This window comes from Citrobacter sp. Cpo071 (assembly GCF_030332765.1).
In the GTDB taxonomy this organism is placed as follows: Bacteria; Pseudomonadota; Gammaproteobacteria; order Enterobacterales; family Enterobacteriaceae; genus Citrobacter; species Citrobacter portucalensis.
Genome location: NZ_JAOWHE010000080.1, coordinates 115,343 through 173,013, shown reverse-complemented (window position 1 = coordinate 173,013; position 57,671 = coordinate 115,343). Strand labels below are relative to the sequence as shown.

Below are 57,671 nucleotides of genomic sequence, written 5' to 3'. Positions count from 1 at the left end.
CTTCCCGTCGGTGCTGGTGCAAGAACTGATGGACTACATTGGACAAAGCCATTATCTGCCGGGCGATGAATCGTTGACCTGCGATCAAAGCGAGGCAAGGGTAAAAGCGCATATAACCCGTTTGCATACCCGTATGCCCTTTGATGCACAAAACTATTTGCCGGGCGAACAGCAAAGCTATGCCCGGGAATGGCTGCCTGCGGCGAGTCTGTCAGGAAAAGCGCACACGGATTTTGTGCAGCCTCTTCCCTTTGAAATGCCAGAAACGCTAACGCTGGAAACGCTGCAGCGATTTTGGGCACATCCGGTACGCGCCTTTTTCCAGATGCGTTTAAGGGTCAACTTCCGCTCTGAAGAGAGTGAGATCCCGGATACGGAACCTTTCACTCTTGAAGGGTTAACCCGCTACCAGCTTAATCAGCAATTGCTTAATACGCTGGTTGAAGAGAACGATGCTGAACGACTGTTCCGCCGTTTTCGTGCGGCGGGCGCGCTACCCTATGGGCCGTTTGGCGAAATTCTGTGGGATACGCAGCGTCAGGAAATGCAGTCGCTGGCTGAACGCATTATCGCCTGTCGTCAGCCCTGTCAGAGCATGGAAATCGATCTTAACTGTCACGGCGTGCAAATCACCGGTTGGCTGCCGCAGGTGCAAGAGGATGGTTTGTTGCGCTGGCGCCCATCTTTGATAAGCATTGCGCAGGGTGTGCAACTTTGGCTGGAACATCTTGTCTATTGTGCCAGTGGCGGTAGGGGAGAGAGCCGATTGTTCCTGCGTAAAGACGGAGAATGGCGTTTTCCGCCGCTGGATGCAGAACAGGCGTTGCTGTACCTGTCGCAACTCATTGAGGGGTATCGGGAAGGCATGTCGTCACCGTTGCTGGTATTGCCCGAAAGCGGTGGTGCATGGATAAAAACCTGTTATGACGCCGCAAATGATGCCATGTTAGATAACGATGCAACGTTGCAAAAAGCGCGCAGTAAGTTTCTGCAAGCCTATGAAGGCAACATGATGGTACGTGGCGAAGGTGATGATATCTGGTATCAGCGTCTTTGGCGTCAACTGGATGCTGATACGCAGGAGGCTATTGTTTTACAGTCACAGCGCTATCTGTTACCGATTTTTCGCTTTAACCAGTCCTGATGACTGTATAAAAATTGCGCAATTCGATGGCTTCCACTATGATGCGCATTCTGTCACGGACTGATTCTTACAAAGAGAAGATGCTGATTTGTTCAGCACAAAGTCTTGCCCTGTTCAGGCCACGTATTGATACGTGGTTTGCAGTGAACAGGTGAATACGTTAATGATGAGGTTTGTGAATGCCCCGCAGCACCTGGTTCAGCGCATTATTGTTGTTCGTCGCCCTTTGGGTTCCCGTAAGTCAGGCAGATACCGGTTGGCAGCCTTTAGCTGAAACCATCCGTAAAAGCGATAAAGACACCCGTCAGTATCAGGCCGTGCGCCTTGATAACGGCATGGTTGTGCTGCTGGTATCCGATCCTCAGGCCGTGAAATCCCTTTCTGCACTGGTAGTCCCCGTGGGCTCGCTGGAAGATCCGGACGATCATCAGGGGCTGGCGCACTATCTCGAACACATGTGTCTGATGGGCTCGAAAAAATACCCACAGCCGGACAGCCTGGCTGAATTCCTGAAAATGCACGGCGGTAGCCACAATGCCAGCACTGCGCCTTATCGTACGGCCTTCTATCTTGAAGTCGAAAACGACGCGCTGGTGGGGGCGGTGGATCGCCTGGCGGATGCTATTGCCGATCCATTGCTGGATAAAAAATATGCCGACCGCGAGCGTAACGCGGTTAACTCCGAGCTGACACTGGCGCGTACCCGAGACGGGATGCGTATGGCGCAGGTGAGCGCTGAGACGATCAACCCGGCGCACCCAGGTTCGCGTTTCTCTGGCGGGAATCTTGAGACATTAAGCGATAAACCGGGCAACCCGGTGCTGCAAGCATTACAAAAATTTCATGAAAAGTACTACTCTGCGAACCTGATGAAGGCGGTGATTTATAGCAATAAACCGCTGCCAGAGCTGGCGCGGATAGCGGCTGACACCTTTGGGCGCGTACCGAACAGGAATATCGCAAAGCCTGAGATTACCGTCCCGGTCGTCACTGATGCGCAAAAGGGCATCATCATCCACTATGTTCCGGCAATGCCGCGTAAAGTATTGCGCGTCGAGTTTCGTATCGATAACAACAGCGCGCAGTTCCGCAGTAAAACCGATGAACTGGTGACCTACCTGATTGGCAATCGTAGCCCGGGCACGTTGTCTGACTGGCTGCAAAAGCAGGGCCTGGTTGAAGGTATTCGCGCAGACTCCGATCCGGTGGTCAACGGGAACAGCGGCGTATTAGCCATTTCCGCGACGTTAACCGACAAGGGGCTGGCGAACCGCGATGAAGTTGTCGCAGCAATCTTTAGCTACCTCAATTTGTTACGCGAGAAAGGTGTCGATAAACGCTATTTTGACGAGCTGGCGCACGTGCTGGATCTCGATTTCCGTTATCCCTCCATCACCCGTGATATGGACTATGTGGAATGGCTGGCTGATACCATGATCCGCGTTCCTGTCGAGCATACGCTGGATGCGGTGAATATAGCTGATCAGTACGATGCGAAAGCCGTTGAGCAACGTCTGGCAATGATGACGCCGCAGAATGCGCGTATCTGGTATATCAGCGCGAAAGAGCCACATAATAAAACCGCTTATTTTGTCGATGCGCCTTACCAGGTGGATAAAATCAGCGACAAAACCTTTGCCGACTGGCAGCAAAAAGCGCAGGGCATTGCGCTGTCGTTACCGGAGTTGAACCCCTACATTCCGGATGATTTCACGCTGATTAAGACGGATAAAAAATACGCTCATCCTGAGCTGATCGTTGATGAGCCGGATTTACGCGTGGTGTATGCCCCGAGCCAGTATTTTGCCAGCGAGCCGAAGGCTGACGTCAGCGTGATCCTGCGTAACCCGAAAGCCATGGACAGCGCCCGCAACCAGGTCTTATTCGCACTTAACGATTACCTGGCAGGGATTGCGCTCGATCAGTTAAGTAACCAGGCATCGGTAGGTGGAATTGGTTTCTCTACCAACGCTAACAATGGGTTGATGCTTAACGCCAACGGCTACACCCAACGTTTGCCGCAGCTTTTTCAGGCGCTGCTGAGTGGCTATTTCAGCTATACCTCAACGGACGAACAGCTGGAACAGGCGAAATCCTGGTATGCCCAGATGATGGATTCCGCAGAAAAGGGTAAAGCTTACGATCAGGCTATTATGCCGGTGCAGATGCTTTCTCAGGTGCCGTACTTCTCCCGCGACGAGCGCCGTAAGCTGCTGCCTTCCATCACCCTGAAAGAGGTGATGACCTACCGCGACGCCTTAAAAACCGGTGCGCGACCTGAATTCCTGGTCATTGGCAATATGAGCGAAGCTCAGACGACGAGCATGGCGCGGGATATCCAAAAACAGCTTGGTGCGAACGGGTCACAGTGGTGTCGCAACAAAGATGTGGTTGTGGACAAGAAGCAGTCCGTCATCTTCGAAAAAGCAGGCAGCAGCACGGATTCAGCGCTGGCCGCGGTATTTGTGCCAACCGGATACGATGAATACGCCAGTTCAGCCTACAGCGCTATGTTAGGTCAGATTGTTCAGCCGTGGTTCTACAATCAGCTGCGTACTGAAGAACAGTTAGGCTACGCCGTATTTGCTTTCCCGATGAGCGTTGGCCGTCAGTGGGGAATGGGGTTCCTGCTGCAAAGCAGTGATAAGCAGCCGTCTTACCTCTGGGAGCGTTATAAAGCGTTCTTCCCGACGGCGGAAGCGAAGCTGCGGGCGATGAAACCTGAAGAGTTCGCGCAAATTCAGCAGGCGATTATTGCGCAAATGCTACAGGCGCCGCAAACGCTGGGGGCAGAAGCCTCACAGTTAAGCAAAGATTTTGATCGCGGCAATATGCGCTTCGATTCACGTGATAAAATAGTGGCTCAGATTAAACTGCTGACGCCGCAAAAACTTGCCGACTTCTTCCATCAGGCGGTGGTTGAGCCGCAAGGCATGGCGATATTGTCACAGGTTTCCGGCAGTCAGAATGGGAAAGCAGAATATGTGCACCCGGAAGGCTGGAAAGTGTGGCAGACCGTCAGCGCGTTGCAGCAAACCTTACCCCTGATGAGTGATAAGAATGAATGATGCCGCTGAGTCCCTTGATCCACTGCGCTTGCCCCTGACGGGCGAGCGCCTGATTGAAGCCTCTGCGGGCACCGGTAAAACCTTTACCATCGCCGCCCTGTATTTACGTTTACTGCTTGGACTGGGCGGCTCTGCCGCCTTTCCTCGTCCTCTGACCGTCGAAGAACTGCTGGTGGTTACCTTCACCGAGGCGGCTACCGAAGAGTTGCGTGGTCGAATTCGTAGCAATATTCATGAACTGCGAATTGCCTGCCTGCGTGAAACCACCGACAACCCGCTATATGCCCGTTTGTTAGATGAAATTGCCGATAAAAAACAGGCCGCGCAGTGGCTGCTATTGGCTGAAAGACAGATGGATGAAGCGGCGGTGTTTACCATCCACGGCTTTTGTCAGCGTATGCTCAGTCTCAATGCCTTTGAGTCAGGCATGCTGTTCGAACAGCAGCTGATAGAAGATGAATCGCTGCTGCGCTATCAGGCCTGCGCGGACTTCTGGCGTCGGCACTGCTACTCGCTGCCCCGCGACATTGCGCAGGTGGTTTTTGAAACGTGGAAAGGACCGCAAGCGCTGCTGAGAGATATCGATCGCTATCTGCAGGGGGAAGCGCCGGTTATCAAGGCGCCACCGTCTGATGACGAAACGCTGGCCTCCCGGCATGAACAAATTCTCGCGCGCATTAACCAGATCAAGCAGCAATGGCGTGATTCTGTTGATGAGCTGGATGGCCTGATGGAAGCCTCCGGAATTGACCGGCGTAAATTTAATCGCGGTAATCAGGGCAAGTGGATCGAAAAGATCAGCGCGTGGGCGCAGGAAGAAACACAAAGTTACCAGCTTCCTGACGCGCTGGAGAAATTCTCACAGCGTTTTCTGGAAGAGCGAACCAAAGCGGGCGGGATAACCCCTCAGCACCCGCTGTTTGTAGCTATTGATGAACTGCTTAGCGAACCGTTAACTCTCCGCGATCTGGTGATCACCCGGGCGCTGGCGGAGATCCGCTCGGCAGTTGCCGAGGAAAAACGTCGCCGCGGCGAGCTGGGTTTTGACGATATGCTCAGCCGTCTGGATGCGGCGTTGCGCAGTGAAAGCGGCGATGCGCTGGCGACGGCTATTCGTACTCGTTTCCCGGTCGCCATGATCGATGAATTCCAGGATACCGATCCGCAGCAGTACCGTATTTTTCGTCGGATCTGGCAGCATCAGCCGGATACCGCACTGCTGCTAATTGGTGATCCGAAACAGGCAATTTACGCGTTTCGCGGCGCGGATATCTTCACCTATATGAAGGCGCGCAGCGAAGTCAGCGCACACTATACGCTTGATACCAACTGGCGTTCGGCCCCCGGCATGGTCAATAGCGTGAATACGCTTTTCAGCCAGATGGACGACGCCTTTATGTTCCGCGAAATCCCTTTCAGCCCGGTAAAATCCGCAGAAAAAAACCAGGCGTTACGGTTTGTTTTGCACGGCGAAACGCAGCCAGCTATGAGTATGTGGCTGATGGAAGGAGAAAGTTGCGGCGTAGGCGATTATCAGAGCTACATGGCCCAGGTGTGCGCCACACAAATTCGCGACTGGCTTAAAGCCGGGCATTCTGGCGCAGCGCAACTGGTCAGTGGCAAAGCATCCAGCCCGGTACGCGCGTCAGATATCAGCGTACTGGTGCGTAGCCGCCAGGAAGCGGCGCTGGTCCGTGATGCGCTGACGCAACTGGCCATTCCCTCTGTCTACCTCTCCAACCGTGACAGCGTATTTGAAACACTGGAAGCGCAGGAGTTGCTATGGGTGCTGCAGGCGGTGATGACGCCGGAACGTGAGAACACGTTGCGTAGCGCGCTGGCGACCTCAATGATGGGGCTGAATGCGCAGGATATTGAAGCGTTAAATACCGACGAGAATGCCTGGGATGCGGTGGTCGAAGAATTCGACGGCTATCGTCAGATCTGGCATAAACGCGGCGTGATGCCGATGCTACGTGCGCTGATGACGGCTCGCCAGATTGCAGAGAACCTGCTGGCGACGGCGGGAGGCGAACGTCGACTGACCGACATTTTACATATCAGCGAACTGTTGCAGGAAGCGGGCTCGCAGCTGGAAAGCGAGCATGCGCTGGTGCGCTGGTTGTCCCAGCATATTCTTGAACCCGACAGCAACGCGTCCAGCCAGCAGCTCAGGCTGGAAAGCGACAAGCATCTGGTCAAAATCGTCACCATCCATAAATCGAAAGGGCTGGAGTATCCGCTGGTCTGGCTGCCGTTTATCACCAATTTCCGCGTTCAGGATCAGGCTTTCTACCACGATCGTAGCTCTTTTGAAGCCGTGCTGGATCTCAGCGATGCTGTGGAGAGCGTTGAGCTGGCCGAAGCGGAGCGTTTGGCAGAAGATCTGCGTTTGCTTTATGTCGCGCTAACCCGTTCGGTATGGCACTGCAGCCTTGGCGTTGCGCCGTTGGTGCGACGCCGGGGCGATAAAAAAGGGGATACCGATGTGCATCAGAGTGCCCTTGGCCGCCTGTTGCAAAAAGGCGAGCCGATGGATGCCGTGGGTCTGCGTGGCGCGATTGAAGCGCTTTGCAGCAATGATATTGCTTGCCAGACACCCGCGCAGCCTGACGGTGAACCCTGGCAGGTTGCGCAGGCTGTTAGCAGCGAACTGAGTGCAAAAATACTGCAGCGTAAGCCCGGTGATAGCTGGCGCGTGACCAGTTATTCCGGTTTGCAACAGCGTGGACAGGGTATCGCGCAGGATCTGATCCCAAGACTGGATATCGATGCCGCAGGCGTCGGTGAGGTTATTGAAGAGTCAGGGCTTACACCGCATCAGTTTCCGCGCGGCGCTTCGCCGGGTACATTCTTGCATAGCCTGTTTGAAGACCTCGATTTTACGCAACCGGTGGATCCGCATTGGGTCGAGGAGCAACTGGCGTTGGGCGGTTATGACGCACACTGGACGCCGGTTTTGACCGAATGGCTGGACGCCATTTTGCAGGCGCCTCTCAACGAGACGGGCGTGAGTTTGAGCCAGCTATCCGCGCGTGAAAAACAGGTGGAGATGGAGTTTTATCTGCCGATTTCGCAGCCGTTGATGGCCAACCAGCTTGATGCGTTAATTCGCCAATACGATCCGCTATCGGCGGGGTGCCCTGCGTTGGACTTTATGCAGGTTCGCGGCATGCTGAAAGGCTTTATTGACCTGGTATTCCGCCACCAGGGGCGTTATTACCTGCTCGATTACAAATCGAACTGGCTGGGCGAAGACAGCTCCGCCTATACGCAGCAGGCAATGGCCTCTGCCATGCAGGCGCATCGCTACGACCTTCAATACCAACTTTATACCCTCGCGCTGCATCGCTACTTACGCCATCGCATTGCTGATTACGATTATGAACGCCATTTTGGCGGCGTTATCTATCTCTTCCTGCGCGGCGTTGACAGTGAAAATCCGCAGCAGGGAATTTACGCGACCCGACCTGACGGAGAGTTGATTGCGTTGATGGACGAGATGTTTGCCGGTGCGGTGCAGGAGACGATGTTATGACAATCCAGAAACGATTTCTGGAGGCTGTTGAGCAAAAACAGCTCCGGCCTCTGGATGCTCAGTTCGCGCTGGCGGTTGCCGGAAGTGACAACCCTGCCGTTGCGCTGGCTGCGGCGTTGCTCAGCCGTGAAGCGGGAGAAGGGCACGTCTGCTTACCGCTTTCACGGTTATCTCTGAGCGAGGACGCGCATCCTCTGTTAAGCGCCTGGCTCGCTGAAACGGGCGAGCCAGAAGACTGGGCGGAATGTCTGCTGGCATCCAGTGCGGTAAGCCGTGGCGAGCAACCCACGCCGCTGGTGCTGTACGGCGATCGCCTGTATCTGAACCGGATGTGGCACAACGAACGTACCGTAGCTCGCTTTTTCAGTGAAGTGAACCACGCCATTGAAGTGGATGAACAACGGCTGACCCACACGCTGGCGGCGCTGTTTCCGCCATCGGAGGGGGTTAACTGGCAAAAAGTAGCCGCTGCTGTTGCGCTCACCCGCCGGATATCGGTGATCTCCGGCGGACCGGGGACGGGAAAAACGACAACGGTCGCAAGGCTGCTGGCGGTGTTGATTCAAATGGCCGACGGTGAGCGCTGTCGTATTCGACTGGCGGCGCCAACGGGAAAAGCGGCTGCGCGCCTGACCGCCTCACTAGGCGCGGCGCTACGAGAACTACCGCTAACCGATGAGCAAAAGAAACGCATCCCCGATGACGCCAGTACGCTGCATCGATTATTAGGCGCTCAGCCTGGCAGTCAGCGTCTGCGTCATCATGCGGGAAACCCGCTGCATTTGGATGTGCTGGTGGTGGATGAAGCCTCGATGATTGATTTGCCGATGATGTCGCGCCTTATCGATGCGCTGCCGCCGCACGGACGGGTGATTTTTCTGGGCGATCGCGACCAGCTCGCTTCCGTCGAAGCGGGGGCCGTGCTGGGGGATATCTGTGCTTTCGTTGGTGACGGGTTTACCCCGGAACGCGCCCGCCAGCTCAGTCGCCTGACCGGGAGCGCTATTCCTGCCGGTTCGGGAATTCAGGCAGCAGCGTTGCGCGACAGTCTGTGCCTGCTGCAAAAGAGCTACCGTTTCGGCAGCGATTCCGGAATCGGTCAGTTGGCCGCGGCGATTAATCGCGGCGACAAAACTGCGATAAAAACGGTGTTCCAGCAGGGATTTAGCGACATCGAAAAACGCACGCTACACAGCAGCGAGGATTATGCCGCGATGCTGGATGAGGCGCTGGCGGGATATGGGCACTACCTGGATTTGTTGCACGAGGGTGCCGAGCCGGGGGCTGTCATTCAGGCCTTCAATGAGTATCAGCTGCTATGCGCCCTGCGGGAAGGTCCGTTTGGCGTTAGTGGTTTGAATGAACGTATTGAGCAGGTGATGGCGCAAAAACGTAAAATTCATCGTTCGACGCATAGCCGCTGGTATGAGGGAAGGCCGGTGATGATCGCGCGCAATGACAGTTCGCTGGGATTATTTAACGGTGATATCGGCATTGCCCTTGACCGTGGACAGGGCCTGAGGGTGTGGTTTGCGTTGCCGGATGGTTCCATCAAATCGGTGCAGCCCAGCCGCTTGCCTGAACATGAAACCACCTGGGCGATGACGGTGCACAAATCGCAGGGATCTGAGTTTGACCACGCGGCGTTGATTTTACCCAGCCAGCATTCACCCGTGGTTACCCGCGAGCTGGTCTATACCGCCGTTACCCGCGCGCGCCGCCGCCTGTCGCTGTATGCCGATGAGCGGATATTGAGCCGCGCCATTGCCACCCGTACCGAACGTCGCAGCGGACTGTCAGCATTATTTAATGACGGCATGATGTAGATGTAGGCCGGATAAGCGTCAGCGCCATCCGGCCTAAAAAAGATGTGCCAGCGATGTAGGCCGGATAAGGCTGTTATGCCGCATCCGGCAACGACTCTTACCCCAAATCCGCCATCAGCACTTTTGACCGCCGCTGATAGTTGTACATCTCTTTCTTGCTTTCCGGCAGCAGGTCGATATCCACCGGCGTGAAGCCGCGCTCCTGGAACCAGTGGATGCTGCGTGTGGTTAACACAAACAGCTTGCTCAACCCCATTTGCCGGGCCTGCGCGGCGATTCGTTCCAGCAACACTTCCCCGCGTGACGAGCTACGGTAGTCCGGATGCACTGCTACACACGCCATTTCGCCAATCCTCTCTTCCGGGAAAGGGTACAGAGCGGCACAGGCGATGGTCAGGTTATCACGCTGAATAATCGTGAATTTGTCGATCTCCATTTCCAACTGCTCGCGCGAGCGGCGCACCAGAATACCTTGCTGCTCCAGCGGGCGGATAAGCTCCAGAATCCCGCCGATATCGTTAATGGTAGCGCGACGGATCTGCTCGGCGCTTTCCATTACGATCTGCGTACCGATCCCGTCGCGGGAGAACAGTTCCTGCAGCAATGCACCATCTTCCTGATAGCTGATCAGGTGGCAACGGCGTACGCCACTGCGACAGGCCTTCACTGCCCCGCGCAGGAAGCGCACCGTGCCGGAGCTGTAATCGCCTTTCTCTTCCTGCAACTCAACGCGAGCCTGAGCTTCGTTAGGAAACAGCTCGGAAATAATATCGCCGTCATCGTTGGTGACACCCTGAGAGGAGCAAAAGCCGATCATTTTCTCGGCCTTCAGTTTGATAGCCAACTGCGTGGCGACCTCTTCTGACGTCAGGTTAAAGCTCTCACCGGTGACGGAAACGGCGACCGGGCCCATCAGCACAATTGCGCCGCTGTCTAACTGGCGGTGAATGGCATCTTCATCAATACGACGAATACGCCCGCTATGGCAGTAATCTACGCCGTCATCAACGCCCAGCGGCTGAGAGATAATAAAATTACCGCTGACCACATTGATGTGAGCACCCTGCAATGGCGTATTATTCAGGCTCATCGACAGGCGGGCGGTAATATCAAGCTGAAGTAAACCCGCAGCCTGTTTGACCAGCTCCAGCGTTTTAGCGTCGGTAACGCGCGTATTTTTGTGGTACACCGGCTCATGATGATGCGCCGCAAGATTGGCATCAATCTGCGGTCGTGCGCCATAGACCACGACCAGGCGGATGCCGAGGCTATGAAGAAGACCAATGTCATTGACGATACTGGAAAAGTTTTCATGCTCGATGGCTTCGCCGCCCAGCATAATGACAAACGTTTTTCCCCGATGGGTATTGATATAGGGAACAGAATGGCGGAATCCCTGTACCAGTTCGGTTCTACGCTCCTTCACCACGGCACACCCTCATTGCATGATTATTCGTAATTTGTGTATTTTTATTCTGTTTTTGCGCTGTGCGCAAGCGTAATTTTTACCCATGCCGAAGATTTTTCTCAGTAATGCCGTGAATATAAAAAGAATGTTTACCCTTTTATAGATGACAGATTATGCGTCATTCGCTAAAGTTTCCGGTCAATTCGGACGTTTTACGTATTACCTCTAAAAAAGATTTCTTTTGCTCGGGAGAAGCATGTCGGGATCCAATTCAGCAATCAGTCGCCGCCGTTTATTGAAAGGTGCGGGTGCTATGTGGCTTTTGAGCGTCAGCCAGGTGGGTCTGGCGGCCGTGAGTCAGGTCGTTGCCGTACGTATCTGGCCTGCGTCCAGCTACACTCGCGTCACGGTAGAATCTAACCGTCTGCTGAAATACAAACAGTTTGCCCTGAGTAATCCTGAGCGTGTGGTTGTGGATATTGAAGACGTTAATTTGAACTCGGTGCTCAAGGACATTGGGACGCAGATTCGTCCTGACGATCCGTATATTAAGTCGGCGCGCGTTGGTCAGTTTGATCCAAAGACCGTGCGGATGGTGTTCGAGCTGAAACAGAATGTGAAGCCGCAACTTTTTGCGCTGGCTCCGGTGGCAGGCTTTAAAGAACGTCTGGTGATGGATCTCTATCCCGCGAATGCCCAGGACGTTCAGGATCCGCTGCTGGCATTGCTGGAAGATTACAACAAGGGCGATCTGGATAAACAGGTGCCACCTGCACAAAGTGGCCCGCAGCCGGGTAAAGCGGGGCGCGATCGTCCCATTGTCATTATGCTGGATCCAGGCCACGGCGGAGAAGACTCCGGTGCGGTGGGGAAATACAAGACGCGTGAAAAGGATGTGGTGCTGCAGATTGCCCGCCGCCTGCGAGCCCTCATAGAGAAAGAGGGCAACATGAAGGTCTTTATGACACGAAATGAAGATATCTTCATTCCGCTTAAAGTCCGCGTGGCGAAAGCGCAGAAGCAGCGTGCTGACCTGTTTGTCTCTATTCACGCCGATGCCTTTACCAGTCGACAACCCAGCGGTTCGTCGGTGTTTGCGCTCTCGACCAAAGGTGCGACCAGTACCGCCGCGAAATATCTGGCGCAGACCCAGAACGCCTCGGATCTCATTGGTGGCGTCAGTAAGAGCGGTGACCGCTATGTCGACCACACCATGTTCGACATGGTGCAGTCGCTGACCATCGCCGACAGTCTGAAGTTTGGTAAAGCGGTATTGAGTAAGCTTGGCAAAATCAACAATCTGCACAAGAACCAGGTTGAACAGGCCGGGTTTGCGGTACTAAAAGCGCCGGATATCCCGTCTATTCTGGTCGAAACGGCATTTATCAGTAACGTTGAGGAAGAGCGCAAACTCAAAACGGCGACCTTCCAGCAGGAAGTTGCAGAGTCTATTCTGGCAGGGATTAAAGCCTACTTCGCCGATGGGGCGACGCTGGCGAGAAGGGGATAACAAAAAAGCGCTGAAAAGCGCTTTTTTTATGGGCGGCAGAAACAAAAAAACACCCGTTAAGGTGTTTAATGTGTTGGTTGCGGGGGCCGGATTTGAACCGACGACCTTCGGGTTATGAGCCCGACGAGCTACCAGGCTGCTCCACCCCGCGTCACCGTACTGCTTATATTTTATCAAATTTGATTGGTTGCGGGGGCCGGATTTGAACCGACGACCTTCGGGTTATGAGCCCGACGAGCTACCAGGCTGCTCCACCCCGCGTCCGTCTTTTTGCTTCGTATTTCAAACCACATCAGCGTTGGCTTTCCTCGCTAACCTCAGTTACTTACTGGAGTATGTTCCTAAGGATTCACTGCGTCGCCGCCTTGCTGTGATTCGAACTACTTTGCAAAAATCTTACATCAAATTTTAATTGGTTGCGGGGGCCAGATTTGAACTGACGACCTTCGGGTTATGAGCCCGACGAGCTACCAGGCTGCTCCACCCCGCGTCCGTGGATGCGCACTATACTCTGCTCGCATTTTCATGCAACCCTTTTTTCACCTTGATCACGTTTTTAGGGTGAAAATGAACAAAAACAACGCATTCTGGATTATTTTTTTGCTCAAAATTTGCGTTCGGGTATGTATACGCATTTCATTAGGTTCGGGGGTTTGTTATCTTCGTCTCGCATTCAGGCAACATAAGACGAGAACAATGAAAGGACGTTGGGCAAAATATCTTCTGGCGGGAGCTGTAGTCGCGATGCTCGCCGCGTGTTCCTCAAAACCCACCGATCGTGGGCAGCAGTATAAAGACGGGAAATTTACCCAGCCTTTCTCACTGGTGAACCAGCCTGATGCGGTTGGCGCGCCAATCAATGCCGGTGATTTCGCCGAGCAGGTTAATCAAATTCGCAGCGCTTCGCCACGTTTGTACGGCAACCAGAGCGACGTCTACAACGCTATCCAGCAATGGTTACGTGCGGGCGGTGATACGCGCAGTATGCGCCAGTTTGGTATTGATGCCTGGCAAATGGAAGGGGCGGACAACTACGGTAACGTCCAGTTTACCGGTTACTACACACCGGTTATCCAGGCGCGCCATACGCGCCAGGGCGAGTTTCAGTATCCTATCTATCGCATGCCGCCAAAACGTGGGCGCTTACCCTCTCGTGCCGAGATCTACGCGGGCGCGCTAAGCGACAATTATATTCTGGCATACAGCAACTCCCTGATGGATAACTTCATTATGGATGTTCAGGGCAGTGGTTACATCGATTTTGGCGATGGCAGCCCGCTCAACTTCTTTAGCTATGCCGGGAAAAACGGCCACGCCTATCGCAGTATCGGTAAAGTGCTTATCGACCGTGGCGAAGTGAAAAAAGAAGATATGTCGATGCAGGCTATTCGCCACTGGGGTGAAACACACAGCGAAGCCGAAGTGCGTGAGCTGCTGGAGCAGAACCCATCGTTTGTCTTCTTTAAACCGCAATCTTTTGCTCCGGTGAAAGGGGCCAGCGCGGTGCCGCTGATTGGCCGCGCGTCCGTAGCTTCTGACCGTAGTATCATTCCTGCGGGCACAACGTTACTGGCGGAAGTCCCGTTACTGGACAATAACGGCAAGTTTACCGGCCAGTACGAACTGCGCCTGATGGTGGCGTTAGATGTGGGTGGGGCTATTAAAGGGCAACACTTCGACATCTATCAGGGTATTGGCGCTGACGCCGGACACCGTGCCGGGTGGTATAATCACTACGGTCGCGTATGGGTACTAAAAACAGCGCCGGGTGCGGGTAACGTGTTCAGCGGTTAATTGCCGGATGGCGCTTCGCTTATCAAGCCTACATTATTGAGTAGGCCTGATAAGGCGTAGCCGGCATAAGGCAGTAAGACTGCTCGGTATTAATGAATTTGAGGTTCTATGTCTGTGGTTATTAGCGATGCCTGGCGCCAACGTTTTGGCGGTACGGCACGTCTGTATGGCGAAAATGCGTTGCAGCTGTTTGCCCAATCGCACGTTTGCGTGGTTGGGATTGGCGGAGTAGGGTCATGGGCGGCGGAAGCGCTGGCGCGAACCGGTATTGGCGCTATCACACTCATCGATATGGATGATGTGTGCGTCACCAATACAAACCGCCAGATCCATGCGCTGCGTGATAACGTCGGTCTGGCAAAAGCTGAAGTGATGGCGGAGCGTATCCGACAGATTAACCCGGAGTGCCGGGTGAACGTGGTCGATGACTTTGTTACGCCAGATAACGTTGCTGAATATATGAATGCGGGATTTTCGTACGTTATCGATGCGATTGATAGCGTGCGCCCAAAAGCGGCACTGATTGCGTACTGTCGGCGTAACAAAATTCCGCTGGTGACCACCGGTGGTGCGGGCGGACAGATCGATCCTACGCAGATTCAGGTCGTTGATTTGGCAAAAACCATCCAGGATCCGCTGGCGGCCAAGCTACGTGAGCGGCTGAAAAGCGATTTTGGCGTGGTGAAAAACAGCAAAGGCAAGCTGGGCGTGGACTGCGTGTTCTCGACCGAAGCGCTGGTTTACCCGCAGGCGGATGGCTCGGTATGTGCGATGAAAGCGACGGCGGAAGGGCCGAAGCGTATGGATTGCGCGTCCGGGTTTGGCGCGGCCACCATGGTGACAGCCACCTTTGGCTTTGTTGCTGTCTCCCATGCGCTGAAGAAGATGATGGCGAAGGCCGCGCGTCAGGCCTGATTGTGTCGGATGTCGCTACGCTTATCCGACCTACAGTTCGTGCAGTGTTGTAGGCCGGATAAGACGTATCAGCGTCGTCATCCAGCTTTCTGGGCCGCCTCGAGAATCGCCTCGTTCAGAGCATGTAGTCCCTGGCTACGCGAGGCGCTGAGCTGCGCGCGTAAACCCAGTTCATCAAATAACGCCATCGGCGAACGCGCCAGTAACTCGGCTGCCGTTTTACCTTCGACCGCGGTGAGTAATACCGCCAACAGTCCGCGTACTATTCGACCTTCGCTGTCGCCGAAGAAATGCAGAGTGCCATTCTCATTAAAAGTATGCCCCAGCCAGACGCGGTTTTCGCAGCCCGCAATTTCTTTGGCCTGCGCCTTTAGCGCATCCGGGAGCGCCGGCAACTGCTTACCCAGCAGAATCAGCTGGCGATATTTATCTTCCCACTGAGTAAGCGGGATAAAGGTATTGCGTAACGTCTCTTCGGTTACGTTTGTGCCAAACGGGTGTCCGGCGAACTGAGGGCTTGTCATTAATCCACCAATATTTCCAGCGCGCGGTCGACGGCTGCGACCAACGCATCCACATCGCTTTGGGTATTATAAGGGGCAAATGAGGCGCGTAGTGTTCCGGATACGCCAAGTTCCGCCAGCAGCGGTTGTGCGCAGTGTTGCCCCGCGCGCAGCGCAATGCCATATTCGGCCAATAGAGTGACCATATCGCTGTGATGAACACCCGCGAAATCAAAGGCTAACAGACTGGAGTCCTGGCAGCGGAAGGAACGAAAGCCAGGGCGTTTCGCCAGGGCATCTTCTGCCAGCGTCGCCAGACCCCGGCTCCAGTTTTCGGCCTGCGCAACGTCGACGTCCGCCAGCCATTCGAGCGCCGCGCTTAGCCCGATAACGCCTGCAACGTTAGGCGTACCGGCTTCCAGCTTCCATGGTGCGGGCTGAGTGGTGAAACCGTCAAAACTGACTTCGCTAATCATCTTACCGCCCCCAAGCCAGGGAGACATGGCTTCCAGCAGTTCCGGCTTACCGTACAGTACGCCAATACCGGTGGGGCCATATAGCTTGTGGCCTGAAAACGCATAGAAATCAATATCCAACTGCTGTACATCGGCAGGGTAATGCACAATCCCCTGGGCACCATCAACCATCACCACCATGCCAGCCGCATGGGCGAGCGTAATGGCGCGGACCAGATCCGGGCAGCCACCGGTGACGTTCGACATTTGCCCGAGCGCCAGAATGCGGCTGCGCGGGGTGATGAGCTGCGTGAGGCGCTCAACGTCTGGCAATAAATGGGGGGTGAGTGGGAGTTTGACAACCTTAGCCCCCGTTTGCTCCGCGACCATCAGCCAGGGAACGAGGTTGGCGTGATGTTCCGCTGCGCTAACGATAATCTCATCACCCGGTTGAAGGCGTGGACGCGCATAGCTTTGGGCAACCATGTTGATCGCTTCTGTTGTGCCGCGGGTCCAGACGATGGTTTTGTCATCCGACGCATTAATCAGGTGTGCGACTTTTTCCCGCGCGGCTTCATAGCGTGCGGTCAGGCGCTGGGCTTCAGCAAACTGGCTGCGATGGACGTTCCCGGCGCTCAGGCTATAAAACTGATGGGTAGCCTCAATGACCGCCTGTGGCTTTAGCGCCGTAGCAGCGCTGTCGAGATAGACGCCAGCATCGTTGAGTGCGGGAAATTGTGCGCGAAACTGCGCGGGGTTAAAAGCGTTCATGGTATTCCTCAGTTCAGTAAACCGATCGTGGCGCAAAAAGGGCATTGATACAAGGGTTGTGCTAACCATCGGAATACTCTGGATATCCTGGCAAAGTCCGTTCAGTGTCTTATGCTAAATAGCGTTAGGCGAACAATTTTGCCTGTTACGGAGTATGTTTTTAATAGCATAAATCGCTTTAAGGAGAAGAAGATGAAAAAGACTGCCGCCATAATTTCTGCCTGTATGCTGACTTTTGCCCTGAGCGCCTGTTCTGGTTCGAATTACGTGATGCACACCAATGATGGCCGATCAATCGTAGCTGATGGTAAACCACAGACCGATAATGAGACGGGGATGATTTCGTATAAAGACGCTAACGGCAACAAACAGCAGATTAACCGCACTGACGTGAAAGAGATGGTAGAACTGGATAACTAACCGGTCGTCCATCGACAAAGAGTCGGACAAAAAAAAGCACCGCAATTTGGCGGTGCTACATTAATCACTATGGACAGACAGGGTAAATGTACAGGAAGTGAAAAAGGGTAGCTTTGCTACCATGGTCTGAATCGCAGACCAATTGCAAACACAACAACACAACATCACAACCGTAAGCCAAAAGCCCACCAGAACACGCATTCCGATAAAACTTTTCGTTCCGGCTTCAGGAAGTGCCGCCACTATAGGTATTTGCTGGTAGAACCTCAACGGACAATTTATAATGGCTCAGATAAAAAAAACTAATAGGTTACAGCCTGTTAGCTAATTGTTAAATTCATTTAACATCAAAGCCTAAAAGTCATGTCAAAACGATTACCACCCTTAAATGCGTTACGTGTTTTTGATGCTGCAGCGCGTCATTTAAGCTTTACTCGCGCAGCAGAAGAGCTTTTTGTGACGCAGGCCGCAGTAAGTCACCAAATCAAGTCACTTGAGGATTTTTTGGGGCTAAAACTGTTTCGTCGACGCAATCGATCTTTGCTGTTAACGGAAGAAGGTCAAAGCTACTTTCTCGACATTAAAGAGATTTTTTCGCAATTAACCGACGCGACGCGTAAACTTCAGGCACGTAGTGCAAAAGGTGCGCTTACCGTTAGTTTATTGCCCAGTTTTGCGATCCAATGGCTGGTGCCCAGACTCTCTAGCTTTAACTCAGCTTATCCGGGAATCGATGTCAGGATCCAGGCGGTGGACCGTCAGGAAGACAAACTGGCTGATGATGTTGATGTGGCGATTTTCTACGGACGCGGCAACTGGCCGGGTCTGCGCGTTGAAAAATTGTACGCAGAATATTTATTGCCGGTCTGCTCTCCGCTGTTGCTTACCGGTGATAAACCGCTAAAGACACCGGACGACCTGGCAAAACACACTTTATTGCATGATGCGTCGCGACGAGACTGGCAAGCCTATACGCGCCAGCTTGGCCTGAATCATATCAACGTGCAGCAGGGACCTATCTTCAGCCATAGCGCCATGGTGCTACAGGCTGCAATCCATGGACAGGGGATCGCGCTGGCTAACAACGTCATGGCGCAGTCCGAAATTGAAGCCGGACGACTGGTCTGTCCGTTTAACGATGTTCTGGTCAGCAAAAACGCATTTTATCTGGTTTGTCATGACAGTCAGGCAGAACTGGGTAAAATAGCCGCCTTCCGTCAGTGGATTCTGGCGAAAGCGGCCACGGAACAAGAAAAATTCCGCTTTCGTTATGAACAATAATTTACGTAGGGTATTCAAATGACCAGCCGTTTTATGCTGATTTTTGCCGCCGTAAGTGGCTTTATCTTTGTGGCGTTGGGCGCCTTTGGGGCACATGTTCTGAGCAAAACCCTCGGTGTTGTTGAAATGGGGTGGATTCAGACCGGCCTTGAATATCAGGCGTTTCATACGCTGGCTATCTTTGGCCTGGCCGTCGCCATGCAACGACGCATTAGCATTTGGTTTTACTGGAGTAGCGTGTTTCTGGCATTAGGTACAGTGCTGTTTAGCGGCAGCCTGTATTGTCTCGCGCTCTCTCATTTACGCCTGTGGGCGTTTGTTACCCCTGTCGGCGGCTTCAGCTTCCTCGTAGGCTGGGCGCTGATGTTAGTGGGCGCTATTCGATTGAAACGTAAGGGCGTTAGCCATGAATAAGGTTGTATTGTTGTGTCGCCCAGGTTTTGAAAAAGAGTGCGCCGCAGAAATTACGGATAAAGCAGGACGCCGGGAAATCTTCGGTTTTGCCCGCGTGAAAGACAATGCGGGTTACGTCATCTTCGAATGCTATCAGCAGGACGATGCTGAAAAGTTAGTGAAAGAGCTGCCGTTTAGTTCGCTGATTTTTGCGCGTCAAATGTTTGTGGTGGGCGAGCTGCTGCAATACTTACCGCCGGAAGATCGTATTACACCGATCGTTGGCATGTTGCAGGGCGTGGTGGAAAAGGGTGGCGATCTGCGAGTAGAAGTTGCCGACACCAATGAAAGCAAAGAGCTGGTTAAATTTTGCCGTAAATTTACCGTACCGTTGCGTGCAGCGCTGCGCGAAGCGGGCGTACTGGCAAAGTATGAAACGCCAAAGCGTCCGGTGGTTCACGTCTTCTTTATCGCCCCTGGCTGTTGTTATACCGGCTATTCCTGGCCTGACAATAACTCACCGTTTTACATGGGGATTCCGCGTCTGAAGTTTCCAGCCGATGCGCCGAGCCGTTCAACGCTCAAGCTGGAAGAAGCGCTGCACGTGTTTATCCCTGCCGATGAATGGGATGAGCGTCTGGCGAACGGAATGTATGCGGTGGATTTAGGCGCCTGCCCTGGCGGATGGACCTATCAGCTGGTTAAACGCAACATGTGGGTTTATTCCGTGGATAACGGCCCGATGGCGCAAAGCCTGATGGATACCGGGCAGGTCACCTGGCTACGTGAAGACGGATTTAAGTACCGTCCGAATCGCAATAACATTTCGTGGATGGTCTGTGACATGGTGGAGAAGCCGGCGAAGGTTGCCGCGCTGATGGCACAATGGCTGGTCAACGGCTGGTGTCGTGAGACGATCTTCAACCTCAAGCTGCCGATGAAAAAACGCTACGAAGAGGTATCACAGAACCTGGCTTACATTCAGGCCCAGCTTGATGAACATGGTGTAAATGCCCAGATTCAGGCGCGTCAGCTGTATCATGACCGTGAAGAAGTAACCGTTCACGTACGTCGTCTGTGGGCTGCCGTTGGCGGTCGTCGCGACGAGCGATAAGGCTACAATCCTGGCCGGACGGCGGCGTAATCGCCCTATTCGGCCAGGATTGCTTCAATCAGCTGTGTATCTGAAACAATATGCGTCACATCATCCAGATGCCCAATTCTGGCCTCTCCCGAACGATTAAATTTACTTTTATCGATCAGTAATAAAGACTGCGATGCACGCTTAAGCAGAATGGATTTGAAGTCTGCGTTGGTTGCATTTGAGTCCCAGAGCGCACCGTCGCTGTCGATCCCTTCGCAGGAAAAAATAAACAGGTCAATCTCGAGTGGTTTTAGCTGCGAGATAAGCGAGGGATTAACGTAGCAACCGTATTTGCGCTCAAGGCGACCGCCGGAGCTGATAAGCTGAATATGTTCACGTTTAGCCAATTCCTGGCAGATGGGCTGGCTGTTGGTAAAAACGTGAATGTTGATGTCCGGTAACTGTCGCGCCAGATACCAGCAGGTAGAGCTGGCGTCTAAGGCAATCACCATACCTTCTTCGATCCATGCCAACGCTTCACGGGCGATATCCGCTTTGTGTGCATAGTGGCTTTTGAGTCGAATATGAAATGGGTCACCGCTGTCCTGATTTTCCCGGTGAATAACTTTGGCCCGACCGTGGTTGCGTAACACTTTTCCCTGGGTCTGTAACTCGCTGAGATCGCGGCGGATGGTCTCTTTGCTGACATTAAGCTGCAAAGCCAGGGCTTCGGTTGTCAGGCTTTTGTGGTTAGTAAGCAGATCTACGATTGCCTGCTGGCGCGCCGCTTTCATGTTCTGATCCTCATCTAATGATGAATGCCCGTACCTGACGGGCATTCTGACCAGAGATTACGGCGTTACCCCTTTTTTTAAAAGAATATTCCCGTACTTTGCCCGCTCTCCTGTGATAACGATCGCAAACGCCTTTTGTGCTCGTTCGTAAAAGGCATAGCGGTCAATACGCGTGATGTCCGGGCAGGGGGTCTGTAATGAAAGTGCCTGACGATAGCGAGTCTCAACGTCAGGATCGAGAGTGTCGCCTTCAACCGCAGCCATCATCACCAGCGGTGGGGCGTAGCTGTCCAGTTCAAATAGCGGAATAAGCGCCCGCAGCAGATCGCTGACCAGCAGACCGTCAGCGCGGATGACCTGCGGCCCCATGCTGTTGGCCGGGAAGTGGGCATCGGAAAAGATAATCTCATCGCCGTGTCCCATTTCGGCCAGCACTTTCAGTAAGTCGGGGGAAATTAAGGGAGATATCGTTTTAAGCATGTTACTCGACTCCTGTGAGTTCGGATTCGGTTTGCGGATAGAAGTAACGGTACTGATAGCGCACCTGTTCGCGTGCCTGCTCCGGAGAGGTAAATTCCCCGATGCCTGACCAGGCAAACATTGCGGCGCCTGCCACGGTGGTTTCGGCATCATCCAGCACTTTGACAGGGATCCCGAGAACGTTCGCTTTGATTTGGTTCCACAAGATGTTGCGGCTGCCCCCGCCAACTAATAGCAGTTCAGTGGCCTGGAAATGGCCGATTTTTTCCAGCGTTTGCAGATTCCGCTGCAACTGTTCTGTCAGTCCTTCCAGCGCGGCGCGATAAAAGTGCCCACGGGTAGTATTGAGGGTAACCCCTTGCCAGCCCGCATTCTGACAGGCCAGCAGGTCGCAGTGCATCTTCACCCCTTCGGCACCAGCGGGAATATCCCGAGCTTCATCAATCAACGTTTGCCAGGGCGTGTCCGCGGTCCATAACAGCTTACGAACCCATTCAAGCACGCCGGAGGCCAGCCACTGCATACCGGGATTGTTAAGCCCAGCCTGACTATCCAGCTCACAGGTGGAGCCCGCATAATGACTGAGCAGGGAGGTATTTACCTGCGCACTGCGTACCATCAGAATTTCCCATGTGCCGGAAGAGAGTACCGGTTCATCCTGTTGGGCTCCTGCGCCAAATAGCGCAAACTGTGTGTCGTGTCCGGCAGAGATGACTGGAATACCCTCTGGAAGTCCGAGCTGGCTGGCGGCCTCGCGTTGCAGTACCCCAATTTGTTCGCCTGCTTCAACCAGGCGCGGAAACAGGCGACGCGGTATGCCTGTTGCCTGCAAAATGTCCTGGCTGAAATCACGTTGCTGGATATCCAGCATCTGGCTGGTTCCCGCCATGGTGATGTCAGTTGTGAACTCGCCGGTTAAACGTTGGTTGATAAGCGACGAGATAAACAGCCAGGCGTGCGCCTGTTCCAGTAATTGCGGGTGGTTCTCTTTCAGCCACACCAGTTTGTACAGCGTATTGAAGCTAAACGCCCCAACGCCGGAGATTTCCTGCAGTTGCTGCGGTGACATGTAGCGATGGATATTCTCCATTACCGCTGCGGTACGTGGGCATTTCCAGCTGATCACCGGGTACAGTTGTTTGCCGTTCTTATCCACCAGCGCGCCATCCACGCCGAAGGTGGTGACGGCGATCCCGCGAATTTGGCAGGCGGCCAATTGTGAGGAAAGCCGCTGACAGCAGTCGGCAAAGCGCTGCAGAATGGCCTCCAGCGACCATTGGTGCCAGGCACTGTTTTCTGCGGCGATGTCACTGGCGTTCGGGGTCGCTGCGCGGGCGACAATCTTTCCCTGTCGGTCAACGGCAATGGCCCGTACGTTGGTCGCGCCACAGTCGAGAACCAGAATAACCTCTTGTTTCATAATTGCTCCTGGGAGATTACCTATTGCCGGATGGCGGCTTCGCCTTATCCGGCCTACAAAACCGTGTGCTTCGTAGGCCGCGCCGCCATCAGGCAATCGCTCGATGTTTAACGCTTATACAGCGGACCGTAGTTCTGACAAGCGCGGTAATCCTGACCTTCCGTATCCATACCGTGGGCGGCCCAGGAGGAAGGACGATAAATTTTCTCGTCTTCCACGTTGTGCATGCACACCGGGATACGCAGCATGGCAGCCAGAGTGATAAAGTCCGCACCTACGTGACCAATTGTCAGCACCCCGTGGTTAGCGCCCCAGTTAGCCATGACGGAATAGACATCGCTGAACGGGCCCTTGCCGGTTAAGCGCGGAGCAAACCAGGTGGTTGGCCATGTGGAGTTGGTACGCGCATCAAGCTGGTCGTGCATATCTTTCGGCAATTCCACGCTCCAGCCTTCCGCGATTTGCAGCACCGGTCCCAACCCTTTGATGATGTTGATACGGCTCATGGTGAACGGCACACCGCCTTCAGTCAGGAAGCGAGATGAGTAACCGCCCCCGCGGAAGTATTCGTGAATAGCCGGGCACCATTCGGTTGCCGCCAGGCATTCATCCGCCTCTTTCTGCGAGATTTCCCAGTGTGGTTTCATGGTCGGTTTACCTTCGCTGTCGCGCTGTTTGCAGGAACCGTCCAGTGCCGCAGAACCGGAGTTAATCAAGTGAATAATGCCGTGCTCAGCAAGACCGGTCAGCGGTTTACCCGTGACGCGTTCAACCGCCTCTGGCGACCAGTAGGTACGCACATCGGCAAAGACCTGGGCCGTGCCGGTGAGTTGATGGCCGAACAGCATCGCCACGCCGTTCAGGCTGTCGTTTTCGGTTGCGACAACGAACGGTTCACGAACGCCATTCCAGTCAAAGGAGCTGTTGAGCAACGCTTCGGCGGTATCGCCATTTGGGTATTGATCGGTCCAGTGACGCTGGCCCTGGAAGCCTGCGGCGATCGCGTTATAGCCCAGGGATTCTTCGACCAGACCTTTGTCTGCCAGCTTTTTGTTACCCTGCATCATGTCGCGAATGCACATGGCCATCAGCAGGCTTTCTTTCAGCACTGCGCGGCTTTGTTCTGCGTTACGTTTATATTGTTGTGCGTTCTGATCTTCGCCGTAGCGGAAGTTTTTGTCCGCCCACGCCAGCGCCATTTCCAGCTCGGTTTCATCATAGATTTTCTGGTCAATGCGACGACGCAGCTCGGTCATATCAACCGCCTGCACCTTCATACCCAGCCAGGATTCAAAGAAGTTATGGTCGACGATAGAACCGGCGATGCCCATTGATACACCACCGACAGACAGGTAGCTTTTCCCTTTCATACTGGCGACCGCTAAGCCGGCACGGGCAAAGCGCAGCAGTTTTTCTTCAACATCGGCAGGGATAGATGTGTCGTCTGCATCCTGTACGTCATGACCATAGATGGAGAAGGCAGGAAGGCCTTTTTGGCTGTGAGCTGCCAGTGCGGCGGCCAGGTAAACCGCCCCCGGACGTTCCGTGCCGTTGAAGCCCCAGATCGCTTTCGGGCGCATCGGATCCATGTCGATGGTTTCACTGCCGTAGCACCAACATGGGGTAACGGTAATCGTCACGCCAACATTCTGGCTGCTGAATTTTTCTTCACAGGCTGCGGATTCCGCCATGCCGGCGATACAGGTATCGGCAATCACACATTCAATTTGTGCGCCGCAGGCATGACGAAGTTTTTCAGTGATAAGCGCTGCGGTAGCTTTAGCCATATTCATGGTTTGCTCTTCGAGCGACTCACGTACACCCATACGACGTCCGTCAATAACCGGGCGAATACCAATTTTTGGTAAGCTGATTTTTTTCATCACAGATTCCTCACGTTATTCGGATAAATATTCAGTTGGCTGCCGTTTGTGAACGGAAGCGGGCAAAAATAAAGATGATGGCGAAGCAAAGCGCCGGGACCAGTTCAGCGGTCGGGATATTGCCAGCGGCATCGCTGACAAAGCCCATCACCGGGGTCACAATGCCGCCGCCAATGATGGTCATGACGATAAAAGACGAGCCGTATTTGGTGTCTTGTCCCAGATTTTTGATCCCCAGAGAAAAAATGGTTGGGTACTGAATCGACATAAATGCGCTGCACAACGTCAGGGCCAGCAGGCCGATCTGGCCACCGGTGAAGGCGGAAATCAGGCACAGAATCATGGCAAGCAGGGCATATGCGGCCAGCACTTTATGCGGCGCAAAGCGACTGATAAGCCAGGTGCCGGAGAAACGACCGATAAAGAAGCACACCATGGTGCCGGTCAGGTAGTTGGCGGCGAAACCTGGCGTCATGCCTGGGATCTCTTCGATTGCGTAGCGAATCAGGTAGCTCCAGCAGGCAGTTTGTGCACCGACGTAGCAGAACTGCGCCAGTACCGCCCAACGCCAGTGACGAATGCGCACCAGGCGGGAAAGAGACGCGGAGAATGAACTCTGAGCGTTGTCACTGTGATCGTCACTTTGCAGGGTCGGAAACTTGGTAAACATGATCAGCAGGGCGACCAGCAAAACGACCGCGACGATGATCATATAAGGGGTTTGAACCGATAACACCAGGCTGTGCTTGTAGGCACTTAGCTGTTCTGGCGCCATCTTATCGAGTACGTCTTGAGATTGATGTGGCACATTAGACAAAATAAGACTTTGCCCAAAAACAACCGCAATAATGGCACCAAATGAGTTAAAAGTTTGCGCGAGATTTAATCGGAAATGACCGCCGCTTTCCGGGCCCAGTACGGTTACAAAGGGGTTGGCAGCCGTTTCCAGACAACCTAAGCCCGCCGCAATAATAAATAGGCCAATCAGGAATAAGGTGTAATTCATTACCTCAGCCGCTGGCCAGAATAATGCTGCACCGATGGCATATAAGAATAATCCGGTAATAATGCCTGCTTTATAACTTAGTTTTTTCATCAGGATCCCGGCTGGGATTGGAATGACGAAATAACCAAAATAAAAAGCAGATTGAATCAGACCAGCCTGAAAGTTTGTTAATGTAAAAGCTTGCTGAAATTGTGGTAATAAAATGTCATTAAGATTATTGGCAACCGCCCAAAGAAAAAACAGTGAACAGAGTAACGCGAAGGGAATGACATAATTTTTTGTCTGCCCCCGCTCTACCGCATGAAAACTTTGTGTTTGTATTGATGTGTTTCCCATAGCATCCTCATCAGTTCATAAGCATGTTCAACAGCTTAAGAGTACGATTGGTGATTTTCACCAACCTGCTAATCCAGGTGAGTTCCGGTAACCTGCCAGATAAAATTGGCCTTCATGAATGAACTCATGAATTCATTTTCAAATAAAAACCGGCCATTAATATGATGGTGGTCACATTTATGCTCAGGGTGTGGGTTTATGTGATTATCATCACTTTAATTTCTTTAAAACAATGACCGTTTGAGGAAAATAAATTAAAAAGCCACAGGGATAATGCCCGAATTAATTAGTTAAGTGGAAAACGGGCAATGGTAACAATTTATTCGCAAATGACCGTTTTACAATGGTTTTATTAAGAACGGACATTTTGCAATTGTAATATTATGCCTGCATGTTTTTATTCAGCGTTATTAGTTGATGAACATCACAAAATCCAGTGCTAAAAATTCCCTTCTCTTTATTCAGCATGATGATAGTTAGCAAATACCCGCTTAAATCAACAGAGCGTCGAGGTATTAGCAATGTTCTGTTGTCGCATTTTGACTCACTGAGAGAGGTAAGTAATGGAACGAAATACGCTGGCACGGCAGATTATCAATACCTGCCTGGAAATGACCCGTCTGGGGTTGAATCAGGGGACTGCGGGTAATGTAAGTGTGCGTTACCAGGACGGGATGTTAATTACCCCGACGGGTATTCCGTATGACAAACTCACCGAATCCCACATTGTGTACATCAACGCTGAGGGGCAGCACGAAGAAGGGAAATTACCTTCCAGCGAGTGGCGGTTCCATATGGCCGCTTATCAGACGCGTCCGGATGCTCAGGCGGTGGTCCATAATCATGCCGTGCATTGTACTGCTGTTTCTATTCTCAATCGGCCAATCCCGGCAATCCATTACATGATTGCGGCGGCTGGCGGTAACTCAATTCCCTGTGCGCCATATGCGACGTTTGGCACGCGTGAGCTTTCCGAGCACGTTGCGGTAGCGCTGAAAAACCGAAAAGCAACGCTGTTGCAGCATCATGGGCTGATCGCCTGCGAGGAAAATCTGGAAAAAGCCCTGTGGTTAGCGCATGAAGTGGAAGTGCTGGCGCAGCTTTATCTCAGCACGCTGGCGATTACCGATCCGGTTCCGGTACTGGACGATGAGGCTATCGCTATTGTGCTGGAAAAATTCAAAACATATGGATTGCGTATTGAGGAATAGGAGATAAAACGATGGCGAACAGAATGATTCTGAACGAAACGGCATGGTTTGGCCGGGGAGCTGTTGGCGCATTAACCGATGAAGTTATTCGTCGTGGTTATCGCAAAGCGTTGATTGTGACTGATAAAAATCTGGTGCAGTGCGGCGTTGTTGAGAAGGTGACTTCCCGAATGGATGCTGCAGGTCTGGCATGGGAAATCTATTCAGGCGTTGTTCCTAATCCAACCATTGCGGTAGTGCAGGAAGGATTGAGTGTCTTTCAGCAAAGCGGCGCAGACTATCTGGTCGCCATTGGCGGCGGCTCACCGCAGGATACCTGTAAAGCGATTGGCATTATTAACAATAACCCAGAGTTTGCGGATGTACGCAGCCTTGAAGGGTTATCGCCGACACGCTTCCCGAGCGTGCCAGTTATGGCTATCCCAACCACTGCGGGAACGGCGGCGGAAGTGACCATTAACTACGTGATCACTGACGAAGAGAATCGGCGTAAGTTTGTTTGTGTCGATCCACATGACATCCCGCAGGTGGCGTTCATTGATGCTGACATGATGGACGGCATGCCTGCTGCATTAAAAGCGGCTACTGGCGTAGATGCACTGACTCATGCCATTGAAGGCTACATCACGCGGGCTGCGTGGGCGCTTACCGATGCGCTGCACATTAAAGCCATCGAAATTATTGCCGGGTCATTACGCGGTTCCGTTGCGGGCGACAGCCAGGCGGGGGAAGCGATGGCTCTGGGCCAGTACGTTGCCGGGATGGGTTTCTCCAACGTAGGTCTGGGATTAGTGCATGGTATGGCACACCCGTTAGGCGCGTTCTACAACACGCCGCACGGCGTCGCGAATGCCATTTTGCTGCCGCATGTGATGCACTATAACGCCGAATTCACCGGGGAAAAATTCCGCGATATCGCCCGGGTAATGGGGGTTAAGGTTGAAGGACTGACGCTGGCAGAGGCACGCAAAGCGGCGGTGGATGCCGTCTTCGCCCTTAATCGCGATGTAGGTATCCCACTGCATCTACGCGATGTTGGCGTCCGTAAAGAGGATATTCCTGCGCTGGCGCAAGCCGCATTTGACGATGTTTGTACCGGGGGAAATCCGCGTGAAGCGAGCCTTGGGGATATCGTTGAGCTGTACCATACCGCCTGGTAATCACCTGGCGCTTATCCGGCCTATAGGGTTGTACAATAAGTAGGCCGGATAAGCGCAGCGCCATCCGGAAATAAGACTACCGCGCCAGTCGTAGCTGCTGTAGGTTTCCGTCGATATGTAAGTCTGTTTGCAGCCGCGCGATATCGCGGCACAAAAATGCCATCTCCCGATGTTCTTCGAGTTTCTTGCGCCATTTCTCCGGTACGTCATCCAGGTGTTCATACAGCGCTTCCAGCGTTGGAAACTGTGCCAGCAGTTGTGTGGCACTTTTAGGACCAATACCGGCAACCCCCGGTATTTTAGAACTGCTGATCCCGGCCAGTCCCCAGTAATCTGGCAGCTGTTGCGGCAGTACGCCAAACTCTTTCTCGATAAACGGCGCATCCAGCCAGCGTTTCTGGAAATAATCGCGAATCCGCAGCGTTGGGGAGAGTAGCTGACAGTAGCCTTTATCGGTTGAGACGATAGTCGCCTGGTGTCCCGCCTGGCTAACTTTCACCGCCAGAGTGGCGGCTAAATCATCGGCTTCATTCCCGCTGGATACCCAGCAGCAGACGCCGCGCTGTTCAAAAGCGGCGCGTAAGGCGGGCATTTCCTGGTGTAAATCGTCAGGCATCGGCGGGCGACCGGCTTTGTAGTCAGGTAACCGTTGGTGACGCCAGCCGCTATTGCGTGCTTCGTCATCAAATACCGCCACGGCGTGCGTGGGCTGACTGTGCACAATCAGCTGATCGAGCGCGTGCTGGCATGTCTCCACGCAGGGGGAGCCCTGTACGGCGTGAATACGGCGGATGAGATTCAGTGCATCAACAATGAGCAGGTGGACGGCCACGGTGTTCTCCCTAACAAATTAGTCTGTAGGGTAACATTCACGACGAGTGGAGACGAGCATTGCGAAAGAGCGCTATCCGTAAGCCTGATAAGCGAAGCGCCATCAGGCAATAAAAGCCGGATGCGGCGAGCGCCTTATCCGGCCTACAGATACGAAAATGTGCTGAGAATTAATCGCAGGTGACAATCTTCATCGCCAGACCACCACGAGAGGTTTCGCGGTATTTGGCGTTCATGTCTTTACCGGTTTCGTACATGGTCTCGATAACTTTATCGAGGCACACGCGTGGTTCACTGGTACGGCGCAGCGCCATACGTGCAGCGTTCACCGCTTTAACCGAAGCAATGGCATTACGCTCAATGCACGGTACCTGAACCTGGCCGGCAACCGGGTCGCAGGTCAGACCCAGGTTGTGTTCCATACCGATTTCTGCCGCGATGCACACCTGCATTGGGCTACCACCCAGCAGTTCAGCCAGACCAGCCGCTGCCATGGAGCAGGCGACGCCAACTTCACCCTGACAGCCGACTTCGGCACCAGAGATAGAGGCGTTCATCTTGTACAGTGAACCAATGGCGCTCGCGACCAGCATGTAGCGTGCCAGCGAGTTAGCGTTCACTTCACGGATAAACTTGTCGTAATACGCCAGTACGGCAGGAACAATCCCGCATGCACCGTTGGTTGGTGCAGTCACCACGCGTCCACCGGCTGCGTTTTCTTCGTTCACGGCCAGCGCGAACATGTTGATCCAGTCAACAACCGCCATCGGGTCGGTGGTGGTTTTGTCGCTGCTGACCAGCATGCGACGCAGCGCAGCAGCACGACGCGGAACGCGCAGTTTGCCCGGCAATACACCTTCGGTGGTGATGCCGCGTTCAATCCCGCTACGCATCACTTCCCAGACGTTAGCAAAGTGCTGTTCCAGCTCTTCTTTGCTGTGCAGCGCCAGTTCGTTTTGCATCATCAGACCGGAAAGTGACAGGCCGGTTTCCTGGCAATGACGTTGCAAATCAGCTGCGGATTTATACGGATATGGCACGTTTACCGGAGAGTTGTTCGGTAAACCAAAATGTTCTTCATCAACGATGAACCCACCGCCAATGGAATAGTAAGTCTGGCTGTAAATGGCCTTTTCGCCCGCCAGTGCGGTAATGCGCATCCCGTTTTCGTGCAGGGACAGATTGTCCGCATGGAAATTCATGCACTTGTCGACCGGGAACTCGACCTCATGTTGACCGTCTGCCAGCAGCAAACGCCCATGAGTATTCACATCCTGGATAAAGGACGGAATGGCATCAATGTCTACGGTATCCGGCAGATTACCCGCCAGGCCCATAATAATCGCGATGTCGGTATGGTGACCTTTCCCCGTCAGAGATAAAGAGCCATAGACATCAACCACTACGCGGGTTACGTCAGTGAGAATTCCGCGTGCAATCAGGTCATCCGTGAATTGTTTGCCTGCTTTCATCGGGCCAACAGTGTGGGAGCTGGAAGGGCCAATGCCGATTTTGAAAATATCGAATACGCTAATCATGAGGCGTCCATTGTGTATCGAGGTGCGCCGCCCCGAGGAGCGGCGCAGGGGAATTAACTGAACAGAGAGTAGAAAATAGCGGAGATAGCGATCAGGCCCATAATCACAACGAAGACGTTGCTGATATGGCCGCTGTACTTACGCATTGCCGGTACTTTCTGAATGGCATACATCGGCATCAGGAACAGAATCATCGCGATGATTGGGCCACCCAGGGTCTCAATCATGCCGAGGATGCTTGGGTTCAGCGTCGCCACAATCCAGGTGGTTACCAGCATGAACAGCGCAGTGATTTTGTTCAGTTTGTTGATTTCGATGGATTTGCCTTTGCCACGCAGAGACTTAATCACCATACCATTGAAGCCTTCACGTGCGCCCAGGTAGTGGCCCAGGAAGGATTTGGTGATAGCGATAATCGCGATGATCGGTGCCATCCAGGCAATAATCGGCGCGTTAAAGTGGTTCGCCAGGTAAGACAGAATCGAGATGTTCTGCTCTTTCGCTGCTGCCAGGTCCGCCGGAGTCAGGCTGAACACGCAGCTGAAGACGAAGAACATAACGGTCAGTACCATCATGATGTGAGCGAATGCCAGAATCTTGGAGCATTTTTTCTCTGCTTCATCACCGTACTCTTCACGCTTCGCCACGGCGAAGGAGGAGATGATCGGGGAGTGGTTGAAGGAGAACACCATTACCGGAATTGCCAGCCACAGGGTCAACAGCAGGCCGTTGCCGGTGGTTGCCGCAGAGTCAAAAGACATGGTTTCCAGAATCGCACCGCTCCACTGAGGGATCAGGTACAGCGCCAGCAGCATCAGAGCCGCAACGAACGGGAATACCAGGATGCTCATCGCCTTAACGATCATCTGCTCACCGAAGCGCACGATGGTCATCATGCCGACAATCAGGATCAGTGACAGGATTGCGCGCGGCGGCGGCGTAATCGCCAGCTGGTGGGTCAGGAAGCTTTCAACCGTGTTGGTGATTGCTACGCTGTAAACCAACAGAATCGGGTAGATAGCGAAGAAGTAGAGCAGGGTAATCAGTTTACCTGCACCAACACCAAAGTGTTCTTCTACAACTTCGGTGATGTCTTCACCCGGATTTTTACCGGACAGCACAAAGCGAGTCAGACCGCGGTGTGCAAAGAAGGTCATTGGGAAGGCAAGGATCGCCATGATGATCAGCGGGATCATACCGCCTACGCCTGCGTTAATCGGCAGGAACAATACACCCGCCCCAATCGCCGTGCCGTAAAGGCCCAGCATCCACATGGTGTCTGTTTTGCGCCATGCGCTGCGGGTCTGGCCCGTAACGATAGTGCTGGTTTGAGTGTTTTCCATCTATTTCTCCTGGAGGAAGCTTAAAAAGTCGGGTTTGGGGTCAATCCAATGAGAAAGTACCCGACTGTAAATCGAAATTCGTTGAGCGATTTTTATATAATTTTTCGCCGTAATAATTTTCGGGCGGAAAGATACATTTTAGTAATGAATGTATCAGTGATCGGGATCCCAAATGCAATAATCCACCTTTTATGTGGATAAATTTGGGCCATTAATCTGTTAAAAAATAGTCAAAGCGAATTTACGGGCGCGAAGGCTAACATTAACGACATATCTCATGAAAGCGAAGGCGCGAAGATAGGCGTGTTCAGCTGTAAAAACTGTTGTTTTTAGATGATTTCGGCGACTAATAATAATTTTCTAAGATAAATCACGGTTGGTTTTTCAAGGTAATCGTTTGCGTGACGCGCTGTTTTTAATGAATCATCACTGGTATTTATATGATTGTCGGGGCTATGTGACTGGTATCACTAAAAAAAGCCGGGAAGCAAGTGCGCCAAACCCGGCTTTGATATGGACAAAACTGTCACCGCTATAGCGCTGCTAGCGGGTGTTGAAGGTCAGGCGCAGATCTCGTAGCAAGGGATGTACGCAGTGCCCGGTAACTTCATACGATGTTGTGCAACAAAGCCCTGCAGGAGATCGTCCATGCGGCGCATCATTTCGCGGTCACCGTGGATTTTGTACGGGCCAAACTCTTCAATAGCGCGGATCCCGACTTCCTTCACGTTACCTGCCACAATACCGGAGAATGCACGACGTAAATCGGCGGCCAATACTTCAACGGGTTGATCCGGGTACAGCTTCAGGTTGGCCATGTTTTCATGGGACGGCTCGAACGGCATCTGCAGATCGGGCGCGATACGAATCGACCAGTTAAAACTGTAAGCATCTCCTGTGTCGCGACGGTTTTCTTTCACCAGCGGCATCGCTTTTTTCATCAGACGCGCCACTTCGGCCGCATCGTCAATGATAATGCGATAGTGGCGACGCGCATCTTCCCCTAGCGTGTGCACGATAAATTCGTCCAGCACGCGGAAGTAATCCGCACTCTCTTTTGGTCCGGTCAGGATCAGCGGTAGAACCTGATCTTTGTTGGCCGGATTCATCAGGATCCCCAGCAGATACAGCAGCTCTTCTGCTGTCCCTACGCCACCCGGGAAGATGATAATACCGTGGGCGATACGCACGAACGCTTCCAGACGTTTTTCAATGTCCGGCATGATGATCAGTTCGTTTACCAGCGGGTTAGGCGGTTCAGCGGCGATGATTGACGGTTCGGTCATGCCAATAAAGCGGCTGTCTTTGTATCGCTGCTGGGCGTGGCCGACCGCAGCGCCTTTCATTGGCGCTTCCATCGCCCCCGGACCGCAGCCGGTACAGATGTTCAGTTCGCGCAGGCCCAGTTGGGTGCCGACGCGACGGGCATACAGGTACTCATTTTCGTTGATTGAGTGACCGCCCCAGCAGACGACCATGTTCGGCGCTTCACCGACGTGCAGCGCCCGGGCATTACGCAGGATCGAGAATACGAGGTTGGTAATATGCACCGAGCTTTCGAGATCCAGATGCTGAAAACGACCGGCGTTATGGATCTGGCCATTGACGAACAGAATGTCGCGCAGTACGGCAAACAGGTTAGCCTGTAGCGCACGAATAATGCGTCCATCAACAAACGCATCTTCAGGTGGATTGATCAGTTCCAGCTTCACGCCCCGTTCGCGGCGCAGTACGTTAATATCGAAACTTTCAAAGCGGGACAGCAGTTCTTTACTGTTGTCGGTCAAACTGCCGGAGTTCAGAACGGCAAGCGAACAGTTACGAAACAGTTGATACAGGTCGCTGCTGGCCGTGCGTTTAAGCATATCGACTTCCAGCTGCGACAACATGTCCATTGAGCCAAGCGGGCTAATATGTGTAATCAAGTAAACTCCTTATGGGACGCAACACGTCATTCCCTATTGATTACAATAGCCCTGGCTTATGACCTTTCACAACCTTGTGCGCGGAATCCGGCACGCAAAATTGAGAAAAAAGATTACTGACGTACCAGACGACCGGTTGCCGGAGTGAAATCGGTGTTGGTGCGCCATGGGTTAATGTCCAGGCCGCCACGTCGCGTGTAGCGTGCATAGACGCTCAGTTTCTCTGGCTGGCAGAAGCGCAGAATGTCATTGAAAATACGTTCCACGCACTGCTCATGAAATTCATTATGGTGGCGGAAGGAGACCAGATAACGCAGCAGCTTCTCTCTGTCGATTTTGCGTCCGCGATACTGAATTTGTATGGAGCCCCAGTCGGGCTGGTGGGTGATCAGACAGTTGGATTTCAGTAGATGGCTGACCAGCGTCTCTTCGACTGCCTTTTCACCGCTCACGGCATTTTCCAGATACGCAGTGCTGAACTGATAGTTGTCGATGACGATATCCTGATTGTCGATACAGGTCCCATTAAAGTGGGCTATCGGCTGCCCTTCCAGTTCGTCAAGGCGGTACAGCGCCACGCTGACATCGCCCTGAGCGCAGGCGCGCAGATCGTTTTCCAGCGTCTGGCGTACCGCGTCCCAGGAATCAAAACGCGTCTGGTTAAAACTGTTCAGGTAAAGCTTAAAGCTTTTCGACTCAATCAGATTTACGCTGGTGTAATCCAGCTCCACATGACCGACCGCAACCTGCGGTAAGCCGTTGGCATTCAGCCACGACAGTTCATATAGCGTCCAGATATCCGCACCGTGAAAAGGCAAGTTATCGGCCTTTAAATCCAGCGGGTCGCGATTCAGGCTGCGCGGAACGCCCTGCAACAGACTTGCATCGTAATTGTCTCGGTAATCCGTTGATTTACCGAGTGTCAGGCCGTTAAGCGCCTGATGATTTTCATAAGAGGACATGTTTCACCGTCATAAACCAGATACACTATGCGACAAGTGTATCCTGGCTTTTGTGAAGAGAGAAATCAGTGGACGAATTGACAGCGCAGGCGTTGATAGCCTTTACGACGCGTTATTGCGACGCATGGCATGAAAAAAACAACAGTTGGCCGCTCAGCGAAGAGCTGTATGGCGTACCTTCTCCGTGTATCATTTCTTCCACAGACGATGCGGTATTTTGGCAGCCTCAACCTTTTGTCGGCGAAAATAACCTCAATGCGGTTGAACGGGCTTTTGATATTGTGGTACAACCTGCTGTTCACGCTTTTTACACCACCCAGTTTGCTGGTGATATGCACGCGCAGTTTGCGGATGAAAAGCTCACGCTGCTGCAAACCTGGAGTGAAGATGACTTCAGGCGCGTTCAGGAAAACCTGATTGGTCATCTGGTAACGCAAAAGCGCCTCAAGCTATCACCTACGCTTTTTATTGCCACACAAGATAATGAGCTTGACGTCATTTCGGTGTGCAATCTGTCCGGTGAAGTGTGCAAAGAAACGCTGGGAACCCGTAAACGAACGGTGCTGGCGGCCTCACTTGCGGAATTCCTCACTCAACTTAAGCCAGTTCTGTAATCCAGTTTGCCCTGAATCTTGTGAGAGATCTCTTACAAACCCTGTAGGACATTGCCAGGTGATAAGTAAAGACTTAATGAATTGATAAAATAATAATTTATTATTATTCAATTGGTTAGTGTTTTATTGTCAACTTTCATACGAAAATAATCGTAAGGGTAAGCCTGTAAGCATCTTGTAAGACAAAGCGAAACAGGCGATTCTATATCTGTCGACAAGGAGTCGCACAACGAAGAGAACATCAGGATGATGGCTCTTCGCCAGGACACACCAGGACGGTGTTGCAAGGACAGGCTTCAGGACGAAGCAAAGAGGAAGACGCTGGATGCGTTAAAGGACACCTCCAGGATGGAGAATGAGAGCCGGTCAGGATGTTCGGCGGGTCTGGATGGCTAGGATACTTCAGGATGAAGTTTTCACATCGGGGTGATGTGAGCAGGATGCAGAAGTTCAGGATGAACACGGTCGCAAGACCACAGGAAAAGTTGTCAAGGATGAGCAGGGAGCACTAAAAGTAGCTGGAATGCTGCGAAACGAACCGGGAGCACTGTTTTTACAGTGCTCCCTTTTTTTATTTCCCTTCACTAGTGCTATTCTTCGCGCCAGATTTTTTCATCATTGAGGTTAATTTCATGACGACTCATGACCGTGTGCGCCAGCAGTTACACGCACTTGAAGCGCTACTGCGTGAACATCATCACTGGCGGATGGATGAGCCAGCAGAGCATCTGTTTACCAGTACGCAGCCTTTTTGTATGGATACCATGGAACCGGTCGAGTGGCTGCAGTGGGTGTTGATTCCCCGCATGCATACGTTGATTGATAACGCGCAGCCGCTTCCGCAGGCTTTTGCCGTCGCACCGTATTACGAAATGGCGCTGGCAGCCGATCACCCGCAACGCGACATTCTTCTGGCGGCATTGCAGGAGCTGGATGCGCTGTTTACAAGTGATAACGCCTGATGCTGGAAATTCTTTATCAGGACGAATGGCTGGTCGCCGTCAATAAACCTTCGGGCTGGTTGGTTCACCGCAGTTGGCTCGACCGGGATGAGAAAGTGGTGGTGATGCAAACGGTGCGCGACCAAATTGGTCAGCACGTATTTACCGCCCATCGACTCGACAGACCAACCTCCGGCGTGCTGCTGATGGGACTGTCCAGCGAAGCCGGACGTTTGCTGTCCCAGCAGTTTGAACATCATCAAATTCAGAAACGCTATCATGCGATTGTGCGTGGCTGGCTGATGGATGATGCCGTGCTGGATTACCCGCTGGTCGAAGAGCTGGATAAGATTGCCGATAAGTTTGCCCGCGATGATAAAGGCCCGCAGCCTGCTGTCACCCATTATCGTGGCCTGGCAACGGTAGAAATGCCGGTAGCGACCGGGCGTTATCCGACTACCCGTTACGGGCTGGTGGAGCTGGATCCTAAAACCGGTCGCAAGCACCAGCTCAGACGCCATCTGGCGCACTTGCGCCATCCGATTATCGGCGACAGCAAGCACGGTGATTTGCGGCAAAACCGCAGCGCCGCAGAGCATTTCGGTTGCCAGAGATTGATGCTGCATGCCAGCCAGCTTGCGCTGACCCATCCTTTCACCGGCGAACCGCTGGTTATTCGCGCCGGACTGGATGACGTCTGGATGCAGGCGTTATCACAGTTTGGCTGGCGTGGACTTCTCCCTGAGAATGAAAGGGTTGAGTTCAGCGGGCTGTCAGGTCAGGATGAGCAGATAGATTCTTAAGTCCCAGGAGATTACGGTTATGGCGGAAATTGGAATTTTTGTCGGCACGATGTACGGAAACGCGCTGCTGGTTGCCGAAGAGGCCGAAGCTATTTTGACGGCGCAGGGTCATAAAGCTACGGTGTTCGAAGATCCGGAGCTTAGCGACTGGCAGGCATATCAGGATAAATATGTACTGGTGGTGACTTCCACGACCGGGCAGGGCGATCTGCCGGATAGCATCGTGCCGCTGTTTCAGGGGATCAAAGATAATCTCGGTTTCCAGCCAAATCTGCATTACGGGGTAATTGGGCTGGGCGACAGTAGCTACGTTAATTTCTGCAATGGCGGCAAACAGTTCGATGCCTTGTTGCAGGAACAAAGCGCCCACCGTGTAGGAGAAATGCTGCTGATTGATGCCAGCGAGCATCCTGAACCGGAAAGCGAATCCAATCCCTGGGTAGAAAACTGGGGAACCTTGCTTAAATAACCCCCCGCCCGTACGGGCATGCACCCCTCATTTGAACCGTAGGCCGGGTCAGGCGAAGCCGCCACCCGGCAATAAAACCCCAATTACGTGAACTAACTTCCACTACTTTGGGCTTATGCCCCAAACAACTTCTCACTGCCTCCCTAATGTTGTGTTCATGCACGGTGAGGGTCAGTGGCACTCCTTCATATACTTTTCCCGTCAGTTCCCGGAATGGCAGCGAGTCAGAATAAAACGGCCCTGAGCTGTACCAACACTGCCACACACTAACCTCTCATTCTGATCACCCTACAGGTGCTGTACAGAATGAACTGGCGAAAGCCAGGATTCAGGAGTGCAACAATGAGTTCATTAAGTCAGGCGGCGAGCAGCGCGGAAAAACGCACTAACGCTCGCTACTGGATAGTGGTGATGCTGTTTATCGTCACATCCTTCAACTACGGCGATCGCGCCACCTTATCCATTGCTGGTTCGGAGATGGCCAAAGACATTGGTCTGGATGCGGTAGGGATGGGGTATGTATTCTCCGCTTTCTCATGGGCCTATGTTATCGGCCAGATCCCCGGCGGCTGGTTGCTCGACCGCTTTGGTTCAAAACGCGTTTATTTCTGGTCCATCTTTATTTGGTCCATGTTTACCCTGTTGCAGGGTTTTGTCGATATCTTCAGTGGTTTCGGCATTATCGTTGCGCTGTTTACTTTGCGCTTCCTCGTTGGTTTAGCTGAAGCGCCCTCTTTCCCCGGCAACAGTCGTATTGTGGCGGCGTGGTTCCCGGCACAGGAAAGGGGCACAGCGGTCGCTATCTTTAACTCTGCGCAATACTTTGCCACTGTTATCTTTGCGCCAATCATGGGTTGGCTGACCCACGAAGTGGGTTGGTCGCACGTGTTCTTCTTTATGGGCGGTCTTGGGATTGTTATCAGCTTCGTCTGGCTGAAGGTGATTCATGAACCTAACCAGCATCCAGGCGTAAACCAAAAAGAGCTGGAGTACATTGCCGAAGGTGGGGCGCTGATCAACATGGATCAGGCGGCAGCCAAAACAAAAGTGCCGTTTAGCGTGAAGTGGGGGCAAATCAAACAGCTGCTGGGTTCACGGATGATGATCGGGATTTACATCGGCCAATACTGCATTAACGCGCTGACCTACTTCTTTATCACCTGGTTCCCGGTTTATCTGGTGCAGGCTCGCGGTATGTCGATTTTGAAAGCCGGTTTTGTTGCTTCGGTTCCGGCCATTTGCGGATTCGCCGGCGGCGTGCTCGGCGGCATTATTTCCGACTGGCTGATGCGCCGTACCGGTTCGCTGAATATCGCCCGTAAAACGCCAATCGTCATGGGGATGCTGCTATCGATGGTGATGGTGTTCTGTAACTACGTCAACGTCGAGTGGATGATCATTGGCTTTATGGCGTTGGCCTTCTTCGGCAAAGGTATCGTTGCGCTGGGATGGGCGGTGATGGCTGATACCGCACCTAAAGAGATCAGCGGTCTGAGCGGCGGTTTGTTCAACATGTTTGGCAACATCTCCGGCATTGTCACGCCAATTGCTATCGGCTACATCGTCGGGACTACCGGCTCGTTTAACGGCGCGTTGATTTACGTCGGGGTACATGCGCTGATTGCGGTGGTGAGCTATCTGGTGCTGGTGGGCGATATTAAACGTATCGAACTGAAACCTGTCGCAGGACAATGATGATGACAACACAATCGAGTCCCGTTATTACCGATATGAAGGTCATCCCGGTGGCAGGTCATGACAGCATGCTGCTCAATATTGGCGGCGCGCATAACGCATACTTTACTCGTAATATCGTGGTGCTCACCGATAATGCCGGAAACACCGGTGTCGGTGAAGCGCCTGGTGGCGAAGTGATTTATCAGACGCTGGTGGATGCGATTCCGCAGGTGTTGGGCCAGGAAGTGGCGCGCCTGAATAAGGTGGTGCAGCAGGTGCATAAAGGCAACCAGGCCGCTGATTTTGACACCTTTGGCAAAGGCGCCTGGACCTTTGAACTACGGGTCAATGCGGTAGCGGCGCTGGAAGCCGCATTGCTCGACCTGCTGGGTAAGGCGCTGAACGTGCCGGTTTGTGAACTGTTAGGGCCGGGCAAGCAGCGCGATGCGGTCACCGTACTCGGTTATCTGTTCTACGTGGGCGATCGCACAAAGACCGATTTACCGTATCTGGAAAGTACGTCGGGAAACCATGAGTGGTATCACCTGCGTCATCAGCAAGCGATGAACAGTGAGGCAGTGGTACGTCTGGCTCAGGCTTCGCAGGATCGCTACGGCTTTAAAGATTTCAAACTCAAAGGTGGTGTACTGCCTGGCGAGCAGGAAATCGACACCGCTCGTGCGCTGAAAAAATGCTTCCCGGATGCGCGTATTACGGTTGATCCCAACGGTGCCTGGCTGCTGGATGAAGCCATCTCCCTGTGTAAAGGGCTGAACGATGTTCTGACCTACGCCGAAGATCCGTGCGGTGCCGAACAGGGTTTTTCTGGCCGCGAAGTGATGGCCGAGTTCCGCCGTGCAACCGGTCTGCCGGTAGCAACGAACATGATAGCCACCAACTGGCGTGAAATGGGCCATGCGGTGATGCTGAATTCAGTTGATATTCCGCTGGCCGATCCGCACTTCTGGACCCTTTCTGGCGCGGTACGCGTGGCACAGTTATGCGACGACTGGGGCCTGACCTGGGGCTGCCATTCTAACAATCATTTTGATATTTCGCTGGCGATGTTTACCCACGTTGGTGCGGCTGCACCGGGTAATCCAACGGCTATTGATACCCACTGGATCTGGCAGGAGGGCGATTGCCGCCTGACCAAAAATCCGCTGGAGATTAAAAACGGAAAAATTGCGGTACCCGATGCGCCCGGTCTGGGCGTGGAACTGGACTGGGATCAGGTACAGAAAGCGCATGAAGCCTATAAGGCGCTGCCCGGCGGCGCGCGTAATGACGCAGGCCCAATGCAGTATCTGATCCCCGGATGGACTTTTGACCGTAAACGTCCCGTTTTCGGCCGCCACTAATTTTGAATAAGGACTTAATTATGAGCGCACAATTTTCTACCCCATTGGTTACCTCTATGCAGGTTATTCCGGTTGCGGGTCATGACAGTATGTTGATGAACCTGAGCGGCGCACATGCTCCGTTCTTCACGCGCAATATTGTGATTATTAAAGATAACTCCGGTCATACCGGCGTGGGTGAAATTCCCGGCGGCGAAAAAATCCGCAAAACGCTGGAAGATGCGATCCCGTTGGTGGTAGGCAAAACGTTAGGCGAATATAAAAATGTGCTGAATGCAGTACGCAATACTTTTGCCGATCGTGATGCGGGCGGTCGCGGTTTGCAGACCTTCGATTTACGTACCACTATTCATGTGGTTACAGGGATCGAAGCGGCCATGTTGGATCTGTTAGGTCAGCATCTGGGCGTAAACGTCGCCTCTTTGCTGGGGGATGGCCAGCAGCGTAGCGAAGTTGAAATGTTGGGTTACCTGTTCTTCGTGGGTAACCGTAAGGCAACGCCGCTGCCGTACCAGAGTCAGCCGGATGAAAAATGCGACTGGTATCGTCTGCGTCATGAAGAAGCGATGACCCCGGATGCGGTAGTACGCCTGGCGGAAGCCGCGTATGAGAAGTATGGTTTCAACGACTTTAAACTGAAAGGCGGTGTGCTGGCTGGGGAAGAGGAAGCAGAATCTATCGTTGCGCTGGCGAAGCGTTTCCCGCAGGCCCGCGTCACGCTGGATCCGAACGGCGCGTGGTCGCTAAATGAAGCGATTAAGATCGGCAAATATCTGAAGGGTTCTCTGGCCTATGCGGAAGATCCGTGCGGTGCCGAGCAGGGCTTCTCTGGTCGTGAAGTGATGGCGGAGTTCCGCCGCGCCACCGGTCTGCCGACCGCCACCAACATGATCGCCACCGACTGGCGTCAGATGGGGCATACGCTGTCGTTGCAGTCTGTGGATATCCCACTGGCGGACCCGCACTTCTGGACTATGCAGGGTTCTGTCCGTGTGGCGCAGATGTGCCATGAGTTCGGGCTGACCTGGGGATCGCACTCTAACAACCACTTTGATATTTCGCTGGCGATGTTTACGCATGTTGCGGCGGCGGCTCCAGGAAAAATTACCGCTATCGACACCCACTGGATCTGGCAGGAAGGCAACCAGCGCTTGACCAAAGAGCCGTTTGAAATCAAAGGCGGCATGGTGCAGGTTCCGGCAAAACCGGGTCTGGGCGTGGAGCTGGATATGGATCAGGTCATGAAAGCGCATGAGCTGTACCAGCAACATGGACTGGGTGCGCGTGATGATGCGATGGGTATGCAGTATCTTATCCCGAACTGGACGTTTGATAATAAGCGTCCGTGCATGGTTCGCTAAGTGATCCAGGACCGCTCCTATAGAGTGAGCGGTTTTGCTCCTGGTGTATGCTTAACATAATCAACATGCGTAAGGATGCTTTATGAAAATAGTAATCGCACCCGATTCCTATAAGGAAAGTTTGAGTGCGCTTGAGGTGGCAACGGCTATAGAGCAGGGGTTTCGTGAGATCTGGCCCGATGCGGATTACATGAAGATCCCGGTTGCAGATGGCGGTGAAGGAACGGTCGAAGCGATGGTTGCCGCAACGCAAGGTCACCTTGTGCATGTTGATGTTACCGGCCCTTTGGGCAACACAATTCAGGCATTTTATGGTTTATCTGGTGATGAGCGCTCGGCGTTTATCGAAATGGCGGCCGCCAGCGGACTGGAACAAGTTCCTGCGAGGCTACGCGATCCGCTGAAAACCACCTCCTGGGGAACCGGGGAGTTAATCCGTCATGCGCTGGACGCTGGCGTTGAGCATATCATCATTGGGATTGGCGGTAGCGCCACCAATGATGGCGGTTCCGGGATGGTGCAAGCGCTGGGAGCAAAATTGCTGGATGCGCAAAATAACGAAATTGCGCAAGGCGGAATCGGTCTGGAATCTCTGTCCCGGATTGATATTTCTCAGTTAGACAGCCGTCTTGCCGGGTGCCGTATTGAAGTGGCTTGCGATGTGACCAACCCGTTGACTGGAAAAGAGGGCGCATCTGCGGTTTTTGGTCCGCAAAAAGGGGCTACGCCGGAGATGATTACCCGCCTGGATCGGGCGCTCACGCACTATGCGCAACTCATTGCCCGCGATCTGGACGTCAACGTGCTGGATCTGGCCGGTGGTGGTGCGGCGGGTGGTATGGGGGCGGCACTGTATGCGTTTTGCGGCGCACAGTTACGCTGCGGTATTGAGATAGTGACCGATGCGTTACACCTTGATACCTGCGTTGCGGATGCGGATTTAGTGGTCACAGGTGAAGGGCGCATTGATAGTCAGACCATTCACGGTAAGGTTCCGGTTGGCGTGGCGAAGGTCGCAAAGCGTTACAACAAGCCGGTTATCGGTATCGCAGGTAGCCTGACGGCCGATGTGGGTGTGGTCCATGAGCATGGGCTGGATGCGGTTTTCAGCGTCATCTACTCCATTTGTACCCTGGATGAGGCGCTGAAGAACGCGAGCGACAACGTACGAATGACGGCGCGAAACGTAGCCGCAACGCTTAAAGCAGGGCAGCAATTACGCTGAATTGTTAGCCGCATTCGTCGATGTGCCCGATGCGCGACGCTTATCGGGCCTACGGCAAACAGCGAAACCTGTAGGCCGGATAAGGCGTTTACGCCGCATCCGGCGATGTGCCCGATGCACGACACTTATCGGGCCTACGGTAAACAGTGAAACCTGTAGGCCGGATAAGGCGTTTACGCCGCATCCGGCGAATATCACCCCAATATCCGTTTCGCTTCGCGTGCAACGTTGTCCATTTCATCCAGAAGCTCTAAAAATTCAGGTTCCAGCTCTTCTTCTTTGGTTCCACTGCGTAGCTGTTGTTCAATGAGCTGACACAGGTTTTTCATGCGGGGGACACCACTATAACCGCAACTGCCGTGCAGCTTGTGAATCATATCCACCAGCCCTTCGGGGTTCTCTCCGACCAGTTGCTCTTCGATTTTGTTACGCACCTCAGGCAGAAAATCGATCAGCATTTGCAGCATATCCCGCGCCAAATCGTTCTTACCCGCGGCTTGCCTTAATGCCAGTTGCCAGTCGAGCGTCGTGTTCGGATTGACGACTGGCTCAAGAGGTTCTGCGGTGAGTGCCCACAGCGATGTGCTTGCGCCCGGTTTGTAACGTAACAGCAGATTATGCAGCTTATCTTCCTCGATAGGCTTCGCCAGGTAATCGTTCATCCCGGCGCTGAGCAGCTTCTCTTTCTGCCCGGCCATGGCGTGTGCGGTGACCGCAATGACTGGTGTCTGCTGTTGATGAGGAAGCTGGTGGATCAGTTCGCAGGCACGAATGCCGTCCATGTCTGGCATCTGAATATCCATCAGGATCAGGTCAAACGGCATTTGTCTGGCGCGATCCACCGCCTGATGCCCGCTGTCACAGAGCACGACGTGCTGGACCTTGTCTTCCAGCAGTGCGCCAATCAGCTTGAGGTTCGCCGGGTTGTCGTCTACCGCCATGACGGTCATTGCGATTTTGCTCTCGTCTAACAGCAGCGGATCCGCGCTGTGGTTTAGCTGACAATACTCTGTCAGCGCAGGCAGTAAGCGGGTTGAGGTGAGAGGTTTCAACAGACACGCCGCCGCGCCGCCCTGTTTCAATTTCTCAGCGTTAATTTGTGCATGACAAGGCAAGGCTAGCAACAGGAAGTCGGTCATCGCTGCTGCGCTTGCCAGCCGCTCATGCTGCATGGTGAGTGGTTCGCGCAAAGTGACCGGAATGCCCAGCAACAGAATGTCGTAGTGCTCCGCTGGCAACCCGGAGAACGAAGGGCTGTAAATCACCTCCAACGGTGTTTCACTCAAGATATCTAACGTGCATTGTGCGGCGGTGGCGTTAGGTTCGACGTAGGCCAGTCGTTTACCGGCAAGGCATCGGGTTGTCGAACGATCAATAAGCACGTTAGGGTTGAGATCGAGGCTGATATGGAACCAGAACGTGGAACCCCGATTAGGTTGGCTGTGGAAGGAGATATCTCCACCCATTTCGTTGACCAGTTTTTGCGTAATGACCAGACCTAGCCCGGTTCCGCCATGACGCCGGGAAATACTGGCATCCGCCTGACGGAAAGCCTGGAACAGACGGGATTGATCGCGCTCAGGAATACCGATCCCGGTATCGCGGATTTGCACTTCAATTTGCACTTTCGTGTTACTGAGGGCGCGTTTCTCGACCAGAATATCGATATTACCGCCCTCGGTAAATTTGATGGCATTGCCGACCAGATTGGTGATCACCTGCTGTAAACGCAACGGGTCACCGATGACGTTGTCCGGTACGTCATTCTTAATATTCAGCGTCAGCTCAAGCCCTTTATCATGGGATGAATGCGCTAACAGCGTAACAACGTCATCCAGCGTGCTGCGCAGCGGGAACGGAATGCTTTCCAGAATCAGCTTGCCCGCCTCAAGTTTGGAGAAGTCGAGTACATCATTGATGATGGCCAGCAGATTGTTAGCCGAGCGTTCAATGGTATTCAGGTGATCGCGCTGTGTGGTGTTGAGCTCGGTTTTTAGCGTCAGACGGGTGAAGCCAATCACGCCATTCAGCGGTGTTCGCAGCTCGTGGGACATGTTTGCCAGAAACTCAGACTTAATACGTGCCGCTTCCTGGGCGCGTTTCTTCGCCAGATCCAGCTCGACGTTCTGGATTTCCATCTGCTCCAGCGTTTCGCGCAGGTCAGAGGTGGCCTGATCGATGTTGTGCTGCATCTCTTCATGGTAGGCCGCGAGAGACATCGCCATCGAGTTGATACCATTTTTGAGCATATCCAGCTCGCCCAGCATGAAACCTTCCACGCGGCTGTCGAGCTGTCCTCTACGTATTCGGTCAACGGTATTCACCATATTGCGAATCGGGCCGGTCACGTCGCGCATTAGACGCCAGCCGAAAATTAACGCAATACCAATACAAAACAGCATCATTACGCTGGAGATAAAGATCTCTTTGTACTGCTGCAATCGTACGGACTTAAGGTCCAGCTCAAGCGCCACATACCCCAGCATATTTTTGGTGTTTTTGGCGTCGCTTACGGCGGATTCATCCGGTGAATAGCTTTCCGATATAATAGGGGTTCGCAGGATCATGATATCCCCGTGCCGGGTGACGCTCAGCTTCCGGGGAAACGGTGAACCTGTCGCCAACTGCATTTCAGACGGATCGAGATGAAAATTAGAAGTGACGAAAAGTCGGTTATTTTCGTCATAAACAGAAATAGCCCGCACGATATCGGAATGGCGACGATGCAGCACGCTGATAAGCTGGCCGATGGATTCCCTGTTTTGCAGGTTCATGCCATATTCGCTGGAGACCGCGAGTGGTTCAATGATGCTGGCACCAGCATCTTCCAGTTGACGCTGCAAGTCGTTATAGCGATGCACAACAAAAAAGATACTGAGCAACAAACCTATCAGGACGGTCGGGGCCAGGATCAGAATCATCATGCGTGCGCGCAGGCTGTAGTTGGTCATGGAGTTCCGTTATGGGACAATTAGGGTCACACTGTTAAATAGAGAAATATCTCGTCGATGGCGCAATTCTACTCTGCAAAACGACGCGTGACGACGCGTCAGATCATAACCGTTACCGTCAATGACCTCGATCCTTTTGGTCAGGGCGTCGCTCGCCATAACGGAAAGGCGTTGTTTATACCGGAATTGCTACCCCAGGAAAGCGCCGAGGTGGTGATTACCGAAGATAAAAAACAGTTTGCCCGCGCGCAAGTAAAACGACGTTTAAACGACAGCCCACAGCGTGAAGTGCCACGTTGCCCGCATTTTGGCGTGTGCGGCGGTTGCCAGCAGCAGCATGCCAGCATCTCATTGCAGCAGCGTAGCAAAAGCGCAGCGTTGTCGCGTTTAATGAAATGTGAGGTGTCGGATGTTATAGCTGATGCACCGTGGGGCTATCGTCGTCGCGCACGTTTGAGTCTGAACTATCGGCCAAAAGAACAAAAATTGCAGATGGGGTTTCGCAAATCCGGTTCCAGCGACATTATCGATGTCAAACAATGCCCTATTTTGGTGCCCCAGCTTGAGGCGTTATTGCCCCATCTCAGAGCGTGTCTGGAAAGTCTGCAAGGGTTACGCCATCTTGGCCATGTCGAACTGGTGCAGGCGGGAAGTGGAACCCTGATGATTTTGCGCCACACGGCGCCATTGAGTGCTGCGGATAAAGAAAAACTGGAATGCTTTTCGCATTCTCAGGGGCTGTCTTTGTTTCTGGCCCCGCAAAGCGAGATACTGGAATCAATATCAGAAGAATCGCCCTGGTATGATTCAAATGGACTACGGTTAACCTTCAGCCCGCGCGATTTTATTCAGGTCAATGAAGGGGTAAACCAACAAATGGTCGCCCGTGCGCTGGAATGGCTTGATGTGCAACCTGAAGATCGTGTACTCGATCTGTTCTGTGGCATGGGAAATTTTACCCTACCGCTGGCAACTCGGGCAGCAAGCGTGGTTGGCGTAGAAGGTGTTCCTGCGTTGGTGGAAAAAGGCCGAGAAAACGCGCTGAATAACGGATTACACAATGTGACATTCTTTCATGAAAACCTTGAGGAAGATGTTACCCGACAGCCGTGGGCGAAAAACGGATTCGACAAAGTATTGCTCGATCCTGCGCGTGCGGGGGCTGCAGGTGTGATGCAACATATTATAAAATTAGAACCTATACGCGTTGTTTATGTATCCTGTAACCCAGCAACGCTGGCTCGTGACAGCGATGCTTTGCTCAACGCTGGATACGCCATACGGCGACTGGCGATGCTCGATATGTTTCCGCACACTGGACACCTGGAATCAATGGTCCTGTTTGAGCGTTTGTAATGAATTTTGTACCCATTGGATTTCGGGTTGTAATGCAGCATGAAAGACAATGGGTAGGGCTTGTCGACTTCGACAGGCCTGGCCCCTTAAGGAGAGGACAATGGTTGCGGTAAGAAGTGCACATATAAATAAAGCTGGTGAGTTTGATCCAAAGAAATGGATCGCGAGTCTGGGGATCTCCAGCCAGCAGTCGTGTGAACGCTTAGCCGAAACCTGGGCGTACTGCCTCCAGCAGACACAGGGGCATCCGGATGCGGATCTGCTGCTGTGGCGTGGCGTGGAGATGGTAGAAATTCTCTCCATGTTGAGCATGGATATCGACACGCTGCGTGCAGCAATGCTGTTCCCTCTGGCTGATGCCAACGTGGTCAGTGAAGACATCCTGCGCGAGAGCGTGGGCAAATCCATTGTTCATCTTATCCACGGTGTGCGTGATATGGCGGCGATACGCCAGCTTAAAGCCACGCATACCGATTCAGTTTCTTCCGAGCAGGTCGATAACGTCCGTCGCATGCTGCTGGCAATGGTGGATGACTTCCGCTGTGTGGTCATCAAGCTGGCAGAGCGGATTGCCCATCTGCGTGAAGTGAAAGATGCGCCGGAAGATGAACGCGTTCTGGCGGCAAAAGAGTGCACCAATATCTATGCACCGCTGGCCAACCGTTTGGGAATCGGGCAATTAAAATGGGAGCTGGAAGATTATTGCTTCCGTTATCTGCACCCGGCTGAATACAAACGCATTGCCAAGCTGCTGCATGAACGTCGTATCGACAGGGAACATTACATTGATGAGTTCGTCGGTCATTTGCGCTCAGAGATGAAAACGGAAGGCGTCAAAGCCGAAGTGTATGGACGTCCGAAGCATATCTACAGCATCTGGCGCAAAATGCAGAAAAAGCAGTTGGCCTTCGATGAACTGTTCGATGTACGCGCAGTGCGTATCGTGGCAGAGCGTTTACAGGACTGCTATGCCGCACTCGGGATAGTACATACTCACTATCGCCATCTGCCGGATGAGTTCGATGATTACGTTGCAAATCCGAAACCCAATGGCTACCAGTCAATCCATACGGTTGTACTGGGGCCGGGCGGGAAAACCATCGAAATTCAGATCCGTACAAAACAGATGCACGAAGATGCCGAACTGGGCGTCGCGGCGCACTGGAAGTACAAAGAGGGCACCGCTTCAGGCGCGGCGCGTTCTGGTCATGAAGATCGTATTGCGTGGCTGCGTAAGCTGATTGCCTGGCAGGAAGAGATGGCAGATTCCGGTGAAATGCTGGATGAAGTTCGTAGCCAGGTCTTTGATGACCGCGTGTACGTCTTTACGCCAAAAGGCGACGTTGTGGACTTACCTGCGGGCTCCACGCCGCTCGATTTTGCTTACCACATTCATAGCGATGTGGGGCATCGATGCATTGGCGCGAAAATTGGTGGGCGCATCGTACCGTTTACCTACCAGCTGCAGATGGGCGATCAAATTGAAATTATCACCCAGAAACAGCCAAACCCAAGCCGCGACTGGCTGAATCCTAACCTTGGCTACGTAACCACCAGTCGTGGGCGTTCGAAGATCCACGCCTGGTTCCGTAAACAGGACCGCGACAAAAACATCCTTGCTGGTCGCCAGATCCTCGACGATGAACTGGCGCATTTAGGTATCAGCCTGAAAGAGGCGGAAAAACACCTGCTGCCGCGCTACAGCTTCAATGAGCTGGACGAGTTGCTGGCGGCGATTGGCGGAGGAGACATCCGCCTCAACCAAATGGTGAACTTCCTGCAGGCGCAGTTTAATAAGCCAAGCGCTGCCGAACAGGATGCCGCCGCGCTGAAACAGCTTCAGCAGAAAACGCAGGCACCGCAGAGCCGTCGTAAAGACGACGGTCGTGTGGTGGTGGAAGGGGTAGGTAACCTGATGCACCACATCGCCCGCTGCTGCCAGCCGATTCCAGGCGATGAGATTGTCGGGTTTATTACCCAGGGACGCGGTATTTCCGTGCACCGGGCGGATTGTGAACAGCTGGCTGAGCTGCGCTCCCATGCGCCGGAACGTATTGTTGATGCAGTCTGGGGTGAAAGCTACTCGGCAGGGTATTCGCTGGTGGTTCGCGTCCAGGCCAACGATCGCAGCGGCTTGTTACGTGATATCACCACGATTCTCGCCAACGAGAAGGTGAACGTGCTGGGAGTTGCCAGCCGAAGTGATACCAAACAACAGCTGGCCACCATCGATATGACCATCGAAATTTATAACCTGCAGGTGCTTGGGCGCGTGCTCGGCAAGCTGAACCAGGTACCGGATGTGATTGACGCACGTCGCTTGCACGGTAATTAATTATTTTGTAGGCCGGATAACCTTGTAGGCCTGATAGGACGCGTTAGCGTTGCCATCAGGCATTGCTATGTTGCCGGATGTCGGCTATCGCCTTATCCGGTCTACTGTATTGAAATTTCAGGACATTCCAATGAATCAAATCGACCGACTGCTCGGTATTATGCAGCGCCTGCGCGACCCGGAAAACGGCTGTCCGTGGGACAAAGAGCAGACATTCTCCACTATTGCTCCTTACACCCTCGAAGAAACCTATGAAGTGCTGGACGCGATTGCGCGTGAAGACTTTGACGACCTGCGCGGAGAGCTGGGCGACCTGCTGTTCCAGGTGGTGTTTTACGCCCAGATGGCGCAGGAAGAAGGGCGCTTCAACTTCGATGATATTTGTGCTGCGATAAGCGATAAACTTGAACGCCGTCATCCACATGTTTTTGCTGATGTTTCTGCCAGTAACAGTACTGAGGTTTTGACCCGTTGGGAAAAAATCAAAAGTGAAGAACGTGCCCAGAAGGCACAGCATTCCGCACTCGACGATATTCCCCGCAGTTTACCGGCATTAATGCGCGCCCAAAAAATCCAGAAACGCTGCTCAAATGTTGGTTTCGACTGGAAAACATTAGGACCGGTTGTCGACAAGGTTTACGAAGAGATCGACGAAGTCATGTTTGAGGCTAAGCAGGCTGTTGTCGACCAGGCTAAACTGGAGGAGGAAATGGGCGATCTGCTGTTTGCTACGGTTAATATGGCCCGGCATTTAGGCACTAAAGCAGAGACCGCATTGCAGAAAGCGAACGAGAAGTTTGAGCGGCGTTTTCGTGAAGTTGAGCGAATTGTGGCTTCGCGCGGTCTGGAAATGACTGGTGTTGATCTGGAAACTATGGAAGAAGTCTGGCAACAGGTAAAACGGCAGGAAATTGATCTCTAAGGGATTTCGTCGGTCAAGGGCGATTTGTGTGATTTTTTAAATAACAAGCGCTTGATTTACGTCAAAAACATTTACCCAAAAGAGGCTATTTTCTCTTCCCGTTATGTTGATGAAACACCTTGTATACTGCCTCTTCGAGTTATTCGAGTCGCAACAAGGCGGCGACTGAGAGAATCCCCAGGAACATAGAAATGCTATGTGACTGGGGTGAGTGAAGGAAGCCAACACCGGTGCGGCTTGAAGAACGAAGGAGAGGGGATAATGAAAGTTTGTGGCGCTCGTCATGTTCGGGTATACTACTTTCCCGTCTTGGTAATTCCATCGTTTCACCCTAACTTCTCAGGTCCAGCATGACAACGAACTATATTTTTGTGACCGGCGGGGTCGTATCCTCTCTGGGAAAAGGCATTGCCGCAGCCTCCCTGGCAGCCATTCTTGAAGCCCGTGGCCTCAATGTAACCATGATGAAACTGGATCCGTACATCAACGTCGATCCAGGTACTATGAGCCCAATCCAACACGGGGAAGTGTTCGTTACCGAAGACGGCGCTGAAACCGACCTGGACCTGGGTCACTATGAGCGTTTCATTCGTACCAAAATGAGCCGCCGCAACAACTTCACTACGGGTCGTATCTACTCCGACGTTCTGCGTAAAGAGCGCCGTGGCGACTACCTGGGCGCAACAGTTCAGGTTATCCCGCACATCACGAATGCCATTAAAGAGCGCGTTCTGGAAGGCGGTGAAGGTCATGATGTTGTTCTGGTCGAAATCGGCGGAACCGTTGGGGATATCGAATCTCTGCCGTTCCTTGAAGCGATTCGCCAGATGGCCGTAGAAATTGGCCGTGAGCACACGCTGTTTATGCATCTGACGCTGGTTCCGTACATGGCGGCGGCTGGTGAAGTCAAAACTAAACCGACTCAGCACTCTGTAAAAGAGCTGCTTTCTATCGGTATTCAGCCAGATATCCTGATTTGCCGCTCCGATCGCGCAGTTCCGGCTAATGAACGTGCAAAAATTGCATTGTTCTGTAACGTTCCGGAAAAAGCGGTGATTTCTCTGAAAGATGTCGATTCCATCTATAAAATCCCGGGCCTGTTGAAATCTCAGGGCCTTGACGATTATATTTGTAAACGATTCAGCTTGAACTGTCCGGAAGCTAATCTGTCAGAATGGGAACAGGTTATCTACGAAGAAGCGAATCCGGCAGGCGAAGTGACTATCGGTATGGTCGGCAAGTACATTGAACTGCCGGATGCCTATAAGTCAGTTATCGAAGCGCTGAAGCACGGTGGTCTGAAGAATCGTGTCACCGTCAACATCAAGCTGATCGATTCGCAAGATGTCGAAACGCGTGGCGTTGAGATCCTGAAAGGTCTTGATGCAATCCTGATCCCAGGCGGCTTCGGCTACCGTGGTGTTGAAGGTAAAATCGCGACGGCGCGCTTTGCGCGTGAGAACAATATTCCTTATCTGGGCATTTGCCTGGGTATGCAGGTTGCGTTGATTGAGTTTGCACGTAACGTAGTGGGTATGGATAACGCCAACTCCACGGAATTTGTGCCAGACTGTAAGTACCCGGTGGTGGCCCTGATTACCGAATGGCGCGATGAAGACGGCAACGTCGAAATCCGTACCGAGAAGAGCGATCTGGGCGGCACAATGCGCCTTGGTGCGCAGCAGTGTCAGTTGAGCGACGATAGCCTGGTTCGTCAACTGTACGGCGCGCCGACAATTGTTGAACGCCATCGCCACCGTTACGAAGTCAACAATATGCTGTTGAAACAGATTGAAGCTGCGGGTCTGCGTATTGCAGGCCGTTCCGGTGATGATCAGTTGGTCGAGATCATTGAGGTACCGAATCATCCGTGGTTCGTGGCCTGTCAGTTCCACCCGGAATTTACTTCCACGCCACGTGATGGGCACCCGCTGTTTGCCGGCTTTGTGAAAGCCGCCAGTGAACATCAGAAGCGTCAGGCGAAGTAAGAAGTAAATAAGTTAGAACGGCAATGCACCCATTAGGGTGCATTGTTTGTCTGGAGTTTTAGTTTAACTTGTACTGAGGAAAATCTAATGTCCAAAATCGTTAAAATCATCGGTCGTGAAATCATCGACTCCCGTGGTAACCCGACTGTTGAAGCCGAAGTACACCTGGAAGGTGGTTTCGTTGGTATGGCAGCAGCTCCGTCAGGTGCTTCTACTGGCTCCCGCGAAGCACTGGAACTGCGCGATGGCGACAAATCCCGTTTCATGGGTAAAGGCGTACTGAAAGCTGTTGCAGCTGTTAACGGCCCAATTGCTCAGGCTCTGCTGGGTAAAGATGCTAAAGATCAGGCTGGCATCGACAAGATCATGATCGATCTGGACGGTACTGAAAACAAATCCAACTTCGGTGCAAACGCCATCCTGGCTGTGTCCCTGGCGAACGCCAAAGCAGCAGCTGCTGCAAAAGGCCTGCCGCTGTATGCACACATCGCTGAACTGAACGGTACTCCGGGTAAATACTCCATGCCGGTTCCGATGATGAACATCATCAACGGTGGTGAGCACGCTGACAACAACGTCGACATCCAGGAATTCATGATTCAGCCGGTTGGCGCTAAGACTCTGAAAGAAGCCGTTCGTATGGGTTCTGAAGTGTTCCACAACCTGGCTAAAGTTCTGAAAGCTAAAGGTATGAACACCGCAGTTGGTGACGAAGGCGGCTACGCGCCGAACCTGGGTTCCAACGCTGAAGCTCTGGCTGTAATCGCTGAAGCGGTTAAAGCAGCTGGCTACGAGCTGGGCAAAGACATCACCCTGGCGATGGACTGTGCAGCTTCTGAATTCTACAAAGACGGTAAATACGTTCTGGCTGGCGAAGGCAACAAAGCATTCACCTCCGAAGAATTTACTCACTTCCTGGAAGAACTGACCAAACAGTACCCGATCGTGTCCATCGAAGATGGTCTGGACGAGTCTGACTGGGACGGTTTCGCATACCAGACTAAAGTACTGGGCGACAAAATCCAGCTGGTTGGTGACGATCTGTTCGTAACTAACACCAAGATCCTGAAAGAAGGCATCGAAAAAGGCATCGTTAACTCCATCCTGATCAAATTCAACCAGATCGGTTCTCTGACCGAAACTCTGGCTGCGATCAAAATGGCGAAAGACGCTGGCTACACCGCTGTCATCTCTCACCGTTCTGGCGAAACTGAAGACGCTACCATCGCTGACCTGGCTGTTGGTACCGCTGCAGGCCAGATCAAAACCGGTTCTATGAGCCGTTCTGACCGCGTAGCTAAGTACAACCAGCTGATTCGTATCGAAGAAGCGCTGGGCGAACAAGCACCGTACAACGGTCGTAAAGAGATCAAAGGTCAGGCGTAATCCTGTTCTTTAACTCTTAACGTAAAAACCCGCTGCGGCGGGTTTTTTTATGCTCTTAAAGCAGTAGAGGAAGGGTCGCGCTGGCGGTTTGCTGGCTCACATCACTGTACTTTTCATCCAGAGCAATCAGCGACGTAGTCAGTAGTTCTACCAACAGCATCACTCCCACCTTGGCGTTTAGCGCGCCAGCACTCAACGGACCTTCTGGTTTGGCTGCGACCAGTTGAATATCACTCAGCGAAGCCAACGGGCTGCGCGGCGTATTACTTAACGCCAGTACGCGCACGCCTTGCTTACGCGCCAGTTTAACGACATGCAGTAGATCGCGCGTCGAACCTGAACTGGAAATCGCTACCACCAGCGTGTCTTTGTTAAGCGTTGCGGCGTTCATGGCTGCACGATGCATGTCACTGAACAATTGTGCAGGTTTGCCGAGGCGCAGGAGTTTGTAATGTAAATACTCACCCAGAATAGCGCTGGCCGCTACGCCATAAATCTGTACCGACTGGGCCTGATGCAGCGCCAAAGCGGCGGATTCCAGTAATGTCCTGTCGAGTAATTTTGCTGTGTCCTGTAGCGCTTGTACGGATTCATTGACCACATTGTCAATCTCATCTCCGCTGTGCTCTACCGGCTGTCCTTGCTGGAGATCGAGTGCCAGCGCCATTTTGAATTCGTTATAACCCTTACACCCTAGTGCGCGGCACAGACGTGTGACGCTCGCCTCGCTGGTGTCGCTTTCACGCGCCAGTTCGGTAATCGTCAGGTAGACAACTTTTGCCGGATCGCTGAGCACAAACTCTCCCAGCTTCTGCTGTGTTCGGCTATATCCGTCAACGCCCTGGCGCAATCTCAGCAGCAGGTTTTCATTTTCTGACATGCAAAATCCTTAATGCGTTTCTCTGCTGATAGTGTGGCGGAAAGCAGGGGAGAGATGCCAGTCATTTTAAAAAAGTATGATCGGCTTCCTGGATTTTGATGATAATTTTCATTTTATATATTAAATGTGGTAAAAATTTTCATCATTAATCGGGGAGATGAAAAAATGATGCAAATGTTTAGCGGCGCTTCATCGGGCGCATGGTTCGAAAAGGCGCAGCGGTTCGGCAAATCGTTCATGCTGCCGATTGCGGTACTGCCCGCTGCGGGGCTGTTGTTAGGGATTGGCGGCGCGCTGTCGAATCCAAACACATTGACTGCTTATCCGTTTTTGGACGTTGACTGGTTACAGGCAATCTTCACGATCATGACCAGCGCAGGTTCTATTGTGTTTGCCAACCTGTCGGTGCTCTTTGCAGTAGGTGTCGCAGTAGGACTGGCGAAAACGGATAAAGGCACCGCTGGGCTTGCGGCATTGCTGGCATTTCTGGTGATGAACGCCACCATCAACGCTTTATTGACGCTCAACGGAACGCTGGCACACGAGAATCCCGGTGCCGTAGGCCAGGGGATGACGCTGGGTATTCAGACGCTGGAAACGGGTGTGTTCGGTGGGGTAGTGATTGGGCTTGTCACCTGCGCGCTGCATAGCCGTTTCAATAAAGTCTCATTACCTCAGTTCCTTGGTTTCTTCAGCGGTTCGCGCTTTGTACCGATTATTAGCTCCCTTGCCGCGATTGTCGTGGGTGCGGTCATGACGGTGGTTTGGCCGCATTTCCAGAAACTCATTTTTGGACTGGGTGGTCTGGTGGATGCGACAGGCTATCTGGGGACGCTGTTGTACGGCTTCATCCTGCGTATGCTTGGCCCACTGGGTTTACACCATATCTTTTATTTGCCGTTCTGGACGACAGCGCTTGGCGGTAGTGAAATCGTCAACGGCCAGTTAGTTGAAGGTACGCAGCGTATTTTCTTCGCGCAACTTGCCGATCCGAATACGCAGCAGTTCTATGCGGGCACCTCGCGCTTTATGTCCGGGCGCTTCATCACCATGATGTTTGGCCTGCTTGGCGCATGTCTGGCGATGTACCACACCGCCAAGCCTGAGAACAGAAAACTTGTCGCTGGTCTGCTGTTATCAGCAGCCCTGACCTCTTTCCTGACAGGTATCACTGAGCCTATCGAGTTCTCCTTCCTGTTTGTCGCACCCGTGTTATACGTCATTCACGCCTTCTTCGATGGTCTGGCGTTTATGATGGCGCATATTTTACATATCACCATCGGGCAAACCTTTTCGGGTGGGCTTATCGATTTCCTCCTTTTCGGCGTGCTACAGGGGGAAGCTAAAACCAACTGGATGTACGTTCCCATGGTGGGGATCCCGTGGTTCTTCCTTTACTACTTCACCTTCCGCTATTTGATTAACCGCTTTAACTGGTTGACACCAGGTCGTGAAAACGCAGCGCCGACTGAATCCGGCCTGCCGCAGAGTGAGCGAGCAGCGGCAGTGATCGCCGGGCTGGGAGGCAAAGAGAATCTGGAAGAGGTGGATTGTTGTGCCACACGCCTGCGCGTGACGGTGAAAGAGAGCAGCAAGGTCGATGAAGCGGCGCTGAAAGCGACCGGGGCCCGTGGCGTAATTATTCGCGCCAACGGGGTTCAGGTGATTTATGGCCCGCATGTCACCATCATTAAAAACGAAGTCGAAGAGATATTATCGTAATGAAAACTGTACTGGATTCCCTGAAAGGTAAATTAATTGTTTCCTGTCAGGCGCTGGAAAATGAACCTCTGCACAGCCCGTTTATTATGTCACGTATGGCGCTGGCGGCAGCGCAGGGCGGTGCGGTAGGTATTCGTGCGAACAGCGTGGTGGACATTCGCGCGATCAAAGAGAGCGTCTCCCTGCCGGTGATTGGGATTATCAAGCGTGATTATCCGGGAAGCGATGTGTTTATCACGGCCACTTTGCAGGAAGTCGATGAACTGATGACCGTTGAGCCGGAAATTATTGCTCTGGATGCGACAGCGCGCCCGCGCCCCGGTGGGCAAACGCTGGAAGAACTGGTTACGCAGATCCGTGCTCGCTATCCGTCCGTACTGCTGATGGCGGATATTGCCACCGTAGACGAAGCGGTGACCGCTGAGCGCCTGGGTTTTGACTGTGTGGGCACTACGCTCTACGGCTATACCGCTGACACTGCCGGGCATGTGCTGGCGGAAAACGACTGCGGTTTTTTACGTGATGTGTTGGCTGCGGTTAGCGTACCGGTTGTGGCGGAAGGGAACGTTGATACTCCTGAACGTGCTGCACGATGCCTGGCATTAGGTGCCCATACCGTGGTGGTTGGTGGGGCTATCACGCGTCCGCAGCAGATAACGGCACGCTTTGTCGCAGCGATCG

The 57,671-nt window shown here is 53.0% G+C and carries 43 protein-coding genes and 3 tRNA genes (2 of these 46 running past the window's edge); 28 read left to right on the top strand and 18 right to left on the bottom strand.

The features are described 5' to 3' along the window. From recC to recD, 4 genes are all read left to right on the top strand, one after another. Positions 1–1,144: the end of an exodeoxyribonuclease V subunit gamma gene (gene recC / locus OGY09_RS12805; RefSeq protein ID WP_032944852.1), read on the top strand. 2,225 nt of this gene lie to the left of the window's left edge; the window shows 1,144 of its 3,369 coding nt (coding positions 2,226–3,369); its start codon lies off the left edge, out of view; its stop codon occupies positions 1,142–1,144. A gap of 179 nt (positions 1,145–1,323) precedes the next feature. Next, a complete protein-coding gene (ptrA, locus tag OGY09_RS12800; protein ID WP_032944851.1) occupies positions 1,324–4,212 on the top strand; it encodes a pitrilysin in 2,889 nt (962 codons plus the stop codon). Beyond that, the gene (gene recB / locus OGY09_RS12795) at positions 4,205–7,750 is read left to right on the top strand and encodes an exodeoxyribonuclease V subunit beta (protein WP_032944850.1); all 3,546 of its coding nucleotides are present in this window, start codon (positions 4,205–4,207) and stop codon (positions 7,748–7,750) included. Before ptrA ends, recB begins: the two co-directional genes overlap by 8 nt. Beyond that, positions 7,747–9,576 (top strand): exodeoxyribonuclease V subunit alpha, encoded by a 1,830-nt coding sequence (gene recD, locus OGY09_RS12790; RefSeq protein WP_032944849.1) that lies wholly within the window; start codon positions 7,747–7,749, stop codon positions 9,574–9,576. The genes recB and recD overlap by 4 nt, the downstream gene beginning before the upstream one ends. 97 nt (positions 9,577–9,673) lie before the next feature. Here the strand turns inward: recD and argA are convergent, their stop codons facing one another. Further along, positions 9,674–11,005, bottom strand: a complete 1,332-nt coding sequence (gene argA, locus OGY09_RS12785) for an amino-acid N-acetyltransferase (protein WP_008785703.1) — start codon at positions 11,003–11,005, stop codon at positions 9,674–9,676. Positions 11,006–11,240: 235 nt separating this feature from the next. Here argA and amiC point away from each other — a divergent pair, with 235 nt between their 5' ends. After that, positions 11,241–12,494: an N-acetylmuramoyl-L-alanine amidase AmiC gene (gene amiC / locus OGY09_RS12780; RefSeq protein WP_032944847.1), complete on the top strand. Its 1,254-nt coding sequence runs from the start codon at positions 11,241–11,243 to the stop codon at positions 12,492–12,494. Positions 12,495–12,568: 74 nt separating this feature from the next. Here amiC and OGY09_RS12775 read toward each other — a convergent pair. The 3 genes from OGY09_RS12775 to OGY09_RS12765 all read right to left on the bottom strand — a co-directional run bounded on the left by OGY09_RS12775 (position 12,569) and on the right by OGY09_RS12765 (position 12,984). After that, positions 12,569–12,645, bottom strand: a tRNA-Met gene (locus tag OGY09_RS12775). Positions 12,646–12,678: 33 nt separating this feature from the next. Continuing rightward, positions 12,679–12,755: transfer RNA gene (locus tag OGY09_RS12770), tRNA-Met, on the bottom strand. 152 nt (positions 12,756–12,907) lie between these two features. Further along, positions 12,908–12,984 (bottom strand) — tRNA-Met (locus OGY09_RS12765). A gap of 206 nt (positions 12,985–13,190) precedes the next feature. On the opposite strand from OGY09_RS12765, the gene mltA reads away from it, so the two are divergent. Then, positions 13,191–14,288, top strand: a complete 1,098-nt coding sequence (gene mltA / locus OGY09_RS12760) for a murein transglycosylase A (RefSeq protein ID WP_008785702.1) — start codon at positions 13,191–13,193, stop codon at positions 14,286–14,288. A gap of 108 nt (positions 14,289–14,396) precedes the next feature. Beyond that, a complete protein-coding gene (gene tcdA / locus OGY09_RS12755) occupies positions 14,397–15,203 on the top strand; it encodes a tRNA cyclic N6-threonylcarbamoyladenosine(37) synthase TcdA (RefSeq protein WP_003825630.1) in 807 nt (268 codons plus the stop codon). Positions 15,204–15,280: 77 nt separating this feature from the next. Here tcdA and csdE read toward each other — a convergent pair whose 3' ends face one another. Then, a complete protein-coding gene (gene csdE / locus OGY09_RS12750) occupies positions 15,281–15,727 on the bottom strand; it encodes a cysteine desulfurase sulfur acceptor subunit CsdE (protein WP_032944846.1) in 447 nt (148 codons plus the stop codon). Beyond that, on the bottom strand, positions 15,727–16,932 hold the full coding sequence (csdA, locus tag OGY09_RS12745) for a cysteine desulfurase CsdA (protein WP_032944843.1): 1,206 nt from the start codon (positions 16,930–16,932) through the stop codon (positions 15,727–15,729). The genes csdE and csdA overlap by 1 nt, the downstream gene beginning before the upstream one ends. A 192-nt stretch (positions 16,933–17,124) precedes the next feature. On the opposite strand from csdA, the gene OGY09_RS12740 reads away from it, so the two are divergent. From OGY09_RS12740 to rlmM, 4 genes are all read left to right on the top strand, one after another. Then, the gene (locus tag OGY09_RS12740) at positions 17,125–17,352 is read left to right on the top strand and encodes a YgdI/YgdR family lipoprotein (protein WP_003840386.1); all 228 of its coding nucleotides are present in this window, start codon (positions 17,125–17,127) and stop codon (positions 17,350–17,352) included. A 363-nt stretch (positions 17,353–17,715) separates the two neighbouring features. Further along, complete coding sequence (gene gcvA / locus OGY09_RS12735; RefSeq protein ID WP_003034035.1) at positions 17,716–18,633, top strand: glycine cleavage system transcriptional regulator GcvA; 918 nt, start codon at positions 17,716–17,718, stop codon at positions 18,631–18,633. Between the two features lie 18 nt (positions 18,634–18,651). Next, on the top strand, positions 18,652–19,047 hold the full coding sequence (locus OGY09_RS12730) for a DUF423 domain-containing protein (RefSeq protein ID WP_003034037.1): 396 nt from the start codon (positions 18,652–18,654) through the stop codon (positions 19,045–19,047). Continuing rightward, the gene (rlmM, locus tag OGY09_RS12725; protein WP_003034040.1) at positions 19,040–20,140 is read left to right on the top strand and encodes a 23S rRNA (cytidine(2498)-2'-O)-methyltransferase RlmM; all 1,101 of its coding nucleotides are present in this window, start codon (positions 19,040–19,042) and stop codon (positions 20,138–20,140) included. The genes OGY09_RS12730 and rlmM overlap by 8 nt, the downstream gene beginning before the upstream one ends. Before the next feature lie 35 nt (positions 20,141–20,175). Here rlmM and fucR read toward each other — a convergent pair whose 3' ends face one another. The 5 genes from fucR to fucP all read right to left on the bottom strand — a co-directional run bounded on the left by fucR (position 20,176) and on the right by fucP (position 26,029). Beyond that, a complete protein-coding gene (gene fucR / locus OGY09_RS12720) occupies positions 20,176–20,904 on the bottom strand; it encodes an L-fucose operon activator (protein ID WP_275399126.1) in 729 nt (242 codons plus the stop codon). Between the two features lie 57 nt (positions 20,905–20,961). Next, entirely contained in the window at positions 20,962–21,384 is a 423-nt protein-coding gene (gene fucU / locus OGY09_RS12715) for an L-fucose mutarotase (protein WP_008785698.1), read from the bottom strand. A 1-nt stretch (position 21,385) separates the two neighbouring features. Beyond that, positions 21,386–22,804, bottom strand: coding sequence for an L-fuculokinase (fucK, locus tag OGY09_RS12710; protein WP_008785697.1), 1,419 nt, complete (start codon positions 22,802–22,804; stop codon positions 21,386–21,388). A 107-nt stretch (positions 22,805–22,911) separates the two neighbouring features. Next, complete coding sequence (gene fucI / locus OGY09_RS12705) at positions 22,912–24,687, bottom strand: L-fucose isomerase (protein WP_003825648.1); 1,776 nt, start codon at positions 24,685–24,687, stop codon at positions 22,912–22,914. A gap of 31 nt (positions 24,688–24,718) precedes the next feature. Then, positions 24,719–26,029: an L-fucose:H+ symporter permease gene (fucP, locus tag OGY09_RS12700; protein ID WP_008785696.1), complete on the bottom strand. Its 1,311-nt coding sequence runs from the start codon at positions 26,027–26,029 to the stop codon at positions 24,719–24,721. A 563-nt stretch (positions 26,030–26,592) separates the two neighbouring features. Between fucP and fucA the strand changes: the two genes are divergently transcribed. Both fucA and fucO read left to right on the top strand, forming a co-directional pair. Next, on the top strand, positions 26,593–27,240 hold the full coding sequence (fucA, locus tag OGY09_RS12695) for an L-fuculose-phosphate aldolase (RefSeq protein ID WP_003825656.1): 648 nt from the start codon (positions 26,593–26,595) through the stop codon (positions 27,238–27,240). Positions 27,241–27,251: 11 nt separating this feature from the next. Continuing rightward, on the top strand, positions 27,252–28,400 hold the full coding sequence (fucO, locus tag OGY09_RS12690; RefSeq protein ID WP_032944838.1) for a lactaldehyde reductase: 1,149 nt from the start codon (positions 27,252–27,254) through the stop codon (positions 28,398–28,400). A 76-nt stretch (positions 28,401–28,476) separates the two neighbouring features. Here fucO and xni read toward each other — a convergent pair whose 3' ends face one another. The 5 genes from xni to queF all read right to left on the bottom strand — a co-directional run bounded on the left by xni (position 28,477) and on the right by queF (position 34,999). Continuing rightward, a complete protein-coding gene (gene xni / locus OGY09_RS12685) occupies positions 28,477–29,232 on the bottom strand; it encodes a flap endonuclease Xni (RefSeq protein ID WP_003825659.1) in 756 nt (251 codons plus the stop codon). Between the two features lie 169 nt (positions 29,233–29,401). Next, entirely contained in the window at positions 29,402–30,769 is a 1,368-nt protein-coding gene (locus OGY09_RS12680) for an L-serine ammonia-lyase (RefSeq protein ID WP_003034070.1), read from the bottom strand. A gap of 53 nt (positions 30,770–30,822) precedes the next feature. Further along, positions 30,823–32,112: an HAAAP family serine/threonine permease gene (locus OGY09_RS12675; protein ID WP_003034073.1), complete on the bottom strand. Its 1,290-nt coding sequence runs from the start codon at positions 32,110–32,112 to the stop codon at positions 30,823–30,825. A gap of 560 nt (positions 32,113–32,672) precedes the next feature. Beyond that, the gene (ppnN, locus tag OGY09_RS12670; RefSeq protein ID WP_003034076.1) at positions 32,673–34,037 is read right to left on the bottom strand and encodes a nucleotide 5'-monophosphate nucleosidase PpnN; all 1,365 of its coding nucleotides are present in this window, start codon (positions 34,035–34,037) and stop codon (positions 32,673–32,675) included. Between the two features lie 113 nt (positions 34,038–34,150). Next, positions 34,151–34,999, bottom strand: a complete 849-nt coding sequence (gene queF / locus OGY09_RS12665) for an NADPH-dependent 7-cyano-7-deazaguanine reductase QueF (RefSeq protein ID WP_003825665.1) — start codon at positions 34,997–34,999, stop codon at positions 34,151–34,153. A 68-nt stretch (positions 35,000–35,067) separates the two neighbouring features. On the opposite strand from queF, the gene syd reads away from it, so the two are divergent. The 8 genes from syd (at position 35,068) to OGY09_RS12625 (ending at position 43,450) form a co-directional block, all read left to right on the top strand. Beyond that, positions 35,068–35,613, top strand: coding sequence for a SecY-interacting protein (syd, locus tag OGY09_RS12660; protein WP_032944836.1), 546 nt, complete (start codon positions 35,068–35,070; stop codon positions 35,611–35,613). 632 nt (positions 35,614–36,245) lie between these two features. Then, positions 36,246–36,575, top strand: coding sequence for a YqcC family protein (locus tag OGY09_RS12655; protein ID WP_003825670.1), 330 nt, complete (start codon positions 36,246–36,248; stop codon positions 36,573–36,575). Further along, the gene (gene truC / locus OGY09_RS12650) at positions 36,575–37,357 is read left to right on the top strand and encodes a tRNA pseudouridine(65) synthase TruC (RefSeq protein ID WP_003825671.1); all 783 of its coding nucleotides are present in this window, start codon (positions 36,575–36,577) and stop codon (positions 37,355–37,357) included. The genes OGY09_RS12655 and truC overlap by 1 nt, the downstream gene beginning before the upstream one ends. A gap of 19 nt (positions 37,358–37,376) precedes the next feature. Then, the gene (locus OGY09_RS12645; RefSeq protein ID WP_003825676.1) at positions 37,377–37,826 is read left to right on the top strand and encodes a flavodoxin; all 450 of its coding nucleotides are present in this window, start codon (positions 37,377–37,379) and stop codon (positions 37,824–37,826) included. A gap of 342 nt (positions 37,827–38,168) precedes the next feature. After that, entirely contained in the window at positions 38,169–39,521 is a 1,353-nt protein-coding gene (gudP, locus tag OGY09_RS12640; protein ID WP_275399127.1) for a galactarate/glucarate/glycerate transporter GudP, read from the top strand. A 2-nt stretch (positions 39,522–39,523) separates the two neighbouring features. Further along, entirely contained in the window at positions 39,524–40,864 is a 1,341-nt protein-coding gene (locus tag OGY09_RS12635) for an enolase C-terminal domain-like protein (protein ID WP_008785688.1), read from the top strand. A 20-nt stretch (positions 40,865–40,884) separates the two neighbouring features. Further along, positions 40,885–42,225 (top strand): glucarate dehydratase, encoded by a 1,341-nt coding sequence (gene gudD, locus OGY09_RS12630; RefSeq protein WP_003034111.1) that lies wholly within the window; start codon positions 40,885–40,887, stop codon positions 42,223–42,225. An 82-nt stretch (positions 42,226–42,307) separates the two neighbouring features. Continuing rightward, the gene (locus tag OGY09_RS12625; protein WP_032944834.1) at positions 42,308–43,450 is read left to right on the top strand and encodes a glycerate kinase; all 1,143 of its coding nucleotides are present in this window, start codon (positions 42,308–42,310) and stop codon (positions 43,448–43,450) included. Positions 43,451–43,644: 194 nt separating this feature from the next. Here OGY09_RS12625 and barA read toward each other — a convergent pair whose 3' ends face one another. Beyond that, positions 43,645–46,401 carry a two-component sensor histidine kinase BarA gene (gene barA, locus OGY09_RS12620; protein WP_032944833.1) on the bottom strand — a complete coding sequence of 919 codons (2,757 nt, stop codon included), beginning with the start codon at positions 46,399–46,401 and terminating at the stop codon, positions 43,645–43,647. A 57-nt stretch (positions 46,402–46,458) separates the two neighbouring features. On the opposite strand from barA, the gene rlmD reads away from it, so the two are divergent. The 5 genes from rlmD (at position 46,459) to eno (ending at position 54,388) form a co-directional block, all read left to right on the top strand. Beyond that, complete coding sequence (rlmD, locus tag OGY09_RS12615) at positions 46,459–47,757, top strand: 23S rRNA (uracil(1939)-C(5))-methyltransferase RlmD (protein ID WP_008785684.1); 1,299 nt, start codon at positions 46,459–46,461, stop codon at positions 47,755–47,757. A 100-nt stretch (positions 47,758–47,857) separates the two neighbouring features. Further along, positions 47,858–50,092, top strand: a complete 2,235-nt coding sequence (gene relA, locus OGY09_RS12610; protein ID WP_003825690.1) for a GTP diphosphokinase — start codon at positions 47,858–47,860, stop codon at positions 50,090–50,092. A gap of 130 nt (positions 50,093–50,222) precedes the next feature. Next, complete coding sequence (mazG, locus tag OGY09_RS12605; protein WP_003825693.1) at positions 50,223–51,014, top strand: nucleoside triphosphate pyrophosphohydrolase; 792 nt, start codon at positions 50,223–50,225, stop codon at positions 51,012–51,014. 350 nt (positions 51,015–51,364) lie between these two features. Next, positions 51,365–53,002 (top strand): glutamine hydrolyzing CTP synthase, encoded by a 1,638-nt coding sequence (gene pyrG / locus OGY09_RS12600; protein WP_008785683.1) that lies wholly within the window; start codon positions 51,365–51,367, stop codon positions 53,000–53,002. A gap of 87 nt (positions 53,003–53,089) precedes the next feature. Then, complete coding sequence (gene eno / locus OGY09_RS12595; protein ID WP_003034129.1) at positions 53,090–54,388, top strand: phosphopyruvate hydratase; 1,299 nt, start codon at positions 53,090–53,092, stop codon at positions 54,386–54,388. A gap of 55 nt (positions 54,389–54,443) precedes the next feature. Here the strand turns inward: eno and OGY09_RS12590 are convergent, their stop codons facing one another. Then, the gene (locus OGY09_RS12590) at positions 54,444–55,268 is read right to left on the bottom strand and encodes a MurR/RpiR family transcriptional regulator (protein ID WP_032944830.1); all 825 of its coding nucleotides are present in this window, start codon (positions 55,266–55,268) and stop codon (positions 54,444–54,446) included. Positions 55,269–55,433: 165 nt separating this feature from the next. Here OGY09_RS12590 and OGY09_RS12585 point away from each other — a divergent pair, with 165 nt between their 5' ends. Further along, entirely contained in the window at positions 55,434–56,990 is a 1,557-nt protein-coding gene (locus tag OGY09_RS12585) for a maltose/glucose-specific PTS transporter subunit IIC (protein ID WP_032945490.1), read from the top strand. Beyond that, on the top strand, positions 56,990–57,671 hold the 5' portion of the coding sequence (locus tag OGY09_RS12580; protein ID WP_032944829.1) for an N-acetylmannosamine-6-phosphate 2-epimerase. The gene runs 8 nt beyond the window's last position; 682 of the gene's 690 nt are visible here — the first part of the coding sequence; its start codon is at positions 56,990–56,992; its stop codon lies off the right edge, out of view. The genes OGY09_RS12585 and OGY09_RS12580 overlap by 1 nt, the downstream gene beginning before the upstream one ends.

Excerpts from the sequence above, each read along its gene's own strand:
- ptrA (WP_032944851.1), top strand. The coding sequence starts at position 1,324 with ATGCCCCGCAGCACCTGGTTCAGCGCATTATTGTTGTTCGTCGCCCTT.
- recB (WP_032944850.1), top strand. The coding sequence starts at position 4,205 with ATGAATGATGCCGCTGAGTCCCTTGATCCACTGCGCTTGCCCCTGACG.
- recD (WP_032944849.1), top strand. The coding sequence starts at position 7,747 with ATGACAATCCAGAAACGATTTCTGGAGGCTGTTGAGCAAAAACAGCTC.
- amiC (WP_032944847.1), top strand. The coding sequence starts at position 11,241 with ATGTCGGGATCCAATTCAGCAATCAGTCGCCGCCGTTTATTGAAAGGT.
- mltA (WP_008785702.1), top strand. The coding sequence starts at position 13,191 with ATGAAAGGACGTTGGGCAAAATATCTTCTGGCGGGAGCTGTAGTCGCG.
- tcdA (WP_003825630.1), top strand. The coding sequence starts at position 14,397 with ATGTCTGTGGTTATTAGCGATGCCTGGCGCCAACGTTTTGGCGGTACG.
- csdE (WP_032944846.1), bottom strand. The coding sequence starts at position 15,727 with ATGACAAGCCCTCAGTTCGCCGGACACCCGTTTGGCACAAACGTAACC.
- csdA (WP_032944843.1), bottom strand. The coding sequence starts at position 16,932 with ATGAACGCTTTTAACCCCGCGCAGTTTCGCGCACAATTTCCCGCACTC.
- OGY09_RS12740 (WP_003840386.1), top strand. The coding sequence starts at position 17,125 with ATGAAAAAGACTGCCGCCATAATTTCTGCCTGTATGCTGACTTTTGCC.
- gcvA (WP_003034035.1), top strand. The coding sequence starts at position 17,716 with ATGTCAAAACGATTACCACCCTTAAATGCGTTACGTGTTTTTGATGCT.
- OGY09_RS12730 (WP_003034037.1), top strand. The coding sequence starts at position 18,652 with ATGACCAGCCGTTTTATGCTGATTTTTGCCGCCGTAAGTGGCTTTATC.
- rlmM (WP_003034040.1), top strand. The coding sequence starts at position 19,040 with ATGAATAAGGTTGTATTGTTGTGTCGCCCAGGTTTTGAAAAAGAGTGC.
- fucR (WP_275399126.1), bottom strand. The coding sequence starts at position 20,904 with ATGAAAGCGGCGCGCCAGCAGGCAATCGTAGATCTGCTTACTAACCAC.
- fucU (WP_008785698.1), bottom strand. The coding sequence starts at position 21,384 with ATGCTTAAAACGATATCTCCCTTAATTTCCCCCGACTTACTGAAAGTG.
- fucK (WP_008785697.1), bottom strand. The coding sequence starts at position 22,804 with ATGAAACAAGAGGTTATTCTGGTTCTCGACTGTGGCGCGACCAACGTA.
- fucI (WP_003825648.1), bottom strand. The coding sequence starts at position 24,687 with ATGAAAAAAATCAGCTTACCAAAAATTGGTATTCGCCCGGTTATTGAC.
- fucP (WP_008785696.1), bottom strand. The coding sequence starts at position 26,029 with ATGGGAAACACATCAATACAAACACAAAGTTTTCATGCGGTAGAGCGG.
- fucA (WP_003825656.1), top strand. The coding sequence starts at position 26,593 with ATGGAACGAAATACGCTGGCACGGCAGATTATCAATACCTGCCTGGAA.
- fucO (WP_032944838.1), top strand. The coding sequence starts at position 27,252 with ATGGCGAACAGAATGATTCTGAACGAAACGGCATGGTTTGGCCGGGGA.
- OGY09_RS12680 (WP_003034070.1), bottom strand. The coding sequence starts at position 30,769 with ATGATTAGCGTATTCGATATTTTCAAAATCGGCATTGGCCCTTCCAGC.
- OGY09_RS12675 (WP_003034073.1), bottom strand. The coding sequence starts at position 32,112 with ATGGAAAACACTCAAACCAGCACTATCGTTACGGGCCAGACCCGCAGC.
- queF (WP_003825665.1), bottom strand. The coding sequence starts at position 34,999 with ATGTCCTCTTATGAAAATCATCAGGCGCTTAACGGCCTGACACTCGGT.
- OGY09_RS12655 (WP_003825670.1), top strand. The coding sequence starts at position 36,246 with ATGACGACTCATGACCGTGTGCGCCAGCAGTTACACGCACTTGAAGCG.
- truC (WP_003825671.1), top strand. The coding sequence starts at position 36,575 with ATGCTGGAAATTCTTTATCAGGACGAATGGCTGGTCGCCGTCAATAAA.
- OGY09_RS12645 (WP_003825676.1), top strand. The coding sequence starts at position 37,377 with ATGGCGGAAATTGGAATTTTTGTCGGCACGATGTACGGAAACGCGCTG.
- gudP (WP_275399127.1), top strand. The coding sequence starts at position 38,169 with ATGAGTTCATTAAGTCAGGCGGCGAGCAGCGCGGAAAAACGCACTAAC.
- OGY09_RS12635 (WP_008785688.1), top strand. The coding sequence starts at position 39,524 with ATGACAACACAATCGAGTCCCGTTATTACCGATATGAAGGTCATCCCG.
- gudD (WP_003034111.1), top strand. The coding sequence starts at position 40,885 with ATGAGCGCACAATTTTCTACCCCATTGGTTACCTCTATGCAGGTTATT.
- OGY09_RS12625 (WP_032944834.1), top strand. The coding sequence starts at position 42,308 with ATGAAAATAGTAATCGCACCCGATTCCTATAAGGAAAGTTTGAGTGCG.
- barA (WP_032944833.1), bottom strand. The coding sequence starts at position 46,401 with ATGACCAACTACAGCCTGCGCGCACGCATGATGATTCTGATCCTGGCC.
- rlmD (WP_008785684.1), top strand. The coding sequence starts at position 46,459 with ATGGCGCAATTCTACTCTGCAAAACGACGCGTGACGACGCGTCAGATC.
- relA (WP_003825690.1), top strand. The coding sequence starts at position 47,858 with ATGGTTGCGGTAAGAAGTGCACATATAAATAAAGCTGGTGAGTTTGAT.
- mazG (WP_003825693.1), top strand. The coding sequence starts at position 50,223 with ATGAATCAAATCGACCGACTGCTCGGTATTATGCAGCGCCTGCGCGAC.
- pyrG (WP_008785683.1), top strand. The coding sequence starts at position 51,365 with ATGACAACGAACTATATTTTTGTGACCGGCGGGGTCGTATCCTCTCTG.
- eno (WP_003034129.1), top strand. The coding sequence starts at position 53,090 with ATGTCCAAAATCGTTAAAATCATCGGTCGTGAAATCATCGACTCCCGT.
- OGY09_RS12590 (WP_032944830.1), bottom strand. The coding sequence starts at position 55,268 with ATGTCAGAAAATGAAAACCTGCTGCTGAGATTGCGCCAGGGCGTTGAC.
- OGY09_RS12585 (WP_032945490.1), top strand. The coding sequence starts at position 55,434 with ATGATGCAAATGTTTAGCGGCGCTTCATCGGGCGCATGGTTCGAAAAG.